At 70.1% G+C, this 45,809-nt stretch carries 42 protein-coding genes; 25 read left to right on the forward strand and 17 right to left on the reverse strand.

The window, feature by feature from the left end; translation table 11 throughout:
- Positions 1–1,158: DUF2330 domain-containing protein (locus tag ON26_RS02600; protein WP_083883676.1), on the reverse strand; the 1,158-nt coding region annotated here is incomplete at its 3' end.
- Between the two features lie 80 nt (positions 1,159–1,238).
- On the opposite strand from ON26_RS02600, the gene ON26_RS02605 reads away from it, so the two are divergent.
- Both ON26_RS02605 and ON26_RS02610 read left to right on the forward strand, forming a co-directional pair.
- Complete coding sequence (locus tag ON26_RS02605) at positions 1,239–3,392, forward strand: S9 family peptidase (RefSeq protein ID WP_040794332.1); 2,154 nt, start codon at positions 1,239–1,241, stop codon at positions 3,390–3,392.
- A gap of 169 nt (positions 3,393–3,561) precedes the next feature.
- Complete coding sequence (locus tag ON26_RS02610; RefSeq protein ID WP_040794369.1) at positions 3,562–4,263, forward strand: DUF2334 domain-containing protein; 702 nt, start codon at positions 3,562–3,564, stop codon at positions 4,261–4,263.
- A 489-nt stretch (positions 4,264–4,752) separates the two neighbouring features.
- On the opposite strand, the gene ON26_RS02615 is transcribed toward ON26_RS02610, so the two are convergent.
- Positions 4,753–5,403, reverse strand: a complete 651-nt coding sequence (locus ON26_RS02615) for an MBL fold metallo-hydrolase (RefSeq protein WP_040794333.1) — start codon at positions 5,401–5,403, stop codon at positions 4,753–4,755.
- A gap of 122 nt (positions 5,404–5,525) precedes the next feature.
- On the opposite strand from ON26_RS02615, the gene purS reads away from it, so the two are divergent.
- Entirely contained in the window at positions 5,526–5,762 is a 237-nt protein-coding gene (gene purS, locus ON26_RS02620) for a phosphoribosylformylglycinamidine synthase subunit PurS (RefSeq protein ID WP_040794334.1), read from the forward strand.
- Positions 5,759–6,436: a phosphoribosylformylglycinamidine synthase subunit PurQ gene (purQ, locus tag ON26_RS02625; RefSeq protein ID WP_040794335.1), complete on the forward strand. Its 678-nt coding sequence runs from the start codon at positions 5,759–5,761 to the stop codon at positions 6,434–6,436. Before purS ends, purQ begins: the two co-directional genes overlap by 4 nt.
- On the opposite strand, the gene ON26_RS02630 is transcribed toward purQ, so the two are convergent.
- Positions 6,426–7,511 (reverse strand): substrate-binding domain-containing protein, encoded by a 1,086-nt coding sequence (locus tag ON26_RS02630; protein ID WP_040794336.1) that lies wholly within the window; start codon positions 7,509–7,511, stop codon positions 6,426–6,428. The genes purQ and ON26_RS02630 overlap by 11 nt on opposite strands.
- A 46-nt stretch (positions 7,512–7,557) precedes the next feature.
- Between ON26_RS02630 and ON26_RS02635 the strand changes: the two genes are divergently transcribed.
- Positions 7,558–7,983: a MarR family winged helix-turn-helix transcriptional regulator gene (locus tag ON26_RS02635; protein ID WP_040794337.1), complete on the forward strand. Its 426-nt coding sequence runs from the start codon at positions 7,558–7,560 to the stop codon at positions 7,981–7,983.
- A 52-nt stretch (positions 7,984–8,035) separates the two neighbouring features.
- The gene (locus tag ON26_RS02640) at positions 8,036–9,346 is read left to right on the forward strand and encodes a M18 family aminopeptidase (RefSeq protein ID WP_040794338.1); all 1,311 of its coding nucleotides are present in this window, start codon (positions 8,036–8,038) and stop codon (positions 9,344–9,346) included.
- Here the strand turns inward: ON26_RS02640 and ON26_RS02645 are convergent.
- Positions 9,283–10,641, reverse strand: coding sequence for a glycosyltransferase 87 family protein (locus ON26_RS02645; protein ID WP_245545695.1), 1,359 nt, complete (start codon positions 10,639–10,641; stop codon positions 9,283–9,285). The genes ON26_RS02640 and ON26_RS02645 overlap by 64 nt on opposite strands.
- Before the next feature lie 339 nt (positions 10,642–10,980).
- Here ON26_RS02645 and purL point away from each other — a divergent pair, with 339 nt between their 5' ends.
- From purL to ON26_RS34390, 4 genes are all read left to right on the forward strand, one after another.
- Complete coding sequence (gene purL / locus ON26_RS02650) at positions 10,981–13,275, forward strand: phosphoribosylformylglycinamidine synthase subunit PurL (protein ID WP_040794339.1); 2,295 nt, start codon at positions 10,981–10,983, stop codon at positions 13,273–13,275.
- Positions 13,276–13,394: 119 nt separating this feature from the next.
- Entirely contained in the window at positions 13,395–15,110 is a 1,716-nt protein-coding gene (locus ON26_RS02655) for an alpha/beta hydrolase (protein ID WP_083883679.1), read from the forward strand.
- On the forward strand, positions 15,107–15,751 hold the full coding sequence (locus ON26_RS02660; protein ID WP_040794341.1) for a CPBP family intramembrane glutamic endopeptidase: 645 nt from the start codon (positions 15,107–15,109) through the stop codon (positions 15,749–15,751). The genes ON26_RS02655 and ON26_RS02660 overlap by 4 nt, the downstream gene beginning before the upstream one ends.
- 220 nt (positions 15,752–15,971) lie before the next feature.
- Positions 15,972–16,364, forward strand: a complete 393-nt coding sequence (locus ON26_RS34390; protein ID WP_040794371.1) for a sterol carrier family protein — start codon at positions 15,972–15,974, stop codon at positions 16,362–16,364.
- 87 nt (positions 16,365–16,451) lie between these two features.
- On the opposite strand, the gene ON26_RS02670 is transcribed toward ON26_RS34390, so the two are convergent.
- Entirely contained in the window at positions 16,452–17,795 is a 1,344-nt protein-coding gene (locus ON26_RS02670; protein ID WP_306307233.1) for a YhgE/Pip domain-containing protein, read from the reverse strand.
- A gap of 144 nt (positions 17,796–17,939) precedes the next feature.
- Here ON26_RS02670 and purF point away from each other — a divergent pair, with 144 nt between their 5' ends.
- Complete coding sequence (purF, locus tag ON26_RS02675) at positions 17,940–19,520, forward strand: amidophosphoribosyltransferase (RefSeq protein WP_040794342.1); 1,581 nt, start codon at positions 17,940–17,942, stop codon at positions 19,518–19,520.
- A gap of 145 nt (positions 19,521–19,665) precedes the next feature.
- Positions 19,666–20,742, forward strand: a complete 1,077-nt coding sequence (gene purM, locus ON26_RS02680) for a phosphoribosylformylglycinamidine cyclo-ligase (protein ID WP_040794343.1) — start codon at positions 19,666–19,668, stop codon at positions 20,740–20,742.
- A gap of 316 nt (positions 20,743–21,058) precedes the next feature.
- Here the strand turns inward: purM and ON26_RS02685 are convergent, their stop codons facing one another.
- The 4 genes from ON26_RS02685 to ygfZ form a co-directional block, all read right to left on the reverse strand.
- Entirely contained in the window at positions 21,059–21,265 is a 207-nt protein-coding gene (locus tag ON26_RS02685; protein WP_040794344.1) for a DUF3073 domain-containing protein, read from the reverse strand.
- A 176-nt stretch (positions 21,266–21,441) separates the two neighbouring features.
- Entirely contained in the window at positions 21,442–22,389 is a 948-nt protein-coding gene (locus ON26_RS02690; protein WP_040794345.1) for an asparaginase, read from the reverse strand.
- The gene (locus ON26_RS02695; RefSeq protein ID WP_040794346.1) at positions 22,386–23,096 is read right to left on the reverse strand and encodes an MOSC domain-containing protein; all 711 of its coding nucleotides are present in this window, start codon (positions 23,094–23,096) and stop codon (positions 22,386–22,388) included. Before ON26_RS02695 ends, ON26_RS02690 begins: the two co-directional genes overlap by 4 nt.
- Before the next feature lie 114 nt (positions 23,097–23,210).
- The gene (gene ygfZ / locus ON26_RS02700; protein WP_083883680.1) at positions 23,211–24,326 is read right to left on the reverse strand and encodes a CAF17-like 4Fe-4S cluster assembly/insertion protein YgfZ; all 1,116 of its coding nucleotides are present in this window, start codon (positions 24,324–24,326) and stop codon (positions 23,211–23,213) included.
- A gap of 203 nt (positions 24,327–24,529) precedes the next feature.
- On the opposite strand from ygfZ, the gene ON26_RS02705 reads away from it, so the two are divergent.
- From ON26_RS02705 to ON26_RS02735, 7 genes are all read left to right on the forward strand, one after another.
- On the forward strand, positions 24,530–25,447 hold the full coding sequence (locus tag ON26_RS02705) for an aminodeoxychorismate lyase (RefSeq protein ID WP_040794348.1): 918 nt from the start codon (positions 24,530–24,532) through the stop codon (positions 25,445–25,447).
- Between the two features lie 175 nt (positions 25,448–25,622).
- Positions 25,623–27,128, forward strand: a complete 1,506-nt coding sequence (locus ON26_RS02710) for a cytochrome ubiquinol oxidase subunit I (RefSeq protein ID WP_040794349.1) — start codon at positions 25,623–25,625, stop codon at positions 27,126–27,128.
- Between the two features lie 11 nt (positions 27,129–27,139).
- Positions 27,140–28,171: a cytochrome d ubiquinol oxidase subunit II gene (gene cydB, locus ON26_RS02715; protein ID WP_040794350.1), complete on the forward strand. Its 1,032-nt coding sequence runs from the start codon at positions 27,140–27,142 to the stop codon at positions 28,169–28,171.
- A gap of 7 nt (positions 28,172–28,178) precedes the next feature.
- A complete protein-coding gene (gene cydD / locus ON26_RS02720; RefSeq protein WP_040794351.1) occupies positions 28,179–29,954 on the forward strand; it encodes a thiol reductant ABC exporter subunit CydD in 1,776 nt (591 codons plus the stop codon).
- A gap of 105 nt (positions 29,955–30,059) precedes the next feature.
- Positions 30,060–30,674 carry a hypothetical protein gene (locus ON26_RS34085; protein ID WP_040794352.1) on the forward strand — a complete coding sequence of 205 codons (615 nt, stop codon included), beginning with the start codon at positions 30,060–30,062 and terminating at the stop codon, positions 30,672–30,674.
- The gene (cydC, locus tag ON26_RS02730) at positions 30,566–32,200 is read left to right on the forward strand and encodes a thiol reductant ABC exporter subunit CydC (protein WP_040794353.1); all 1,635 of its coding nucleotides are present in this window, start codon (positions 30,566–30,568) and stop codon (positions 32,198–32,200) included. Before ON26_RS34085 ends, cydC begins: the two co-directional genes overlap by 109 nt.
- 333 nt (positions 32,201–32,533) lie before the next feature.
- Entirely contained in the window at positions 32,534–32,806 is a 273-nt protein-coding gene (locus tag ON26_RS02735) for a hypothetical protein (RefSeq protein ID WP_040794354.1), read from the forward strand.
- A 21-nt stretch (positions 32,807–32,827) separates the two neighbouring features.
- Here the strand turns inward: ON26_RS02735 and ON26_RS02740 are convergent, their stop codons facing one another.
- The 6 genes from ON26_RS02740 to ON26_RS02770 all read right to left on the reverse strand — a co-directional run bounded on the left by ON26_RS02740 (position 32,828) and on the right by ON26_RS02770 (position 36,967).
- Positions 32,828–33,526 (reverse strand): heme-binding beta-barrel domain-containing protein, encoded by a 699-nt coding sequence (locus ON26_RS02740; RefSeq protein ID WP_040794355.1) that lies wholly within the window; start codon positions 33,524–33,526, stop codon positions 32,828–32,830.
- A gap of 195 nt (positions 33,527–33,721) precedes the next feature.
- Complete coding sequence (locus ON26_RS02750; RefSeq protein ID WP_040794357.1) at positions 33,722–34,027, reverse strand: DUF1416 domain-containing protein; 306 nt, start codon at positions 34,025–34,027, stop codon at positions 33,722–33,724.
- 6 nt (positions 34,028–34,033) lie between these two features.
- Positions 34,034–34,867, reverse strand: coding sequence for a sulfurtransferase (locus ON26_RS02755; RefSeq protein ID WP_040794358.1), 834 nt, complete (start codon positions 34,865–34,867; stop codon positions 34,034–34,036).
- Between the two features lie 51 nt (positions 34,868–34,918).
- Positions 34,919–35,437 (reverse strand): DUF4395 domain-containing protein, encoded by a 519-nt coding sequence (locus ON26_RS02760; protein WP_040794359.1) that lies wholly within the window; start codon positions 35,435–35,437, stop codon positions 34,919–34,921.
- A gap of 274 nt (positions 35,438–35,711) precedes the next feature.
- Positions 35,712–36,158: a thioredoxin family protein gene (locus tag ON26_RS02765; RefSeq protein WP_040794360.1), complete on the reverse strand. Its 447-nt coding sequence runs from the start codon at positions 36,156–36,158 to the stop codon at positions 35,712–35,714.
- Complete coding sequence (locus ON26_RS02770; protein ID WP_040794373.1) at positions 36,155–36,967, reverse strand: LmeA family phospholipid-binding protein; 813 nt, start codon at positions 36,965–36,967, stop codon at positions 36,155–36,157. The genes ON26_RS02765 and ON26_RS02770 overlap by 4 nt, the downstream gene beginning before the upstream one ends.
- Before the next feature lie 220 nt (positions 36,968–37,187).
- On the opposite strand from ON26_RS02770, the gene ON26_RS02775 reads away from it, so the two are divergent.
- The 6 genes from ON26_RS02775 (at position 37,188) to pstB (ending at position 43,034) form a co-directional block, all read left to right on the forward strand.
- Positions 37,188–37,967: a winged helix-turn-helix transcriptional regulator gene (locus ON26_RS02775; protein WP_040794361.1), complete on the forward strand. Its 780-nt coding sequence runs from the start codon at positions 37,188–37,190 to the stop codon at positions 37,965–37,967.
- Between the two features lie 3 nt (positions 37,968–37,970).
- Positions 37,971–38,885, forward strand: a complete 915-nt coding sequence (mshD, locus tag ON26_RS02780; RefSeq protein ID WP_040794362.1) for a mycothiol synthase — start codon at positions 37,971–37,973, stop codon at positions 38,883–38,885.
- Between the two features lie 276 nt (positions 38,886–39,161).
- Positions 39,162–40,274: a phosphate ABC transporter substrate-binding protein PstS gene (gene pstS, locus ON26_RS02785; protein WP_040794363.1), complete on the forward strand. Its 1,113-nt coding sequence runs from the start codon at positions 39,162–39,164 to the stop codon at positions 40,272–40,274.
- Between the two features lie 85 nt (positions 40,275–40,359).
- On the forward strand, positions 40,360–41,334 hold the full coding sequence (gene pstC / locus ON26_RS02790) for a phosphate ABC transporter permease subunit PstC (protein ID WP_085998939.1): 975 nt from the start codon (positions 40,360–40,362) through the stop codon (positions 41,332–41,334).
- Positions 41,334–42,239, forward strand: a complete 906-nt coding sequence (gene pstA, locus ON26_RS02795) for a phosphate ABC transporter permease PstA (protein WP_040794365.1) — start codon at positions 41,334–41,336, stop codon at positions 42,237–42,239. The genes pstC and pstA overlap by 1 nt, the downstream gene beginning before the upstream one ends.
- Positions 42,240–42,257: 18 nt before the next feature.
- Entirely contained in the window at positions 42,258–43,034 is a 777-nt protein-coding gene (pstB, locus tag ON26_RS02800; protein WP_040794366.1) for a phosphate ABC transporter ATP-binding protein PstB, read from the forward strand.
- 101 nt (positions 43,035–43,135) lie between these two features.
- On the opposite strand, the gene phoU is transcribed toward pstB, so the two are convergent.
- Together phoU and ON26_RS02810 are read right to left on the reverse strand one after the other, a co-directional pair.
- Positions 43,136–43,792: a phosphate signaling complex protein PhoU gene (phoU, locus tag ON26_RS02805; protein WP_040794367.1), complete on the reverse strand. Its 657-nt coding sequence runs from the start codon at positions 43,790–43,792 to the stop codon at positions 43,136–43,138.
- Between the two features lie 125 nt (positions 43,793–43,917).
- A partial coding sequence (locus ON26_RS02810) for an LCP family glycopolymer transferase (protein WP_373280921.1) occupies positions 43,918–45,809 on the reverse strand: 1,892 nt, incomplete at its 5' end.

Here is a 45,809-nt window from a genome sequence, read left to right on the forward strand (position 1 = left end):
GCGGGCGACCCGGACGACGGCGACGACCACGACCGCCGCGGCGAGCGCCGCGGCGCCGAGCACGAGGTAGCCCGCGGGCCGGCCGAACACCGTCACCCGGTCGGTCCGGACGACGCGTTCGCGATAGCCGGTGTCCTCGGGCGCCGCGGCGAAGGCGAAATCGGTGGTGATGGCGGCGGGATCATCGACGCGCACCCGCATTTCGGTGAGATAGTCGCTGCCCGCGGCCAGCGCTTCCTCCACGAAGGGGTCCCCGGAGGCGCCGGGCGACAGGCGGCCTGCGAATTCGACGGCGGAGTCCTGGTGTGCCGCATCGGGGTCCGTGCGCCGCATCCGATGATCGCCGAGCACATAGAGGTGGACCGCCTGCGCGGTGCGCGCCGCGGCCGACATGCGCATCGGGTAGACCAGCCGGTCGGAGTCGAAGTCGAGCCGGACCGGGTCGAGCGCGCCGGAGAGTTCCTGCTCGCCGGTGAGCCGCACGGCGACGAACGACCAGCCCTCGCGCACATACGGTTCCAGGGTCGCGGTCACCTCCGGGCGCAGGGCGTAGCCGTTGCCGCCGAGCCAGCGGCGCAGTCCGTCGAGATCGCCGCCCCGCAGGGTGGTGGCCTCCAGCGGGCCGAGCCGGACCTGATCGAGCACCATCGGGGTGCTGCCCGGCGCGGCCGTGCTCGTCTCGTCCTCCGGCCACGCGAACCACTCGGTCTCGACGACATATTCGGGCGCGGCCAGGCGGGCCAGTTCGCCGAAGGTGTCCGCCGATCCGGCGGTCACCGTCGCGGGCGCGGGGGTGGGCACGACCAGCGCGGCGTGTTCGGTGTCCGAGGCCAGCGACAGCCGCAGCAGGATGGTCTCCCGGTCGCCGTCCCAGGTCAGCGCCGCGGTCTCCTGCTGGACGGTGGCGGCGTCGCCCGGGCTGATGATGCCGCCGCAGGCGCAGGCCGAGGCCGGGCCGATCGCGCCGGGAGCGAGCGCGCCGCCCAGGATCGCCGTCACCGCGCCGAGCCGGGCCGCGGCGATCGGGAACCGGGTGGTACCCCCCACCTCGGCTGCGCCTGCAGCGGCGCGGCAGCCGGTTCGCGTACCGGGGGAGCGGGCGGAGGCGGGACGCCGGAGCGCCAGGGCGACGAGACGGGCGGCCGTGGCGAAGGGCATGGGGCGAGCCTAGTGGCGTGGCAGCGGTGGCGGCGCCGATCCGCCGGGCGCGTGGCCGCGGGATCAGTAGGGTGGTTGCCATGTCTGTCGAGAGTCAGGTGGCGGCGCCGATCGCCAAGCGGGTGCCGACCGAGCGGATCCATCACGGCGACGTCTTCGTCGACGAGTACGAGTGGCTGCGCGACAAGGAGAGCCCCGAGGTGGTCGGCTACCTCGAGGCCGAGAACGCCTATACCGAGGCGCAGACCGCGCATCTGGCCGGGCTGCGGGACAAGATCTTCGAGGAGATCAAGTCGCGCACCCAGGAGACCGATCTGTCGGTGCCGACCCGGATGGGCGATTTCTGGTACTACTCGCGCAGCTTCGAGGGCAAGCAGTACGGCGTGCACTGCCGGTGCCCGATCGATACCACCGCGGGCGATCTGGAGGCCTGGACGCCGCCGCAGCTCGAGGCCGACCGGGAGATCCCCGGCGAGCAGGTGCTGCTCGACAGCAACGAACTCGCCGAAGGCCACGACTTCTTCGCGCTCGGCGCGTTCTCGGTCAGCCACGACGGCCATCTGCTCGCCTACTCGGTGGACACCGTCGGCGACGAGCGCTACACGCTGCGGGTGAAGGATCTGCGCACCGGCGAGCTGCTGTCCGACGAGGTCACGGGTACCGCGCCCGGCGCCACCTGGTCGCTGGACGGGACGCACGTCTTCTATCAGACCGTCGACGAGTCCTGGCGGCCCGACACCGTCTGGCGCCATCGCCTCGGCACCGCCACCGACGCCGACGTGAAGGTCTTCCACGAGCCCGACGAGCGGTACTGGGTCAGCATCGGCGCGACCCGCTCGGAGAAGTATCTGATGATCTGGGTCGGCTCCAAGATCACCACCGAGGGCTGGGTGCTCGAGTCCGACGATCCCGAGGGCGAGTTCCGGGTGATCCTGCCGCGCCGCGAGGGCGTGGAGTACTCCGCCGAGCACGCGGTGATCGGGGGACAGGACCGCTTCCTGATCCTGCACAACGACATCGGCGCCGACGGTGTGAAGGCGCAGAACTTCGTGCTCGCCGAAGCGCCCGTGACCGACCCGGCCGACCTGCGGATCCTCATCGAGCACCGCGACGACGTGCGGCTCGAGGACATCGACGCCTTCGCCGATCACCTGGTGCTCAGCTACCGCCGTGAGGCGCTGACCAGGGTCGCGGTCTGGCCGCTGACCGAATCCGGTTACGGCGAACTGCGTGAGCTGGAGTTCGATCTCGAACTGTTCTCCGTCGGCATGGGCGGCAATCCGGAATGGGCGCAGCCGACCCTGCGCATCGGCCTGACCTCCTTCATCACCCCGATGCAGGTCTTCGACTACGTGCCGGCCACCGGCGCGCTGCTGCTGCGCAAGGAGCAGCCGGTGCTCGGCGGCTACGACGCGGCCGATTACGAACAACGCCGGGACTGGGCGGTCGCCGAGGACGGCACCCGGGTGCCGATCTCGCTGGTGTGGCGCAAGGGCGTAGCCGATCCGGGCGAGCAGGCGCGCCCGCTGCTGCTCTACGGCTACGGCTCCTACGAGTCCAGCATCGACCCGGGCTTCTCGGTGGCGCGGCTGTCGCTGCTCGATCGCGGCATGGTGTTCGCGGTCGCGCATGTGCGCGGCGGCGGTGAAATGGGCAGGCTCTGGTACGAGAACGGCAAGACGCTGTCGAAGAAGAACACCTTCACCGACTTCGTCGCCTGCGCGCGCCACCTGATCGACACCGGGGTGACCGCGCCGGACCGCCTGGTCGCCGACGGCGGGAGCGCGGGCGGCCTGCTGATGGGCGCGGTCGCCAATCTCGCGCCCGAGCTGTTCACGGGCATCCTGGCCAATGTGCCCTTCGTCGACCCGCTGACCTCGATCCTGGATCCCTCGCTGCCGCTGACGGTCATCGAATGGGACGAGTGGGGCAATCCGCTGGCCGACAAGGACGTCTACGAGTACATGAAGTCGTACTCGCCCTACGAGAACGTCGCGGCCAAGGATTACCCCGCCATCCTGGCGATCACCAGCATCAACGACACCCGGGTGCTGTACGTCGAGCCGGCCAAGTGGGTCGCCAAGCTGCGCGCGACCCGTACCGGCGACGCGCCGTTGCTGCTCAAGACCGAGATGAGCGCCGGGCACGGCGGGGTCAGTGGCCGGTACGCGAAGTGGAAGGAAGTCGGCTTCGAGTTCGCCTGGGTGCTCGACACCGTCGGTCTGGCGCAGTGAGCCGACCGCCGAGGTGAGGCACGCCCCCGTGCGGGAGCGGCCTGTGTGACCGTTCCGCCCGGATGACGGGGGTACGCCGCGACGGGCCTGCCGAGGACGTGACGGGGTGTTCGTCGCCTCGTCACGTCGACTGCACGGGGCGTACATGTGCGTGCGGCACCGTGGGGTCATGAACGCCGAGCTGATCGTTTCCGTGTCGGGGATCAGGGACACCACGCGCGACGCGGCGATCGAATTCGCCGCCGAGATGGATCGTCGGCGGGTGCGGCTGTCCCTGCTGGTGGCGCCACGGCTGAAGGGCGGGTACCGGCTGACCGAGGATCCCGCCACCCAGGCCTGGTTGCGGGGCAGGCGCGCCGCGGGCGACGCCATCGTGCTGCACGGCTACGACCAGGCGGCCACCGCGAAGCGGCGCGCGGAGTTCGCCGCCCTGCCCAGGCACGAAGCCCGGTTGCGGCTGACCGCGGCCGATCGGGTGATGGAGCAGGTGGAGCTGCGCACCCGGCTGTTCGCCGCGCCGCGCTGGAATGCCTCCGAGGGCGCCATGGACGCGTTGCCGGAGGTCGGCTTCCGTATCGCCCTCGGCCTGACCGGCATCCACGATCTCGAACGCGGCACCGTGCAGCGGGCACGCGTGCACGGCATCGGTGAGGGTTTCCGTGCCGAGCCGTGGTGGTGCCGGGCCCTGGTGATGGGCGCGGCCAGGACCGCGCGCCGGGGCGGGGTGCTCCGGCTGGCGATCTCGGGCCCCCAGCTGCAGCGCTCGGGTCCGCGCCAGGCGGTCCTCGACGCGGTGGACCTGGCTCTGTACCACGGCGCGATCAGCGAGGTCTATCGCCGCGAACCGGATTCCGCCGCCCGCGCGGCGTGAGCGGATCCGCGCGATACCGCCGTCCCGAAAGTGATTCATATCACCCACAAGATCAGGTGATCGCAGAAGTCGCGCGCGATACCCCTGCCGGGAAATCCGAAACCCCGCTACAGCCACAGAATTCCGCGCGTCCGAGTTCGGGTGCGTGAATTTGCCGCCAACTCTGTGGATCGGGTTCGTTTCCGGTGTTTCGGTCGGTTTTTTACGGAATCAACCGAGGTCGATCCGCCAATTCGGTGGTCCAGGAAAGTTTTTCGAGAAAATTCGTGCGCTCGCTGTTTGTGATCGCGCCGGCGAGCAACACTCACATTGCAAGGCACACAACACAGATCGAAAGGATGAACCATGCTTGATGATCTGCTCACCTTGATCACCACCCTGATCGACTCCCTGAGCGCGGAAACCGAGCCCTGAGCCGGTCCGTCGTTCTCGTGACAGCCGCCCCGCGCCGACGAATCGGTGCGGGGCGGCTTATGTCTACGCCCGCGATCAGGCCGGGAATTCCCGGCTCTCCTCGGCCGGGAGGACTTCGAATACCGTTCCTTCCGGGCGCATCTCCGTGAGCCGGCCGAAATAGATCCCCCTGGCCTCCGGCGCGATGATGCCGTAATGGATCGGAATCGCGGTGCGTGGCTTGACCGCCCGCAGATAGTCCACCGCCTCGCTGATCTTCATCCACGGGGCGGCCGCGGGCGTGGCGAGCACGCCGACCGGCACCGGCGGCACCCACAGCGAATCGCCGGGGTGGACCAGCTGTGCCGGATCCTGCGCGGTCCCGAGCTGGAAGACGGTGTTGTCGATCACGGGCAGTTCGGGGTGGATGACCGCGTGCCTGCCGCCCCCGCCGGTGATCCGCAGTCCGTCCAGATCCAGCACGTTGCCCGCGTGCACCGCCTCCCAGCGGCCGCCGCGCTGTGCCGCGGTCTGCGGGTCCGACAGCAGCCGGGCGCCGGGGTTGGCCTCGGCCAGCGCGTCGATGCGGGCCGGATCGATGTGGTCGGGATGCTGATGGGTGATCGCGATCGCGTCCAGACCGGTGATGCCTTCGAATCCGTGGGAGAACGTCCCCGGATCGAACAGGATCTTCTTGCCCTGCATTTCCACGAGCAGGCAGGAGTGTCCGAAATGGGCTATGCGCATGGCGCCATGCTATGCGGCCGGACCCCGCAGGTGGCGGCACGCCGGAGGACAACTAGGCTGCATGGGTATTCCCCGCAACCACCACCCTGTGCGGGTGGTGTCCTCAGAGCTAGGAGCAACTCGTGGCACGAGTCGTGGTCGAGGTGATGCCGAAGGCCGAGATCCTGGATCCCCAGGGACAGGCCATCGTCGGCGCACTCCCGCGCCTGGGATTCGAGGGCATCTCGGATGTCCGCCAGGGCAAGCGGTTCGAACTCGACGTGGCCGACGACGTCAGCGATGCCGAGCTCGAGCAGATCGCCGAACGTCTGCTGGCCAACACCGTCATCGAGGAGTGGAAGGTGGTGCGGCTCTCGTGAGCGCGCGCATCGGCGTCATCACCTTCCCCGGCACCCTCGACGATGTCGACGCCGCCCGGGCCGTCCGGCTGGCCGGCTCGGAGGCGGTGAACCTCTGGCACGCCGATGCCGACCTGAAGAAGGTCGACGCGGTGATCGTGCCCGGCGGCTTCTCCTATGGCGACTACCTGCGCGCGGGCGCCATCGCCCGGTTCGCGCCGGTCATGGGCGAGGTCGTGCGGGCGGCCGAGCAGGGCCTGCCGGTGCTCGGCATCTGCAACGGCTTCCAGGTGCTGTGCGAGGCGGGCCTGCTGCCCGGCGCGCTGACCCGCAACGAGGGCCTGCACTTCATCTGCCGCGACCAGTGGCTGTCGGTCGAATCGGTGAACACCGCCTGGACCTCCCGCTACGAGCCGGGCGCGCAGATCCTGGTGCCGCTGAAGTCCGGTGAGGGCCGCTACCAGGCCTCGGCCGCGGTGCTCGACGAGCTCGAGGGCGAGGGTCGCGTGGTGTTCCGCTACGCGGGCGAGAACCCGAACGGCTCGCAGCGCGGCATCGCGGGCATCGCCTCGGCGAACGGCCGGGTCGTTGGCCTGATGCCGCATCCCGAGCACGCGACCGAGCCGCTGACCGGCCCCAGCGACGACGGCCTCGGCCTGTTCCTGTCGGTGCTCGACAGCCTCGTCACGGCCTGAGCCCGACGCTGCGGAGGGTGTCGACGATCTCGAAGTCGACACCCTCGACTCGCGCCAGCTGGCTGGCGCGCACCGCCTGACTGCCGCGGAAGTAGCACGGTCCGTCCGGTGCCTCGAAGGCGTGGCCGTCGCGCACGGTCCGTTCGATGGCGGGCACATCCAGGGAACCGGCGGAATCGGCGACCGATCGCAGCGTGTGCAACGCTTGGTAACCGGCATTGCTGAAGGTCGTCAGTTCCGGTGCGAACGAGCCGAAACGGCGGCGGTAACGCGTCTTGAGATCGCTGCCGGGGCACCCGTCGACGAAGAAGCTCGACGGCACGTAGAGATTGCGGTGTGCGGCCGGACCGCCCGCGAGCAGGACGTTCTCGTCGACCGACGGGCCGATCCTGACCTGCGTCTCGTCGCGTCCCGCGGCGGCGAACTGCCGGTTGAACGCCGCGACGTCCGCGCCGAGCAGCAGGACGAGCACGCCGTCGGCCCGGTCCAGTTCGGGATGGGCCAGGAATTCCGAGAAGTCTCCCGTGCCGGGCGTCATGAACCGCTCCAGCACCACCTCACCGGACTCGACGCACTCGCGGCGCACCGATCGGGCCAATTCGCGCGGCCAGATGTAATCGGCGCCGATGATCGCCCAGCGCCGTACCCCGAGTTCGCGCTGGGCCCAGGACACCGCCGCCAGGGTGTGCTCGGCCGGATGCTCGCCCAGCATCAGTACCCCGGGCGGGGTCGGCAGGCCTTCGTGGCAGGCGGCGTAGACATACGGGACGCGCCCGGCGTTGGCCTCCGCCACCGCCACCCGGACGGCCGAGGTGTGCCATCCTGTGATGGCGTGCACCATGCCGGTCGCCAGCAGCGCCGAGATCTCGTTCGCTACTCGTTCCGGCGAGCGTCCGCCGTCGATGTTCGTGACGCGGATCTCACGGCCGAGAATCCCTCTGCCGGAGTTGATTTCCTCACCGGCCAGCGACACGGCGTTGTCGCTCGAAGGGACGGCGATCGCCAGCGGTCCACGCATCGGCACTATGTTGAGGATCTCGAGGGTGTCCTCGGGGCTCTCGCCGTACGCGGACATTCGGTACTCTTCTTCTCGATCGAGCGAAATGGCAGGCGGGAAAACGATGACCCTCATTGTAAGCCGCACCGCGACATTGCACGGTGCGCTGCGCGCCGCGGAACGCCGTTGGCTGCGCCACCTCGACGATGCTCTGTGCGCGCGGCAGCTCTCGCCCGACCAGTGGTCGATGCTGTGCAATCTGTCCGCCGACACGGGCATCACCATGAGTCAGCTGGCGGCGAAATCGCAGCTGGCGCCCTCGTCGGCGACCAGGCACGCCGACCATCTGGCCGAACGCGGGCTCATCTTCCGGGTCGCCGCCGAGGAGGATCGCCGACGCATTCTGATCGGCCTGAGCGCGCGCGGGGTGGAGCTGGTCGACGCCGTGCGCGCCGATGAGGCGCTCGCCGAGCAACGGGTCAGGGCGACGCTGGGCGCCCGCCGCTACGACGAGCTGCTGCGGCTGCTCGAGGTCGTCGCCGGGGCCTGAGCCATCCCGCGTCGTTCCGGGCTCGTGGACGGGGCTGCCTAGGATCGGCGGTATGCCAGTTGCCGCCACCGCCGCCACCGCCGAAGGGCTGTGTGCCTTCATCGACGCCTCGCCCTCGCCTTTCCACGTCTGCCGGACCGTAGCCGCCGAACTCGACGCGGCGGGTTTCACCCGGCTGTCGGAATCCGCCGCATGGACCGCCGGGGAGCCGGGCAGGTACTACGTGGTGCGCGGCGGTTCGCTGGTGGCCTGGGCCGACACCCCCGGGCCCGCCTCCGCTCCGTTCCGGGTGGTCGGCGCGCACACCGACAGCCCGAATCTGCGGGTCAAGCAGCATCCCGACCTGGCCTCGGCCGGGTGGCGGATGGTCGGTCTCGAGCCCTACGGCGGCGCCTGGCTGAACTCCTGGCTGGACCGCGAGCTGGGCCTGTCCGGCAGGCTGACGGTTCGCGACGGCAATGCCGTGCGCACCGAACTCGTGCGCATCGACGACCCGATCCTGCGGGTGCCGCAGCTGGCGATCCACCTCTCCGAGGACCGGCGCGGGGTGAGCCTGGACCCGCAGCGTCACCTCAACGCGATCTGGGGCGTCGGTGAAGCGGACGGCGCGTTCCTGGACGTGGTCGCCGAATACGCCGGGGTGGAACCGGATTCGGTGCTCGGCTGGGAACTGATGACCCACGATCTGGCGCCGAGCCGGCTGGTCGGCCGGGAACGCGATCTGGTCAGCGCGCCGCGGCTGGACAACCAGGGCACCTGCTATGCGGGTCTGCACGGCTTCCTGGCCGCGGTCGCCGAGCCGGGCGCGGCGATTCCGGTGCTGGCCATGTTCGATCACGAGGAAGTCGGCAGTCAGTCCGATCGCGGCGCCCAGTCGGACCTGCTGCCCGCCGTGCTCGAGCGCGTCGTGCTCACCCGGGGCGGCGGTCGCGCCGAATACCTTGCCGCGCTGGCCGGGTCGATCTGCGCGTCCGGGGACATGGCGCACGCCACCCACCCGAACTACCCGGAGCGCCACGAGCCCGCGCACCGCATCGAGGTCAACGGCGGCCCGGTGCTCAAGGTGAACCAGAACCTGCGCTACGCCACCGATGCCACCGGCGCGGGCGCGTTCGCGCTGGCCTGCGCTCAGGCCGGGGTCCGCCTCCAGCGCTATGTGCACCGCGCGGATCTGCCCTGCGGTTCCACCATCGGCCCGATGACCGCCGCGCGCACCGGCATGCCGACCGTGGACGTGGGCGCGCCGCAACTGGCGATGCATTCGGCGCGTGAGCTGATGGGCGCCGACGACGTGGTCTCCTATGCGGCGGCGCTGGCCGCCTTCTCCGCGCCCGGGTACGCGTCCGCGGGCTCGGGCCGGTAGGTGAACGCGGCGACCGCGAGCACGCCGAGGGTGACCAGCACGTAACTGCTGCCGATGAGCTGTTGCCACCACGACCAGGCGAGCTCGCGGTCGTCGGAATGCGGCAACAGCCACTGCGGGCCGATCAGGAACAACACGGTGAGCGTGCCGGTGACCCAGGCGAACAGCCGCCAGGGGGCCTGCCCGGCGCGCCTGCGCGCGATCACGTCGACCGCGAGCAGCAGCGCGGGCGCCACCCACACCCAGTGGTGTGACCACGAGACGGGCGAGACGAGCAGGATCGCCGAGGCGTTCACCAGCAGCGCGGCGACGTGCGCGCCCGCTCGGATCAGGTGGTGCATCCACACCGCCGCCAGCGCCACCGCGATCACCGCCAGTCCCAGCCAGATCGCCGTCGCCGTGCTGTCGGGCAGGCCGAGCCGGAAGGCCAGGCCCTTCAGCGACTGGTTGCCCGCGAAGTAGGGCGGGCCGATGCGGCCGGTGTCGGCGAGCGTGCGGAACCAGTACTCGACCGAATCGCTGGGAAACAGCAGGAAACCCAGTCCCACAGCGCCGATCGCGGAGACGACCACGGTGCCCGCGGCCTTCCAGTCTCGGCGCAGCAGGAAGTACAGCAGGAAGCCGCCCGGAATCAGCTTGATGGACACGGCGATTCCGATGAGCATGCCGCGCGGCCAGAACGGCTTGCGCGCCAGGCAGTCCAGCGCGACCGCGGCCATCAGCACCAGGTTGATCTGGCCGAAGCCGAAGGTCTGGCGCACCGGTTCCAGGTAGAGCGCCAGCGCCAGCGCGGCGATCACCAGCGGCAGCGCGAGTCGCCGGTCCAGGCCGGGGCGCAGCCGGTCGAGCACCAGCCACAGCGTCAGGCCGAGGCAGCCGAGCGAGGTGAGCAGCACGACGATCTCGGCGAGCACCAGCGGCATGAGCGCCAGCGGGGCGAAGAAGAGCGCGGCCAGCGGGGGATAGGTGAACGGGAGCCCGATGCCGAAGACCGGCGGCATCGGTCCGTACAGCTCACCGCCGTCCAGCCACACCCGGGCGCCGTTGCGATAGACCTGCAGGTCGATGTAGCCGTTCCACCAGTGCACCAGCAGCGAGACCAGCGCCGAGATCGCGAAGAGCGCGAGCGCCGCGGCCAGCAGTCTCACCCGCGAACCCGGCGGCGCCCCTGAATCCGAGGGCACCGCGGTGGATTCCGGCGATCGGCGGGAGGTAGGCGCGGCACCGTCGAGGTGGGGGGTGCCCGGTTCGACAGGCTTCGCGGCCTGCTCGGCCACCCCCGATCGTTCGTTCACCCGCCCAGCGTACCGGGGGTGCCTCCCGGATCCGGCTCGGTGCTCGAAGTCCGGGCAACCGGGCGGTCACGGGCGGTGATGGCGCCCTGACAGGCTGTACGGGGCGCGATCACGGGCCGGGAGCGCGGTTGTGGCAACGGCACAGCGACTGCAGGTGATGCGGAATCGGTTCCCGGGGGATGCGCCCGGTATGTCCGAGTGTGCGCGTGTGGCCCGGGGCGGCCCCCTCACCTGCGGGGCGGTCGCGGGTGACCCGTAGACTGAGGCCGCCCTCCCGTCATGTCGGCGGGACCGAGCTCGTCGCTTCACAATGCCCGGCCGAAAGGACCCTGGTACTCCGTGACTCCGCAGGTCGACACCGTCAGCGCAGCCGCAGCAACCCCCGAGGTCGCGCAACCCTACAAAGAACTGGGTCTCAAGGACGACGAGTACGCCCGCATCAAAGAGATCCTCGGCCGCAGGCCGACCGACGCCGAACTGGCGATGTACTCGGTGATGTGGAGCGAGCACTGCTCCTACAAGTCCTCCAAGGTGCACCTGCGCTACTTCGGCCAGACCACCACCGACGAGATGCGCGCCTCCATGCTGGCCGGTATCGGCGAGAACGCGGGTGTGGTCGACATCGGCGACGGCTGGGCGGTCACCTTCAAGGTGGAGAGCCACAACCATCCCTCCTACGTGGAGCCCTACCAGGGCGCGGCCACCGGCGTCGGCGGCATCGTGCGCGACATCATGGCGATGGGCGCGCGCCCGATCGCGGTGATGGACCAGCTGCGCTTCGGCGCGGCCGACGCCCCCGACACCCGTCGCGTGGTCGACGGCGTGGTGCGCGGCGTCGGCGGCTACGGCAACTCCCTCGGCCTGCCGAATGTGGGCGGCGAAACCGTCTTCGACGCCTCCTACCAGGGCAACCCACTGGTCAACGCGCTGTGCGCGGGCGTGATGCGGGTCGAGGACCTGCACCTGGCATTCGCCTCCGGCGCGGGCAACAAGATCATCCTGTTCGGCGCGCGCACCGGCCTCGACGGCATCGGCGGCGTGTCCGTGCTGGCCTCGGACACCTTCTCCGGTGACGAGTCCGGCTCCGGCCGCAAGAAGCTGCCCAGCGTCCAGGTCGGCGACCCGTTCACCGAGAAGGTGCTCATCGAGTGCTGTCTCGAGCTGTACGCGGCCGAGCTGGTGGTCGGCATCCAGGACCTCGGCGGCGCCGGGTTGTCCTGCGCCACCTCCGAACTCGCGGCGGCCGGCGACGGCGGCATGTACATCGAGCTGGACAAGGTGCCGCTGCGCGCGACCGGGATGACCCCGGCCGAGGTGCTCTCCAGCGAGTCCCAGGAGCGCATGTGCGCCGTGGTGACCCCGGAGAACGTGGACGCCTTCATGGCGGTCTGCGCCAAGTGGGACGTGCTGGCCACGGTCATCGGCGAGGTCACCGACGGTGATCGCCTGGTCGTCAGCTGGCACGGCGACACCGTGGTGGACGTGCCGCCGCGCACCGTGGCCCACGAGGGCCCGGTCTACGAGCGCCCGGTGCGGCGTCCCGACTACCAGGACGCGCTGATCGCCGACAGCCCCGACGCGCTGCCCCGGCCGAAGACCGCCGAGGAACTGCGCGAGACGCTGCTGACGATGATCGCCAGCCCCCAGCTGTGCAGCCGCAAGTGGATCACCGAGCAGTACGACCGCTACGTGCGCGGCAACACCGTGCTCGCGGAGGACGCCGACGCCGGTGTCATCCGCATCGACGAGGAGTCCGGCCGCGGCATCGCCCTGGCCACCGACGCCTCCGGCCGCTACACCAAGCTCGACCCCTACACCGGGGCACAGCTGGCGCTGGCCGAGGCCTTCCGCAATGTCGCCACCACCGGCGCGACCCCCAAGGCCGTCACCAACTGCCTGAACTTCGGCTCGCCCGAGGATCCCGGCGTGATGTGGCAGTTCCAGCAGGCCGTGCGCGGTCTGGCCGACGGCTGTGTGGCCCTGGGCATTCCGGTGACCGGCGGCAATGTCAGCTTCTACAACCAGACCGGTCAGGACGCGATCCTGCCGACCCCGGTGGTCGGCGTGCTCGGCGTCATCGACGATGTGCACCGGCGCATCCCCACCGGCCTCGGCCTCGAGCCCGGCGAGACGCTGATCCTGCTCGGCGAGACCCGCGACGAGTTCGGCGGCTCCATCTGGGCACAGGTGGCCCACGATCATCTCGGCGGCCTGCCGCCGAAGGTGGACTTCGCCCGCGAGCAGCTGATCGCCGAGGTGCTGGTCGCCGGTTCGCGCGACGGCATGATCTCGGCCGCGCACGATCTGTCCGAGGGCGGTCTGGCGCAGGCCGTCGTCGAGGCCGCGCTGGCCGGTGAGACCGGCTGCCGCATCCTGCTGCCCGAGGGCGCCGACCCGTTCGTGACGTTGTTCTCCGAGTCGGCCGGTCGCGTGCTCGTCGCGGTGCCGCGCTCGGAGGAGACCCGGTTCACCAAGATGTGCGATGCCAGGCAGTTGCCGTGGGTCCGCATCGGCGTGGTCGACCAGGGCTCCGACGAGATCGAGGTGCAGGGCCAGTTCTCCGTCCCGATGACCGAGCTGCGCGAGGCCTTCGAAGGCACCCTGCCGAAGCTGTTCGGCGCGGAGGTGGCCTGAGCGAACGACCGGCAACCGGTCGCGGCCGCCGGGACACCCCGGGGCCGTGATCGGGCCGCGTCGGACGATCGCCCGGTCCGACCACGCATACTGTTCGGGTGCTCGAGAAAGCGGACACCATGACCAGGCTGCGTGCGCGCGCCGTAGTCCTGGTGCGCCGGGCAGAGGTCGTCATCGATCTCAACTACGTCGGAATCGTCGTAGCCACCCTGTTCTTCGCGCTCTCGGTGACCCCGTCGCTGGTGCCGCGCGACTGGCTCTTCCAAGGCCTGATCAGCGGTGTCAACGCCGCGCTCGGCTACGGTCTCGGCTGCCTGCTGGAATGGGGATTCCGGTCCTGGATCAGGCCCCGGCTCACCAGGATTCCGCCCGCGCCGATCTGGGTGATCTATGCGCTGAAGACGGCGGTGCTGGTGACCGCCGGGCTCACCGCGGCACTGATGCTGGTGCAATCGGCGCGCTGGCAACGCGAGATCACCGCGCTGATGGGCATGGAGGGCACCACCACCCCCGCCTATCTGCGCACCGGGCTGCTGAGCCTGGCGATCGGCGTCATCGTGGTCGCCGTCTACCGCACGCTCCGCGAGATCGTGCTGTTCCTGGCCAAGGAACTCAACCGCTGGGTCCGGGTGCCGCGCGAACTGGCTCCCGCGGTCGGCGCGCTGGTGCTGGTGGTGCTGGCGACCACCGTCTTCAACGGCGTGGCCACCCGGGCCTTTTTCGCGGTCGCCAATTCGGCGTTCAGCGTGCGCAACGATCACACCTCGCCCAACGCGGTGCAGCCGCTGCTGCCGCAACGCTCGGGCAGCCCGGAGTCGTTCGCGGCCTGGGACACCCTGGGTTTCGAGGGCCGCTGGTTCGTCTCGCAGGGGCCGACCGCCAGCCGGATCGCGGCGGTCACCGGCCGACCCGCCCGCGAGCCGATCCGCGCCTATGTCGGTCTGGAATCGGCCGAAGGCGAGGAATCCCAGGCCGACCTGGCGGTGCGTGAGCTGGACCGCGCGGGCGCGTTCGACCGGAAGGTTCTGGTCGTGGTCACCACCACCGGCACCGGCTGGGTCAACTCGATGGCCGCGGGCGCGCTCGAATACATGTACGGCGGCGACACCGCGGTGGTGGCCAGTCAGTACTCGTATCTGCCCAGCGTGCTGTCGTTCCTGGCGGACAGGAGCAAGGCCGCCTCGGCGGGTAGGCAGATCTTCGACGCGGTGTATCAGCGCTGGTCGCGTGAGCCGGTGGAGACCAGGCCGAAGCTGTTCGTCTACGGCGAGAGCCTGGGTTCGCAGGGATCGGAAGAAGCGTTCGACGGTCTGGCGGATCTGCGCAGCAAGGTCGACGGCGCGCTGTGGGTCGGGCCACCGAACTCCAACCGGCTGTGGAAGCAGTTCGTCGAGCGCCGTGACCCCGGCTCGCCGGAGGTGCTGCCGGTGTACGCCGACGGGCTGGTGGTCCGGTTCGCCGCCGCCGCACCGGATCTCGCCGTCCCCGGCCCGGAATGGCAGGCCCCGCGCATCGCCTACCTCCAGCACGCCTCGGATCCGATCGTCTGGTGGTCGCCGGATCTGATCTTCTCCCGCCCCGACTGGCTCGAGGAGCCGCGCGGCAAGGATGTGTCCTCGCAGATGCGCTGGGCGCCGTTCATCACCTTCTGGCAGGTCACCGCCGATCTCACCAACGCCCAGGGGGTCAGCGACGGGCACGGGCACCGCTACGGCAGCCTGGTGGTCGACGCCTGGGCCGCCATCGCGCAACCCGAGGGGTGGACGCCCGAACTCGCCGAACGGGTGCGTTTCCAGCTGGAGTCGGCCGAGGACTTCGAACGAGCCACCAAGTGAGGCCGGGCTTTTCCCGCGCGCACGCGTTCGCCGCCGCCGCGTTGATCGCCCCGCCGCTGTGGAACAACCGGATCGCCCCCGCGCTCGGACTCGGGCAACGCGGGCGCACCCTGGCCCACCTGGGTTTCGCGGCCGCTTACGCCGCCGCGTCGCATGCCCGCCCGAACTGGCGCTCCGCCGAGGGGGTCGGTCTCGGGTTCGCGGCGAGTTCGGTGGTCGCGACCGGGGCGGCGGCCGCGCTGGCCGTCGCCCCGCTGCGCGAAGCGCTCCTGCGGACCCCGGCGCGGGTCCCGGAAGTGCCGCCCGTGGAATGGATCGCCGTCCACATCCCGTTCGGCACCGTGCTGCCCGAGGAACTGGTCTTCCGCGCCGCCCTCGACCCGCTGCTCGCCGAGCTGACCGGTCCCCGCCCGGCCCTGGTTCTCGGCGCGGTCGCCTTCGGCCTCTGGCACGTCCATCCGGCCCGCGCCGCGGGTGATCCGGTGCTGCCCACCGTCGTCGCCACCACGGCCGCGGGAGTCCTGTTCGTCCTGCTGAACCGCCGCGCCCGCAGCACCACAGCGCCCGCCCTGCTGCACTTCACCGTCAATGCCGCCGGCGCCGTCCTGGCCACCCTCGGCGGAAAAGCGCCCCGGCGGTAGCGGCGGCCCGCGTGGCCCTCGCCATGACCCGGCCCGTCGTCCCGGGGCGGGCCGGACAACCGCTCTCGGGCGGGCGATCGTTCTGCTCGCCCGCGCGGTGCAAGCACCCGCTGCGCCCGTCCGGCGACAGCATCCGCGGCGGGGCGCCGTCGTCCGCGCGCACAAGCTGGACCGTGACTTCGTGGCCGTGGCGACGGAAGGCGGCGGTAGCCTCGGCGGCGTGGGACGGCGCAGAGTTGATCCGGGGGAGTTGCGGGCCGCGGTGGCGGCGGTGAGCGCATGGCTGCGCGACGAGCGGGCCGCCGCTCCGGCGCGTGCGGAGATCGCGGCCGCGGTGCGGGCCACCGCGCGGACGCTGGCGGAATCGGCGCCGGGGCACTCGGTGGAAGTGCGGATTCCGCCGTTCGTGGCGGTGCAGTGCGTGGAGGGGCCGAGGCATACCCGCGGCACGCCGCCGAATGTGGTGGAAACCGATCCGCGCAGCTGGCTGCTGCTGGCCACCGGGCTCCTGGAATTCCACCCGGCCGTGACCGACGGCGTGGTCACGGCGTCGGGGAGCCGGGCGGGTGAGATCGCGCACTGGCTGCCCATCGTGCGACTCCCCGCCGAGTGAAGCCGGGCTCCCTGCCGAGAAGGAAGCCGGCGCCCCGGCGGCCGGTCGGTGCGCGGCGCCACGGACGCCCGGCAGGGACTGCCTCGGCTAGGCGGTCGCCCGCTCGCCCGCGCTGCGGTGCAACCCCTTGTAGTCGTAGAAGCGGGTGATGACGAGGCCGAAGAGCAGGCCGACCACCAGGCCGAAGACGGTCATCCACAGCCCGCGGCCGAGCCCGGCGGAGAAGTCGGCGTTGAAGTAGAGGATGGCGCGCACCGACAGATACACCTGGTGCATGGGCTCGAAGGTCGCCAGCCAGGCGAAATAGGTCGGCGTCGCCTCGATCGGCACGGTGCCACCCGAGGAGGGCAGGCCGAGCACCACGAACAGGATCAGATTCACCAGCAGGCCGGCCGAACCGAACGCCGCCAGCACCGACAGGCCGGTCACCCCGACCGCGGTGATCGCCAGCACGCTGTAGAGGTACAGCGCCAACGGCCGCTCCACGGGCATGCTCAGGGCGTGGGCCACCAGCTGGAAGATCCCGGCGATGACGACCGCCGCGACGACCATGACGCCCCATTTGAGCACCAGGGTGCGCAGCCGCGAGATCGGCGTGGGCGGGAAGTGCAGGTACCAGGGGCCGTATTCGGTGGGGACGAAGCCGAGCGCCGCATCGGCCATGGTGTGGATCGTCATCGCACCGATCACCCCGACCAGCAGCAGCAACAGGGCGAAGAAGAAGGCCGTCAGCCCCGCCCCGGTGCCGCTGGGCAGCGGGCGGAACTCCTCGGACACCAGCCGCAGCGGGGACTCCAGCGAGAGCCTGGTCGCGCCGCTGAGCTCGGTGGCCCGGCCGCCCTCGGGCGGGCTGAGCTGTGCCTGCACCTGCTCGGTCAGCTGCCTGCCGACCTGCTCGTTCACCCGGGGGAACATCCGGTCGGCGATGCGGGTGACGATGGCGGTCGCGAACGGGCCGACCCGCGGATTGGTCTGCACGGTGATGATCGGCTGCTCGATGTCACCGGGCACCACGCTGCCGACGCCGAGGATGCCGAGGCGCTTGCTGAAATCGCCGGGGATGATGATCGCGCCGTAGACCTCGCCGTTGCGCAGCTGGCGCTGGGCCTCGTTGATGCCGAGCCGGCGCAGGTCGATCTCGTCGGCCGGAACCTCGGCGGCGATGCCCTCGGCGACCTGTGTGCCGAAATTCACCTGCCGGGGTTCTCCGGGCGTGCCGAGCGTGTCGCCGACGTCCATGTTCACCAGCGCGATGGGGAACCCGTGCAGGTTCTTCTCCGGGTCGGCCACATAGGCCAGGTACAGATAGCTCAACAGGGTCGCGACCAGGGTGATCACGACCAGCGGAAAGAGCGTCGCGCGCAGCAGAGTGCGCGGCTTCGGCGGCCCGGAGGGCGCGCTCTTCTCCGAATTCCGACTCTCGCTCGTCACGGTCGAAAGGTACCGCCGCGGCGGCTGTCGGTACATCGTCCGACACATGTGATTGCCGTCTGTATGCCGGAGCGGTGATCGCGGGACCAGCTAACACCCGTAGAATGGCGAGAGCCCCCAGCCCGCCCGAACAGGGAGCGTACGGTGATCAACGCCGATTCAGCGGCCGACAACCTCGCCGCCATCTCGGACCAGGACGAGAACGAACCACGCGAGGAGTGTGGTGTTTTCGGTGTCTGGGCCCCCAGCGAGGACGTGGCCAAGCTCACGTACTACGGCCTCTACGCGCTCCAGCATCGCGGTCAGGAGGCGGCGGGCATCGCGGTCTCCGACGGTCAGCAGATCCTGGTGTTCAAGGATCTCGGTCTGGTCAGCCAGGTGTTCGACGAGCAGACGCTGGCCGCCATGCCGGGCCACATCGCCGTCGGCCACTGCCGCTACTCCACCACCGGTGGCGTGACCTGGGAGAATGCCCAGCCGATCTTCCGCACCACCGCCGTCGGCTCCGGCCTGGCGCTGGGGCACAACGGCAATCTCGTCAACACCGCCGAACTGGCCGGTCGTGCGCGCGAACTCGGCCTGATCGGCACGCCGGTCTCCGAGGGGCGTCCGCAGCCCGTCGGCGCCACCTCCGACTCCGATGTGATGACCGCGCTGCTGGCCCACGCCGCCGCGGACTCGAGCATCGAGCAGGCCGCGATGAAGCTGCTGCCGCAGCTGCGCGGCGCGTTCTGCCTGACCTTCATGGACGAGCACACCCTCTATGCCGCGCGCGACCCGCACGGCGTGCGCCCGCTGTGCCTGGGCAGGCTCGAGCGTGGCTGGGTCGTGGCCAGTGAAACCGCCGCCCTGGACATCGTCGGCGCCGCCTTCGTCCGCGAGATCGAGCCCGGCGAACTGCTGGCGATCGACGCCGAGGGCGTGCGCTCCATGCGCTTCGCCAATCCCGAGCCCAAGGGCTGCGTCTTCGAGTACGTCTACCTGGCGCGCCCGGACTCCACCATCGCGGGCCGCTCGGTGCACGCCACCCGTGTGGAGATCGGCCGCAGGCTGGCTCAGGAGCACCCGATCGAAGCCGATCTGGTCATCCCGGTGCCCGAGTCCGGCACGCCGGCCGCCGTCGGCTACGCGCAGGGCTCCGGCGTGCCCTACGGTCAGGGCCTGATGAAGAACGCCTATGTGGGCCGCACCTTCATCCAGCCCAGCCAGACCATCCGCCAGCTCGGCATCCGGCTCAAGCTCAATCCGCTGCGCGAGGTCATCCGGGGCAAGCGCCTGGTCGTGGTCGACGATTCGATCGTGCGCGGCAACACCCAGCGCGCCCTGATCCGGATGCTGCGCGAGGCGGGCGCGCTGGAGATCCACGTGCGCATCGCCTCCCCGCCGGTCAAGTGGCCCTGCTTCTACGGCATCGACTTCGCCTCCAGGGCCGAGCTGATCGCCAACGGCGCGGGCGCCGACGACAGCTACGACGACATGGTCGAGGCCGTGCGCCGCTCCATCGGCGCGGATTCGCTCGGCTACATCTCCACCGAGGGCATGATCGCCGCTACCGAGCAGCCGCGTTCGCGACTGTGCTCGGCGTGCTTCGACGGCAATTATCCGATTCCGCTCCCGACCGAAGCTTCCATCGGGAAGAATCTGCTGGAGGGCATGCTCACCGGGCAGCCGGAATCGGTTCTGCTCGGCGACAATGCCAACGCCAGCGCGCTGAGTCGACCCTGACCGCTGGTCACGTCGACCCCGGCCGCCGCCCCGAGCCGTCTCGTGATCGGGCCGCGTGCGGCCGACACCATGCATGCCCGAGATCCGGTTCGGGTAGCGTGATCAGGCATGTATCCGCCGATCCGGTTTGGAGCTCTCCCCGAAAATGACTGAACAGACCCCCACCGGCGGCGCCTCGTACGCCGCGGCAGGCGTGGACATCGAAGCCGGTGACCGCGCAGTCGAGTTGTTCGGGCCGCTGGCGAAGAAGGCCACGCGCCCCGAAGTCCAAGGTGGCCTCGGCGGTTTCGCCGGTCTGTTCGCGCTCAAGGGCGGTTACCGTGAGCCGCTGCTCGCCGCCTCCACCGACGGCGTCGGCACCAAGATCGCGGTGGCCCAGGCCATGGACAAGCACGACACGGTCGGTCTCGACCTGGTGGCCATGGTGGTCGACGATCTGGTCGTGTGCGGCGCCGAGCCACTGTTCCTGCAGGACTACATCGCCATCGGCAAGGTTGTCCCGGAGAAGGTCGCCGAGCTGGTCTCCGGCATCGCCGAGGGCTGCGTGCTGGCCGGCTGTGCGCTGCTCGGCGGCGAGACCGCCGAACACCCGGGCCTGATGGACCCCGACGACTACGACCTGTCCGCGACCGGCGTGGGCGTGGTGGAAGCCGATGCCGTCCTCGGCCCCGACCGGGTGCGTCCCGGTGACGTGGTGCTCGCCATGGGCGCCTCGGGCCTGCACTCCAACGGCTACAGCCTCGCCCGCAAGGTGCTGCTCGACATCGACCGGATGTCGCTCACCGGCCACGTCGAGGAGTTCGGCCGCACCCTCGGTGAGGAACTGCTCGAGCCGACCCGCATCTACGCCAAGGACTGCCTGGCGCTGATCGCCGAGACCGACGTGCGCACCTTCGCCCACGTGACCGGTGGCGGCCTGGCGGCCAACCTCGCGCGCGTCATCCCGGCCGGCCTGGTCGCCGAACTCGATCGCGGCACCTGGAACCCGGCACCGGTGTTCAAGATGATCGCCCAGCGCGGCCGGGTCGAGCGGGCCGAGATGGAGAAGACCTTCAACATGGGCGTCGGCATGGTCGCCGTGGTGGCGCCCGAGGACGTCGACCGCGCGCTGGCGGTGCTGACCGCTCGCCACGTCGAATGCTGGACGCTGGGCACCGTGAAGAAGGCCAAGGACGCCGATGCCGCACGGGCGCAACTGCTGGGCGAACATCCCCGATTCTGAGGCTTTCCATCGCGATACGAGAAGGGCCGATCATCCGTTTTGCGGACGATCGGCCCTTTTTCACGCCGTGGGGAAATTCCGGTTCCGGTTGATTCCGCGGCTGGTCGGTATCGATGAGAATTCACCGGGCGCCCGCATCAGGAGACGACGAAATCGTCATTCGGGATTACCCGGTGAAATTCGTTGTCCGGCAACCACCGAGGGTCACCGGACGTCGAATTGATTGTCTTGGCAAGCCTGCTCGACCGAGCCGCGTACCCGGCAACGTGCAAAAGGGAGGCCCCGTCGGCCTCCCCTGTTGACGTTGAATTCCGAGTCAGCGGCGCCAGTCGTCGTAGTCGTCCTCGTCCCAGCGGGACAAGGAGTCGTCCGAGTCGTGCTCATCGGACAACACGCCACCACTGTGCTTGGTGGGGTGTCCCGAGAGCTCGCGCTGAAGGCTCGCGAAGTCGGTTGGCGTCGAGCTGTACTTCAGCTCTCGTGCAACCTTGGTCTGCTTTGCCTTAGCCCGGCCACGGCCCATGGCTGACCCCCTCGCGTCACAGCGGGGCGGCCTGGGGTGTGTTGGCGGCCCCGTTCGAATTAATACTCTTCCTGACAGACACTTTAGCGTGTGTCCGGCGCTTGCGCTCCCATGAGTGACCGAAGTGCCTTCACCTGGGAGTTCGGGCGCCGCACCGCCGCCCTGTGCCGCGTCGCTCAGAGTATGCCGGGGATGGCCCGGATCACCCCCACCCGAGCGCCGCCACCGAGCACCGGCTGGGCCGCCAAATCGTCATGGACGGCCGTCCAGTCGATACCCATCCGTTGCAGAATCGCCAGCGTCAGGGGCATCCGTGCGCGGTCGCTGCCGTCTTCGATCTTGTAGGCGAATGCCGAACCGTCGGGGAGCGCGCCCGCGTGCACTCCGTCGGCGCCGATCTTGCACACCAGCCCGGGGGTTGCGGTCATGATCATCAGATCCGGCGCATTGGTGCCCGAAATCACTCGCGGGTTGGCACGAACGGCATCGGCGACCCGGCGCTCCGGGCTGCCCGGTTCGGCCGTGACGAGCCGGGCATAAGCGCCCGCGAGGTTGATAAGCGAGACCGGGATGATGGGCAACCCGCAGCCGTCGATACCCAGATCGGTCTCCGGCTCGCCGGTCAGTTCCACCACCGTGGCGGCGACGGCCCGCTGCAGCGGGTGGTTCTCGTCGAGATAGCCCTCGGTGGGCCAGCCGTTGATCGCACAGGTGGCGAGCATGGCGGCGTGTTTGCCCGAGCAGTTCATGTAGATCGGGCGCGGACCGGTGGCCAGCGCGTGGGCGCGGGCGTGTTCCTCGAACGGCAGGTCGGCGGGGCAGCCGAGGTCGGCCTCGCCGAAACCGAACCGGGTGAGCAGGCGTTCGACCAGTCCGATCTGGTCCGGCTCGCCGTAGTGGGAGGCGCTCGACAGAGCCAGCTCCACCTCGTCGGCCGGGTCGAACCCGAGCCGCAGCAGCGCCAGCGCCTGCATCGGCTTGTTGGTCGAGCGCGGGAAGATCGGCAGATGCGTCTCGCCGAGTGACACCGTCGGTTCGCCGTCCGGGCCGAGGACGACCACCGAACCCCGGTGCACGCATTCGCGGAAGCCCGAACGCACCACCTCGACCAGTTCCACGCTCACGAGGCCACTCCGTCCGCCAGGCCGTCGGCCGCGCCGCCGGTCGGCGAGGGCACGCCGTGACGCCGGGCGTGCCGATCGATCTGCGTCCTGATGTCGTCGGAGACCGAGGGCTCCTCGTCGAGCAGGGTGGCCAGCCGGCCCATGTCCGCGCCGGTGAACACCTCGCGCACGGTGACGCCGTGGCCGGGCTCGTGCACCACCTCGACGCGATCGCCCGCCCCGATCGTGCCGGCCCGCAGCACCCGCAGGTAGGCGCCGGTGTGCGCGCGCTCGGTGAAGCGCTTGACCCACCGCGCCTCGCCCGTCACCTGACCGAAGGTCGCGCACGGCACGCGGGGTGCGCTCACCTCGAGCAGGGTGTCGCCGATCGCCCAGCGGGCGCCGAGGACCGCATCGGAGACGGCCATGCCTTCGATGCGCAGGTTCTCGCCGAACCAGCCCGCGGGCAGTTCCCGGCCGAGCTCGGCCGCCCACAGCCGGGCATCCTCCTCGGCGTAGGCGTAGACGGCCTGGTGCACGCCGCCGTGGTCCCTGGTGTTGCAGACGTGGTCGCCGGTCAGCCCGAGCGGGCCGACCGCCACCCGGCCGGGGACCGGGCGCTTGTCGATCGCGGTGCGTCCGACCCGGCCGGGCACGGTCAGCTCGGCGTGCACCACGCACACGGCGAGCACCCGGGCGCGCCCGGCAGGGTCATCGGTGGTCTGCATCGGTTCGCCTCCCCGGCTCGGCCGGGCACGCGAGGCGGCCCGGTACGGCGGACATGTGATCGACGGACAGGTGATCGGACCCGGCCCGGCGCCGTACGCGCCGTACGGTGCCGATCACCGGCCCCGCAGCCGCTCGACGGCGAGCCTGCCCGCCTGCGGGCCGCCGTCCTCGGGAACCGAGTCCGGATCGATGGCCGCGGCGCAGGAGCCGACGGTGAGCGGGGTGTCGACGGGTACGGCGCGTTTGATCAACGCCAAGGCGATCGGGCCGTATTCGAAGTGGTCGACGACGGTGCCGAGCCTGCCGACGGTGCGCCCGCCCGCCGTCACGTCGTCGCCGGCCGCCGGGCGCTCGTCGCTGGAGCCGTCCAGGTGCAGCAGCACCAGCTGCCGCGGTGGCTTGCCGAGGTTGTGCACCCGCGCGACCGTCTCCTGACCGCGATAGCACCCCTTGTCCAGGTGCACGGCGCCGCGTTCGGCGACTCCGCCGATCCAGCGCACTTCGTGCGGAATGGTGCGTTCGTCGGTGTCGTACCCGATGCGAGGGCGCAGCGCGGCCACCCGCAGCGCCTCGAACGCCCACAGCCCGGCCGGCTCCGCGCCCGCCTCGGTGAGCTTCGTCCACCATGCGGTGAGCTGATCGCGGGGGACGACGAGATCGTAGGAATCCTCGGTCGGCCAGGGCATCCGGCGCAGGAACCCGCCGCCGGGCAGCGGCGCGACCTCGTAGACGCCGGGGAGTTCGGTGACGCCCAGGGCCTCGCGCAGGCTGTCGACGCGGGGCCCGAGCAGGCTCAGCACCGCGTGATCGTTCGCCGCGGCGGGTTTCGCGTCGGCCCAGAAGACCATCTTCGTCAGGAAGTCCAGCAGCGCCTGCCCGCGTTCGCCCTCGGTGTCGATCCACAGGGTCCCGTCGAGATCGCTGAGCACGAAGTGGTGCTGCACGCGACCGTTGAGATCCAGATCGAGGTTCTCCGCCGACTGCCTGTCGCCGAGCGCGGTGAGGTGCTGACTGGAGATGGTGTGCAGCCAGCTCAGCCGTTCGGCGCCGGTGATCGTGAGTACGAACCGATGCGAGCGGTCGACGACCGCGACCCGCTGGGTGGCGGCGCGCTGTTCGCCGAAGGGATCGCCGTGATGCCAGGCCACCGCGGCGTCCGGAGAACCGGGCCGACCCGCGACGGCGCCCGCGACGGAGAGCAAAGGGCTGGGTGCATCGTCCACGGACACCTCATCCACTCTAGGCGTGCGGACGCTCGCGTGCGCGCACCGGTCCCGCGGACGGTGAAATCGGGCGTGGCGGCCACGAATACGCGCCGTATCGGCGGTCGGCGGGCGCTCAGGACCGGATCCCGTGCCAAGAATGCGAAATCGGTGGTGGAAACTCGCGATTGGCGTAGGCGCGGGCAACCCGTTCCGCCTAGGCTCGACCCATGGTAGATCGAGTTCTTGTCACCCTCGACGGCGTCGTTCGCGACGCCGACGAGCCGCTGCTGTTCGCCGACGACATCGGGGTGCTGCGCGGCGACGGAGTCTTCGAGACGGTGCTGGTGCGCGATGGCGATCCGTGTGCGATCGAATTCCATCTCGGCCGGCTGCGCCGCTCCACGCAGGCGCTGGATCTACCCGAGCCGGAACTGGCGAAGTGGCGCGAGGCCGCGCAGATCGCCGCCAAGGAGTGGGGCAGCGATCGCGAGGGCGTGTTGCGGCTGGTGCTCACCCGCGGCCGCGACTCCGAGCTGAACCCGCCCTCGTCGGTCACCTCCGGCGATCTCGCGGCGGCCGTGCCGGTGCCGACGGCCTACGTGCTGGTGACGCCGGTGCCCGAGCGGGTCGAGAAGGCGCGCGCCGAGGGCGTCTCGGTGGTGACGCTGGCCCGCGGCATCTCGATCGACCTGGCCCAGGCCGCGCCCTGGCAGTTGCTCGGCGCCAAGACGCTGTCGTATGCGACGAACATGGCGGCGCTGCGATTCGCGCACCGGATGGGCGCCGACGACGTCATCTTCACCAGTACCGAGAACCGCGTGCTGGAGGGGCCGCGCTCGACGGTCGTGATCGCCAGGGACAAGGAGTTGATCACCCCGCCGGCCAAGAACGGCGTGCTGCCCGGGGTGACCCAGCGCGCGCTCTACACCGAGGCGACCAAGGCGGGCTGGGAATGCCGCTACGCGCCGCTGTTCACCGCCGACCTGCTGACCTGCGACAGCATCTGGCTGCTGTCCAGCATCACGCTGGCGGCGCGTGTCAATTCCCTGGACGGCCTGCGGATGTCGGCGCCGGACAACGCCGAGGAGATCATGGATCTCGTCGATCGCGGCGTCGAACGCGGTGGAGCGATCGGCGACTGGTGATCGCCGCGGCCCGATGGCGTGACGCTGCGCACTTCCGGTGCGCGGGCAGGCGCCGTCGGACAGCGAAACCGCACGTCGGCTGTGAAGTCGATGGGTTTTCGTGATGCGCACCTCGTTCTCTCCGGGCGCGAGCCGACGTAGCCTTGGCTACGACATTCCGTAGTAGGAGGTTCGGATGGATGTGCTGGACTTATCCCGGTGGCAGTTCGGTATCACCACCGTCTATCACTTCATGTTCGTCCCGCTCACCATCGGCTTGGCGCCGCTCGTCGCGGGCATGCAGACCGCTTGGGTGATCACCGGCAACGAACGCTGGTACCGGCTGACGAAATTCTTCGGCAAGCTCTTCCTGATCAACTTCGCGCTCGGCGTCGCCACCGGCATCGTGCAGGAATTCCAGTTCGGCATGAACTGGAGCGAGTACTCCCGTTTCGTCGGCGACGTCTTCGGCGCACCTCTGGCGCTGGAAGCGCTCATCGCCTTCTTCATGGAGTCGACCTTCATCGGCCTGTGGATCTTCGGCTGGACCCGGCTGCCGCGGCTGGTGCACCTGGCCACCATCTGGATCGCCGCTATCGGCGTGAATGCCTCGGCCTACTTCATCATCGCGGCCAACTCCTTCATGCAGCACCCGGTCGGCGCGCGGTACAACCCCGAACGCGGCCGCGCCGAGCTCACCAGCATCTGGGAAGTGCTCACCAACAACACCGCCCTGGCCGCGTTCCCGCATGTGGTCGCGGGCTCGTTCCTGGTGTCGGGCACCTTCGTGGCCGGTATCGCCGGCTGGTGGATGGTGCGCAACGCGCGCAGCGGCGACCCCGCGAAGATGGCCGAAGCGCGCAGCATGTGGCGTCCGGCCGGGCGGATGGGCGCTTGGGTGATCGCGGTGTCGATGATCGGGCTGGTGATCACCGGCGACATCCAGGGCAAGCTGATGTTCGACCAGCAGCCCATGAAGATGGCCTCGGCCGAATCGCTGTGCCACACGCAGGAAGATCCCGATTTCTCGGTGCTCACCGTCGGCACCCACAACAACTGTGACAGCGTCACCCACCTCATCGAGGTGCCCTATGTGCTGCCGTACCTGGCCGAAGGCAAGATCGACGGCGTCACCCTCGAGGGTGTCAAGGATCTGCAAGCCGCCTACAACGAGAAGTTCGGCCCCGGCGACTACCGGCCCAACCTGTTCGTGACCTACTGGTCCTTCCGCACCATGATCGGCCTGTCGGCCGGTTCGATCCTGCTGCTGCTGGCCGGATGGTGGGTGACCAGACGCGGGCGCATCCCCGATCAGCGCTGGTTCTCGTGGCTGAGCCTGCTGGCCATCCCCACCCCGTTCCTCGCCAACAGCGCGGGCTGGGTCTTCACCGAGATGGGCAGGCAGCCGTGGGTCGTCGTGCCCAACCCGACCGGTGACCCGTTGCTGCGGATGACCGTGCAACAGGGCGTCTCCGACCACGTGACGAGCACGGTGGTCATCTCGCTGGTGGTGTTCACCCTGCTCTACGGCCTGCTCGCGGTGGCGTGGTTCTACCTGATGCGCCGCTACGTGATCGAAGGCCCGGACCCGGCGCGCCGCCCCGAACCCCGCGGACCGGAGGACTACACCGGCGGTGCGGGCGCTGACCGGGGCGAAGAAGAGAAAGAGCCCGCCGTCGAACAACTGTCGTTCGCGTACTGAGGAGCCAGGCAATGAGTCTCGCGGAATTCTGGTTCGTGCTGATCGGCGTCCTGTTCACCGGCTACTTCGTGCTCGAGGGCTTCGACTTCGGCGTCGGCATGCTGATGCCCGTCCTCGGCAGGGGCGACGACACCCGCAGGCGGGTCGTGCTCAACACCATCGGCCCGGTGTGGGACGGCAACGAGGTCTGGCTGATCACCGCGGGCGGCGCGATGTTCGCCGCCTTCCCGGAGTGGTATGCCAGCGTGTTCTCCGGGTTCTACTTCGCGCTGCTGCTGGTGCTGGTGGCGCTGATCCTGCGAATCTGCGCCATCGAATGGCGCGGCAAGATCAACGATCCGCGTTGGCGGGCCCGCGCCGACCTCGGCATCGGGATCGGTTCGTGGGTGCCCGCGTTCGCGTGGGGCTGGGTGTTCGCCACCATCGTGCAGGGCGTCCCGCTGGATGAGGACAAGCGAATCGCCGGTTCCATCACGGACCTGCTCACTCCGTACTCGCTACTGGGCGCGCTGACCACCGGCCTGCTGTTCGCGCTGCACGGCGCGATCTTCCTCGGCCTCAAGACCGGCGGCGAGGTGCGCGCGGACGCGGTGCGCATCGCCAAGCTGCTGCTCGCTCCGACCGCGCTCGTGGTGGCCGGGTTCGGCATCTGGACCCAGGCGGCCCATGGGCAGGGCTGGACCCTGATCCCCCTGGCGCTGGCTGTGGTCGGGTTGGTCCTCGCCGCTGTCGCGGTGCTCGCCGACCGGGACGGCTGGGCGTTCGTCGGCACCGCCCTGACCATCGCCGCGGCCACCGTGCTGCTGTTCGGTGCGCTGTTCCCGAACGTGCTGCCCTCGACGATCTCGGAAGCCTTCTCGCTGACCGTCGACAACGCCTCCTCGACGCCGTACACGCTGAAGGTGATGAGCTGGGCCGCCGTCGTGGTGACCCCGGTGGTGCTCGGCTACCAGGCGTGGACCTACTGGGTGTTCCGCCAGCGCCTGACCGTCGCACACATCCCGGCGCCGATCGGGCTGAGCCGGCGGCCGGGCAAGGACTGACAACCCGATGGCCCGTCCGCCCGTCGACCCCCGCCTGTGGCGCCACGCCCGCTCGGCGCGTCGCTACCTCAGTTACAGCGTGGGCCTGTCGGTGCTGACCACGGTCTGCATCGTCGTGACCGCCGTCGCGCTGAGCCGGGTGCTGGCCGGTCTGATCACCGACCCGACGCGCCGCGAGTTCGCCTCCTGGACAACCGAACTCGCGGTGCTGGCGGTGGCCCTGGGCGGGCGCGCGGTGGCGAGCTGGTGGCAGGCGAGGCTGGCGCACCGGGCGGGCGCGAGCGTGGTCGCCGAACTGGAGACCGCCGTGCTGGCCGCGGGCGCCGGGCTCACCCCGCGCGAACTCGACGATCGCCGAACCGAACTCGCCGTCGTGGTCGGCACCGGCCTGGCCGGCCTGCGCGACTATCTGACCGGCTATCTGCCCGCCCTGCTGCTCACCGTTCTGGTGCCGCCGGTGCTGCTGGTGGTGATCTCCGCCCACGACCCGGTCTCCGGCGGCATCGCCGTGGTGACCCTGCCGTTGATCCCGATCTTCATGATCCTCATCGGCCTGCTCACCCAGGGCCGCGCGGCCGCCACCCTGGAAGCCACCACCCGGCTGTCCGATCAGCTGCTCGATCTCTTCGCGGGTATGCCCACCCTGCGCGCGCTCGGCCGCGAACGCGCCGGGGACGATCCGGGCGCCCCCTCGATGGCCCCGCGCGTCCGGGCGCTCGGCGACAGCCTGCGCATCCGCACCATGCGTGCGCTGCGCATGGCCTTCCTCTCGTCGATGGTGCTGGAGCTGCTGGCGACCCTCAGCGTCGCCCTGATCGCCGTGTCCATCGGCCTGCGTCTGGTCTACGGCGAGATGGATCTCTACGACGGGCTGGTCGCCCTCGTTCTCGCGCCCGAGGTGTACCTGCCGCTGCGCACGCTGGGGGAGCGGTTCCACGCCGCCCAGGACGGTATGGCCGCCGCGGACCGGGCCTTCGCGGTGCTCGAGCCGTCCGGTGCGGGCGCGCAGGCGACTGCCGTCCCCGGGGCCGTGGGTGCGCCTCGAGGTGCTGACGAGTGGCGCGAGGCCGATGCCGCCCGGCGCATCGGGGCGAACGGCGTCGGAACCGGCGCGGTGGGCGGTGCCGCGCATATCGCCTTGCGGGGCCTGGGGGTGCGCGCCAGGGACGGCTGGGCGCCATGGGAGCTGCGAGCCGATCTGCGGCCGGGTGCGCTGACCGTGCTGGCCGGGTCCAACGGCAGCGGCAAATCCACCGCGCTGTCGGCGATCCTCGGGCTGATCGAGCCCGAGCGCGGCCGAGTGCTCGTGGACGGAGCCGACGTGCGTGAGCTGGACCGGCGGGCCTGGTGGGACCGGCTGGCGTGGCTGCCGCAGCGGCCGGTGCTCGTGCCGGGCACCCTGCGCGAGAACCTGGAACTGCTTGGCGCGGGCGATCTCGGCGATCTCGATCAAGCTTGTGCGGCAACAGGATTCGATGCCGTGCTCGCGGAGCTACCGGGCGGATGGGAGACCGTCGTCGGCGCCGGCGGGCACGGCCTGAGCCTCGGACAGCGGCAGCGACTGGCCCTGACTCGCGTGCTCGCCACCCGGCGACCGGTACTACTGCTCGACGAGCCGACCGCGCATCTGGACGAGGCGAGCGAAGCGGGCGTCCTCGCGGCGCTACGCGAGCGGGCCGCAGCCGGCGCGACCGTCGTGGTGGTCGGGCATCGGCCCACCGTGCTGGCCGCCGCCCACGAGATCGTGCCCGTGCTGTCGAGAGACGAGGTGAAGGCGTCGTGAGCGCGTCATTCGGCTCCCACCCCGGATCCGGCAGAGCCGGCCGCAGCGACAGTGCTGCCTCCGGCACCGAAGCAGGCCGCTCTGCCGCCGGACCCGTGCGCGCCGGTGAGAACGCCGGTGGTGACGCGGCGCGGCGGCGTGCCGGTGGTGTGGATGCCGCCGGTGTCGGCGGTGGTGATGGCGGGCGGCGTCGTGTCGTTGGTGCGGCGGTCGGCAACCCTGCCGCGGGGCGGCGCACCGGACGCGCGGATGCCGGTGTCGGTGCCGGTGTTGGCTGCGGTGGCGCGGGGGAGCAGCGCACCGGAGGCGCGGATGCCGGTGGCGGTGCCGGTGATGGCGGCGGTGGCGTGCGGGAGCGGCGTACCGGAGGCGCGGACGCTGGTGGCGGTGCCGGTGGTGCCGGTGGTGCCGGCGGTGGTGTGCGGGAGCGGCGTACCGGAGGCGCGGACGCTGGTGGCGGTGCCGGCGGTGCCGGTGGTGGTGTGCGGGAGCGGCGTACCGGAGGCGCGGACGCCGGTGGTGACGTCGGGCTGCCGCGTGCCGAAAGCTCCGGTGCCGGCACCGGGCGGCCACGCTCCGGTCCTGCTGCGCTGTTCGCGGACCTCCGGCGGATGTGGCGGCTGCTCGAGCTCGCGCCCGCGCGGGTGGCGGTCGCGATCGGGTGGGGTGTGCTCTCGTTCGGCAGCGCCCTGGCCCTGGCCGGCCTGGCCGCGTGGCTGATCGCGCGGTCCTGGCAGATGCCCCCGGTGCTCGATCTGAGTGTGGCCGTCACCGCGGTGCGCGCCCTCGGTATCTCGCGCGGTCTGTGCCGGTACCTGGAGCGGCTGGCCAGCCATGATGTCGCGCTGCGCTCCATGACGACGGCGCGGACCAGCGTCTACCGCGGGCTGGCCGGCTCCGATATCTGGCTCCGCCGCGAACGCCGGACATCGGCGCGGGAGGGGTCGGATCGTCCCCTGCGCCGGGGCGACCTGCTGGTCCGGATCGGCAGCGATATCGACGATCTCGGCTCGGTCGTGGTACGCGCGCTCGTGCCCATCGCCGTCGCGGTGGTGCTCGCCCTGGCCGCGGTCGGCGCCATCGCCTTCATCTCACCCGCGGCCGCGGTGATCCTGGCCGCGTCGCTGGCGGTGTCGGGTGTGCTCGCCCCCTGGTTGTCGGCGCGCGCCGCCCGCGAGGCCGAGGTCGCGGTGCTCGCCGATCGCGCCGAGTTCACCGCCCGCGCTCTCACCGTCCTCGACCATGCCCCCGAACTGCGGGTCGCGGGCCGCCTGGACGACACCGTGGCCGCCGCCCGCGCTTCCGGACAACGCGCGGTGGCCGCCGAGGACGCCGCGGCTGGCCGTACCGCGTGGTCGGCCGCGGCGACGCCGCTGGCGATGGGCGCGAGCGTCCTCGGCGCACTGCTGGTCGGCGTCGCCGTCTACGGCCCCGGCGGCGGACTGCCGGGCGGCATGACGCCGATGGCGCTGACGATCCTGGTGCTGCTGCCGCTGTCGTCCTTCGAGGCGATGACCGCGCTGCCCGCCGCCGCCAAGGCCGTCACCACCGCGCGCGCGGCGCTGAGCCGCATCGAGCGCGCCGAACAAGCCGACCGGGACCGCCCGGCCACGGCCGAACGCGAAGGCGTCACGGCCACGGCCGAGGAAAGTCCCGTCGCCGACCTCCCGCCGGACCTCCCGCCGCTGCCCACCGGCCGCCGCATCGCCGTCGTCGGCCCCAGCGGCGCGGGCAAATCCACCCTGCTGATGGCATGGGCGGGCCTCCTGGGTGACCCCGGCCCGGCCCGCGCCGCCGGGATCACCTACTTCGCCGAGGACGCGCACCTGTTCGGCACCAGCGTGCTGGAGAACCTGCGCGTCGCCCGCGGCGACCTGACCGAGGCCGAAGCCGAGGAGGCGCTGCGCCGCGTCGGCCTGGGGGACTGGCTCGACACCTTGCCGCGCGGTCTGCACACGGATCTCGTCGGCGGCGCGTCGGCGGTGTCCGGCGGCCAGCGTCGCCGTCTGCTGCTCGCCCGCGCCCTGGTCTCCCCGGCCCGGGTGCTGCTGCTCGACGAGCCCACCGAACACATGGAAGCCGACGCCGGGGCCGACCTGCTGCGCGCCCTGCTCGACATCGGCTCGGGCCTGGTCTCGCCCGAACGCGCGGTCGTCGTGGTCACCCACCAACTGCCCGCGAACCACCGCGCCGACACCCTCGTCCGCGTCGAGCCGCCCTGGCGGATCACGATCACCCCGGCCTGACCGACCTGCCGCTACCAGCGCGGATTCACCCGCCGCGAACATCGCGGAAAATGCATTGCCGACCTGCTGAGCGGCGACTACTTTCGTCGGTACACAGGAAGGGAGGTGGTTCGAGGAATGGATAGTTCCAGGACATGTGAGGTGGCTGTCCGCTAGGCGCCCACCACTGGTGGTATCCGCCCGTACGCGTGTGCGCCGAGCGAATACCAGGCAGTCACCCGGCCCCCGAGTCCCCGGTCGCGTCCGCCCGGGATCGGTGCAGGCAGCAGCCCGCACCGGTACGGCTCGGGGGTCGTTCCTTTTCCGGGCCGATCCCCCGCGGGCGGTTACACCGTGGACGCGTTTCTGGCGTTGCGTGGTCTGCCCGAGCACACCGAGCTGATCGACGGGGGTCTGGTCTTCGTGAGCCCGCAGGAGAAGTGGCGCCGTCAGGTCCTGTCGCTGCTCCGCCGGGAACTCGATCTTCAAGCGCCGCCGCATCTACGCGCCGATCGCGAGATTGCGACGAGCCGCTACGTGCCGGTCGGCATCTTCCACGACCGGCTGAAGATCTCCGCGCCGTTCCCGATCGACATCGACCTGTCGGCACTCGGCCGCCGCGGCTGAGCGGCGGCCGCGCGGAGCGGGTCAGCCGATGTAGCGCTGGAGGCGGGCGGACAGGCGCGGTTCGAGCGGGCCGTCGGCGACCACGCGCTCTTCCACGTACGCCAGGTCCCCGCCCTCGACGATGCCGTAGAGCCGCTTGGCGCCGCCGACGACGATGCCGGACTGACTGCGGATCACCACATCGGTGGCGAGTTCCCAGGACGCCTGGGTGAGCGCGGTGCCGTAGAACAGTTCGACGATGCCGTTGCTGTGGGTCAGCAGCAGTTCGATGACCTCGTCGTTGCCGTCCACGCCGACCCGCCAGAAGCCGGTCTCCCGCAGGTCGGGTCCGGCGTAACCGCCGTCCGCGTCGAGGAACCAGCTGCGCGACTCCCAGGACAGGTAGTCGCCACCGTCGTGCGAGACGACGATCTGCTGGCCGAACCGGTAGTCGCCGCGCGCGGGGTCGTAGCCCTCGCCCTCGCCGCGCCAGACGCCGACCATCGGCAGCAGCGCGAGCACGGCGTGATTCAGATCCGGCCCGAGCCGCAGATTCGCGGTGTCCTCGGGCAGCGGAAGATCCGGCAGCACCGGAATGTTCCGGCCGCCGGTGGTTTCGGCCCGTTCGGCGGCGTCGGCAACGGCTCGATCGCCGCTGCGGCGGGGCGCGGCGGCGTGGCCGTTCATGGTGTCACTCGCGCGCTCGGCCGGTTCGGAACCTTCGCTCGCGAGATCGCTCATGACTCGGTGAACAGCCGGTAGAACACGTACAGACCGAACCATGCGATCAGTACCGACACCAGGACCAGCAGAACTTCGAAGAAGAGGACCACGTGCCGAGTCTATCGAGCCCGTCCCGGGACAGCGAAACGGCCCCGCGGCAAACCGCCGGAGATTCCGGCGGGAGCCACGGGGCCGTGCGCGCCCTACGGGGTCTTACTTCGCGACCGCCACGTCCACGTTGTGGATGCCCGCGCCTTCGGGGCTGATCTCGGCCGAACCGTTGCCGGCCGAGGACAGCGCGCGCACGGTCCACGAGCCCGGCGCGGCGAAGAAGCGGAAGTCACCGGTGCCGGAGGCGACGACTTCGGCGGTGAAGTCACCGTTGCCGTCGAGCAGGCGCACGAACGCGCCGCCCACCGGCTGGCCGTCGGTGCTCAGGACGCGGCCGGTGATGACCGTCTCCTTCTCCACGTCGACGCCCGCCGGAATGGCCTGTCCCTGGGTAGGTGCTGCACACATGACTGATTACTCTCCCAACTCGATCGGTGCACCGATGAGGGAGCCGTACTCGGTCCAGCTCCCGTCGTAGTTCTTGACGTTCTGGTGGCCCAGCAGTTCCTGCAGGACGAACCAGGTGTGCGAGGAGCGCTCGCCGATACGGCAGTAGGCGATGGTCTCCTTCTCGCCGTCCAGGCCGGCGTCCTTGTAGAGCTGGGCGAGCTCTTCGTCGGACTTGAAGGTGCCGTCCTCGTTGGCCGCCTTGCTCCACGGCACGTTGATCGCGCCGGGGATGTGGCCGGGCCGCTGGCTCTGCTCCTGCGGCAGGTGGGCCGGGGCCAGGATCTTGCCGGAGAACTCGTCGGGCGAACGCACGTCGACCAGGTTCTTGGTGCCGATGGCCGCGATGACCTCGTCACGGAAGGCGCGGATCGACAGGTCCGGCGCGGCGGCCTTGTACTGGGTCGCCGGGCGGTTCACGGCCTCGGTCGACAGCGGGCGGCCGTCGAGCTCCCACTTCTTGCGGCCGCCGTCGATCAGCTTGACGTCGTTGTGGCCGTAGAGCTTGAAGTACCAGTAGGCGTAGGCCGCGAACCAGTTGTTGTTGCCGCCGTAGAGCACCACGGTGTCGTCGTTGGCGATGCCGCGCGCGGAGAGCAGGTCGGAGAACTGCTCCTGGTTCACGAAGTCGCGACGGACCGGATCCTGCAGGTCGGACTTCCAGTCCAGGCGCACGGCGCCTTCGATGTGACCACCGTCGTAGGCGGAGGTGTCCTCGTCGACCTCGACGAAGACCACGCCGGGGGTGTTGAGGTTCTCTTCGGCCCAGTCCACGGAGACCAGGACATCGGAGCGAGCCATTGTGTTCCTTTCAGCGATGACAACTGCAGGGTCGGAAGTAACAGTGCAGGGTCAGTTCGATGCCGGGGATCCGGCCGGACGGAAACGGGCGACCAGCGGATAGATCCGGCAACCCAGGCAGATACCGAACGCGGCGTTGAGGAACGCCGCGAACAGGGCGAAGCCGGCGAATACCGCGCCGACCACGGTGGAGCCGAGCACGAAGCCCAGCAGGGAGACGGCCGCGAAGACGAAGCCGAGCAGCTGGGCGAAGCGCAGCGGCGGCGTCGGCTCGGTCTCGGTGACCGGGCCCAGCCGTGGCGCGACCAGCTTGCCGTAGATCAGGCCGTAGGGATGCTTACGCGGCCCGACCAGCGCGCCGATGCCGAACACGACCGCCTGCACGGCGATCAGGACGGTGGCGAGACCGGGGGAGACGGCTGCCGCGAGCAGCACCAGCACCAGCACGGCGGTGGTGATCCAGGCGACGAACCGCGGTCCGCGCACGTCGACCTGGTCGACGGTGGGCCGGGGAGCCGATTCGGGACGGGGGGCCTGCGCGCTGCGCGGCGATTCGAGGTGGGAAGACATTGTTGTGCGTACTCCTGCGCTGATTGCTTCGGTGGCGGATGGCCAGGTCGCCGGAGGATCACTCGGGGGATCACTCGCGCGGCGGGCAGCGGTCGGCGTCGGACAGAGCTGGGGGAGACGGCCGACCGTCAGCGGCACAGGCAGCAACAACCACCGAGTCGACACAGATCAACTGTGCGACGTCGGGTGAGCATCAGCTCGTGGTTGGCTTGCACGAAAGGCAGTTTACCCAATTCGAGCGGGAAATGGACCGGAGGGGTCGGACACCGGGTCCTCAGGCCTGGTCGCCCGCTGTCAAGGGGGCCAGCGCGGAGCGGAGATCGCCGGTCTTCGGGACGCCGGAGATACGGAAGCGCTCGCGGCCCTCGGCGTCGAAGACGAAGGTCGTCGGCAGCGAGAGCACATTGAGCTCGCGGGCCAGGGCGGGCTCGGCGTCGATGTCGACCTCGATATCGCGCGGCGGCCGCGGGCGGTCGGCCAAATCCGCTGTGACACCGGAGACCACGCGCCGCACCGCCGCGCACGGACCGCACCACTCGGCGGAGAAATGCAGCACCGCGGGACCCGCGGTGCCGACACCGGCGGCCGCGAGCAACTCGGCGCGCTGGGCGTCCTGCGCTGCCTCGCCGGTCGGCCTGGCCCGGCCGTCGCGGCGTTGCAGGAACAACCCGAAGCCTCCGGCGACGAACAGGACGACGATGAGAATTGTGATTTCTGTCATGGTTTCTGCAACTGATCCAGGTCGATGGTCACGTTCTCGCCGCGGCCCTCCACCACGATCTGGCCGCCGAGCGCGAACGCCTTCGTGGGTGTAACGCCGAACGGCAGGTCTTTGGTGTCGATCGTGCGGGTGAACATCGCGAGCACCGCCGGCTCGTCCACCGTCGGCGCCACGGCCGGATATCCGAGATCGCTGTCGTCGTCCTGGTGCAGGCCGGTGGCGGTGATGCGGATCTGGTCGCCGTCGAGCACGAGATCGGCGTCGACGGCCACCGCGACGCCGGTCTGTCCCGCCGCCATGTTCGTCGGCACACCGGTGCGCGGGACGGTGCCGGTGAGCACCAGTGCGCCCTCGGTCGTCATGCCCGATCCGCCCGAGCCGCCGGTTCCGTCGGATTTGTCCGCCGGCCGCGAATGCACTTGCAGGTCCGGAATGTTGAACAGCCGGCCGAGTTCGGTGGGCCGTACCCGCATGGCCGACTCGACCCGCTCGACGGGCACTCGCCTGCTGCCGCCGTCGTCGAGATCCTCCAGGTTCAGCCGGACACCGGTCAGCGTCGCGTCGATGGAGATCTCGCCGGGAATGTCGGGACGGACGGCGACGGCGGTGATGACCACGCTCTCGAACCTGCCGTCCAGCGCGTGGGAGATGAAGGGGAAGCCGTGGATGGTCACCTCCGGGTCGGCGCCGAGGGCTGCTCCTTCGCGCAGGGTGCGCGAGACCCGGTACTCGGAGTAGGCGGCGGCGCCGAAGTCGACGATCACCGCCAGGCCCGCCAGGCACAGCAGCCCGATGATCACCTTGCGCATGGTGGTCAACACTAGTGCGGCGCGCGGTTGCCGGACACGACGGTCCCGGCCGGAGTACATTCACCCGGACCGCGAGGTCATCGGGTTGCACGCGCTAATCTTGCATCCGATCACCTGTAACAGCGATGTGGCGTCCACGGTGCTCCGGTGTTGCTCGTGCTGCGAACCGCCGGCGCCGTTCGCCGCACGCAGGCCGTGCTATGAGATGGGAGGAGGGCTCGTGGAGCTGCTCCTGCTGACCTCCGACCCCAACCCCGAGTCGGTGCTGCCCTCGCTCGTGTTGCTGGCGCACAATGTGCGACCCGCGCCGACCGAGGTCGCGTCGCTGCTGGAGGCCGGGACCGCGGACGTCGCGCTGGTGGATGCCCGGACCGACCTGGCCGCCGCGCGTGGACTGTGCAGGCTGCTCGGCAGCACCGGCTCGTCGGTTCCGGTCGTGGCGGTCCTCACCGAAGGCGGCCTGGTCGCGGTCAACGCGGACTGGGGTCTGGACGACATCCTGCTGCCCGGCACCGGGCCCGCCGAGCTGGACGCCCGGCTGCGCCTGCTGGTCGGACGCAACGGCGGCGTGGCCAGCCCGGAGAACACGGGCAAGATCACACTGGGCGAGCTGGTCATCGACGAGGGCACCTACACCGCCCGGCTGCGCGGCCGCCCGCTCGACCTGACCTACAAGGAATTCGAGCTCCTCAAGTACCTCGCCCAGCACGCGGGCCGGGTGTTCACCCGCGCCCAGTTGTTACAGGAGGTCTGGGGCTACGACTTCTTCGGCGGCACCCGCACCGTGGATGTGCACGTGCGACGCCTGCGCGCCAAGCTCGGCAGCGAGTACGAATCGCTGATCGGCACCGTGCGCAATGTCGGTTACAAGGCGGTACGTCCCGCGCGGTCCTCGGTCAAGGGCGAGGCGCCGACTTTCCCGGATGAAGACGGGGCGGGCGGCCCGGCCGACGGCAACGGCGACGACGCGCTGGCGCCGAGCAGCGGATCGGCTCAGTAACCGATGGGCGAACCTGTTCTGCGGTGGCAGGAGACCGTGGACGCCCCGACGGCCGAGGCGATCCGGGCACTGCTGGAGCGTGCCCGCGCCGCCGACGGTGTCGCCGCGGTCTCCGAACAGGCGGTGCTCTCGCTGAGCGCGCCCGGCCGGACGAGGCATCTGCTCGCCGAGCGCGACGGCGCCCTCGCCGGATACGCCAGTCTCGTACCCGCACACGGTGATCACCCCGCGATGGTGGAGGCTGCGGTCGATCCCGCGCTGCGCGGCGGCGGTATCGGCGCCGCCCTGGTGCGGGCCGCGCTGGCCGAGGGCGGTCCCGGCGCCCGGATCTGGGCGCACGGCGATCTGCCCGCGGCGAAGAGTGTCGCGGCGGGGCTGGGCTTGCGCGTGGCACGCGAGCTCTGGCAGATGCGCCGCAGTCTGGCAACGCCCGAGCTACCCGCGGTGGAGGTGCCGGAGGGGCTCGTCGTGCGCACGTATACCGGCCCGGAGGACGACGCCGAGCTGCTGCGCGTCAACAACGCCGCATTCGACTGGCATCCCGAACAGGGCGGTTGGACCGAGCGCGAGATCGAGGCCAGGCGCGCGGAGCCCTGGTTCGATCCGGCGGGGCTGTTCATCGCGACCGATGCGGCCGACCCCGTGCGAATCCTCGGCTTCCACTGGACCAAGGTCCACACCGAGACCACGCCGCCGCTGGGCGAGGTCTATGTGGTCGGCATCGATCCGGCCGCCCAGGGCCGTGGCCTCGGCAGGCTGCTCACCCTGGTCGGCCTGCGGCATCTGCGCTCGCTCGGGCTGGAGACGGTGCTGCTCTACACCGAGGCCGACAACACCGCGGCGGTCAACACCTACACGAAGCTCGGGTTCACGCCCTTCCACGTCGACGTCGCCTACGGCGAGCCGATCGGCGCTTGAGATCGCCTGCACCGGGTAGACCCCCGGTGTCGGTCCGATGTCGGCGCGGTAACCGGGATCGAACCGGTGGCAAACATCACGCTATTACCACGCAATCGCGTAGTCCTGTTCACCCTGCGTTCATCCTCGCTCGTCCGGCTGTCAACCGGGCGAATTTACTTTGTTACTCGGGCAACGAGTGTTGCCCGGTGAGCGAGTTCGGCCGAACGGCCACCATGACCACCCGCCCGGGCCGGTGAGGGACCGGGCGTGTCGGAAGCGAATTCCGGAGGAACAGTGAATCTCAAGCGCAGCAGCGCCCTCGTGGGCGTTCTGGCGGCCGTCGCCATGCCACTCGTCGCCTGTGGCAGTGACGACAACAGCGCGGCGGGCACGGGCACCGAGGCCAACTCCAGCGTCGAGTGCGGCGGCAAGGAGTCGCTCAAGGCCAGCGGCGCGTCCTCGCAGAAGAACGCGATGGAGCGCTTCATCGCCGCGTACGAAGCCAATTGCGACGGCTTCACCCTGAACTACACCTCTAGCGGCTCCGGCGCGGGCGTCAACGAGTTCGTCGGCGGCCAGACCGACTTCGGCGGCTCCGACTCCCCGCTGAGCGAGTCCAAGGGTGAACCGGCCAAGGCCGCCGAGCGCTGCGGCGCCCCGGCGTGGAACCTGCCGACCGTCTTCGGCCCCATCGCCATCACCTACAACATCGCCGGCGTGACCGACCTCGTGCTCGACGGTCCGACCGCGGCCAAGATCTTCAACGGCTCCATCAAGACCTGGGACGCCCCGGAGATCAAGGCGCTGAACCCGAAGGCCACCCTGCCCGCCGAGCCGATCGCCGTGATCTTCCGCTCGGACGAGTCGGGCACCACCGACAACTTCCAGCTCTACCTGGACGCCGCCTCCGGCGGCGCCTGGGGCAAGGGCGCGGGCAAGTCCTTCGCCGGCGGCGTCGGTGAGGGCGCCAAGGGCAACGAGGGCACCTCGGCCGCGGTGAAGAACACCAAGAACTCGATCACCTACAACGAGTGGTCCTTCGCCAAGGCGCAGAACCTCTCGGTCGCCCAGATCGTCACCTCCGCGGGTCCGGACCCGGTCACGCTCTCGGTCGAGACCGCGGGCAAGGCCATCGACGGCGTGAAGATCAAGGGCCAGGGCAACGACCTGGTGCTCGACACCAGCTCGTTCTACCGTCCCACCCAGGCGGGCGCCTACCCGGTCATGATGGCCACCTACGAGATCGTGTGCTCGAAGTACACCGATGCCGCCACCGGCGAGGCCGTCAAGGCGTTCCTGACCTCCGCGGTGACCAACGGTCAGGCCGGACTCGAGGACAACGGGTACATCCCGATCCCCGACGCGTTCAAGACCCGGCTGACCACCGCGATCGAAGCGATCTCCTGATTCAGCCATGACAGTGCACCCTGAGGTGGCCGGACCGGACCTGTCGAAGTCGACGGGTCCGCTCCCGGCTGGAGATACTGCGCAGATGCCGAGTGAACCGAAATTCGAGAAGGCGGCAGGCGCCGGAAAGGCGCCGCACAGCGGCCGGGCGGAGACGGTCTTCCGTTCGCTGGCGACCGCGGCGGGCGCGACCATCGTCGCCTCGATCGCGCTGATCGCCTTGTTCCTGCTGATCCGCGCGGTGCCATCCCTCAGGGCCGACACGGTCAACTTCTTCACCAGCACCGAGTTCAACACCACCGACGCGGGCAACCTGCGCTTCGGTATCAAGGACCTGCTCATGGTCACGGTGTTGAGCTCGGTGTTCGCGCTGGTGATCGCGGTGCCGATCGGTGTGGGCATCGCCCTGTTCCTGACCCACTACGCGCCGAAGGCGCTCGCCCGGCCGTTCGCCATGCTGGTCGACCTGCTCGCGGCGGTCCCCTCGATCGTCTTCGGCCTGTGGGGCTTTCTGGTACTGGCCCCGAAGATCGAGCCGGTGCAGCGGTTCCTGAACGACCACCTCGGCTGGTTGTTCCTGTTCGCCGACGGCAACGTCTCGATCTCCGGCGGCGGCACCATCTTCACCGCGGGCATCGTGCTCGCCGTGATGATCCTGCCGATCATCACCTCGGTTTCGCGTGAGGTGTTCAACCTGACGCCGGTCTCGCACATCGAGGCGGCACAGGCCCTCGGCGCGACCAAATGGGAAGTCGTGCGGATGACCGTGCTGCCCTACGGCCGCAGCGGCGTCATCGCCGGTTCCATGCTCGGTCTCGGCCGCGCGCTCGGTGAGACCATCGCGGTGCTCATCGTGCTGCGCACTTCGGCACAGGCGGGGAACTGGTCGCTGTTCGACGGCGGCTACACCTTCGCCTCCAAGATCGCTTCGGCGGCATCGGAGTTCAGTTCGCCGCTGCCGACCGGCGCCTACATCGCGGCCGGCTTCGTCCTGTTCGCGCTGACCTTCGTGGTCAACGCGCTGGCCCGGCTCGCCGCGGGCGGAAAGGTGAACGGCTGATGACCACGCTCACGAAGTTCGATCAGCCGGTCAAGGCGCCCACCTTCCGGCATGTGAGTGCCTCCCGGCGGATCAAGAACAACCTGGCCACCGCCGTCTTCACGCTGTGCTTCGCCATCGCGCTCGTCCCGCTGGGCTGGGTGCTGTGGATGGTGCTCAGCGAGGGCATCGGCGCGATCGTGTCGTCGACCTGGTGGACGAACTCGCAGAAGGGCATCCTGCCCGATCAGTCCGGCGGCGGCGTCTACCACGCCATCTACGGCACCATCGTCCAGTCCGCGGTCGCCGCGGTCATCGCGGTGCCGCTGGGCATCATGGCGGCGGTGTACCTGGTCGAGTACGGCAAGGGCAGGCTGGCGAAGGTCACCACCTTCATGGTCGACATCCTCGCCGGTGTGCCCTCGATCGTCGCGGCGCTGTTCATCTTCGCGCTGTGGATCGCCACCTTCGGCGCACCGCAGAGTGCCTTCGCCGTCTCGCTCGCCCTGGTGCTGCTGATGCTGCCGGTGGTGGTGCGCAGCACCGAGGAGATGCTCAAGCTGGTGCCCGACGAGCTGCGCGAAGCCTCCTACGCACTCGGCATCCCGAAGTGGAAGACGATCGTGCGCATCGTCATCCCGACCGCCGCGCCCGGCATGATCAGCGGCATGCTGCTGGCGCTGGCCCGCGTGATGGGCGAGACCGCGCCGGTGCTGGTCCTGGTCGGCTACGCCAAGTCCATCAACACCAACCTCTTCGACGGCAACATGGCCTCGCTGCCGCTGCTGATCTACCAGGAGCTGGCCAATCCCGAAGCGGCGGGCCGCGAACGGGTCTGGGGTGCGGCGCTCACGCTGATCCTGCTCATCGCGCTGCTGTACGGGGCGGCCGCGGTCGTCAACAAGCTGCTCACGCGGAACCGATAGAAGCGAACGGAAACTGACATGGCCAAGCGGATCGACGTCAAAGAACTGAACATCTTCTACGGCAAATTCCACGCCGTGGCCGATGTGTCGCTGACCGTGCTGCCGCGTAGCGTGACCGCGTTCATCGGTCCCTCCGGCTGCGGCAAGTCCACCGTGCTGCGTTCGCTCAACCGGATGCACGAGGTGACCCCGAACGCCCGCGTCGAGGGCGCGGTGCTGCTCGACGGCGAGGACATCTACGGCGACCACGTCGACCCGGTGGGCGTGCGCCGCACCATCGGGATGGTCTTCCAGCGCCCGAATCCGTTCCCGACCATGTCGATCCGCGACAACGTGGTGGCCGGCCTGCGTCTGCAGGGCGTGCGCGACAAGAAGGAACTCGACGAGGTCGCCGAGCGCTCGCTGCGCGGGGCGAACCTGTGGAACGAGGTCAAGGACCGGCTCGACAAGCCGGGCGGCGGGCTGTCCGGTGGTCAGCAGCAGCGTCTGTGCATCGCCCGCGCCATCGCGGTCTCGCCGGACGTGCTGTTGATGGACGAGCCCTGCTCGGCGCTCGACCCGATCTCCACGCTGGCGATCGAGGATCTGATCACCGAGCTGAAGAAGGACTTCACCATCGTGATCGTCACGCACAACATGCAGCAGGCGGCGCGCGTGAGCGATCAGACCGGCTTCTTCAACTTGGAGGCCCAGGGCAAGCCGGGCCGGCTGGTCGAGATCGACGACACCGAGAAGATCTTCTCCAACCCGGGGAAGAAGGCCACCGAGGATTACATCTCCGGTCGCTTCGGCTGATCCGGCATTCGGGTGGGCCGGCCCCTGAGCTCACCCGGATACCGGCATACGGAAGGGCCCCGCGCGAAATCGCGCGGGGCCCTTCCGTCGTGTCGTGGCACTCAGTTGTCGCCGTCGGGCGGGAGCTCGCCGGTGACCAGGAAGACCACCCGCCTGCCGATCTCGACGGCGTGGTCGGCGAAGCGCTCGTAGTAGCGGCCGAGCAGCGTGATGTCGACCGCCGCCGCCACGCCGTGCTTCCAGTCCCGGTCCATCAGCAGGGTGAACAGATGGCGATGCAGGTCGTCCATCGCCTCGTCGTCCTGGTTGAGCTGGGCGGCGCGCTCGGGATCACGGGATTCCAGCACCTCGCGGGCGCTGTGGCCCATGCTGACCGCGATCCGGCCCATCTCGGCGAAGTAGCCGTTGACTTCCTCGGGCAGCGCGGGCTGGGGATGCCGTCGGCGGGTGACCTTGGCGACGTGTACGGCGAGCACACCCATGCGGTTGACATCGTTGACGATCTGGATGGCGCTGACCACCTGGCGCAGGTCGCCTGCGACCGGCGCCTGCAGCGCGAGCAGGGCGAATGCGCGTTCCTCGGCGTCGGAGATCAGCTCACCGATCCGGTCGCTCTCCCCGATCACCTGTTCGGCCAGCGCGAGGTCCGCGTGGAGCAGCGACTGGGTCGCCCGGTCCATGGCCGAGCCCGCCAGGTCGGCCATCTCGCCGAGGAGTGCGGCGAGATCGGCCATTTGCTCGTTGTAGATGACACGCATGGTTGCAGAGCCTAGTGCGGTGCGGCAACCACGTCACCAACGGTGGGTTAAGGGTGGGTGCTGGGACGATGCCGGACCGCCCCGGACCCGGCCGGTGTATCCGGCGCACGCCGCGCCGGTTCGGCTCAGGCGCACAGCTCGCCCGCCGCGTTGACGTGCTCGAGGTCTTCGGGCAGTTCCAGCGGCGCCTGCTTGGAGACGCCGACGGCGGGCAGCCCCGTGATGGCCGCGCCGACCTGAGTCGGGCTCTGCACGACCAATCCGTTGGCCGAGTCCATGCCGATCACGATCTCGACGATGCCGCCCAGATCCTCGTCGATCTCCAGGCTCGCGCCGGGCACCGCGCTCGCGACCGTGGCCGCCTCGTCCTCGTATCCGCTGGCGAAGCGAACCTTGGTGACCGAGGACGTGCCGCCATCGAAGTTGGTGGCGTTGTAGATGCTGAAGCCTTCGTTGCCGAACCTGTTCGCCGCCGCGGCCGCCAGGCCGGAGTAGCCCGAGCCGTTGGAGACCAGCAGGCTGATCGTCTCGGGATCGACGGCCGTGTACTCCGGTGGGGCCGCGGGCGCGGGCGGGGTCTGCGGCTCCGGCTCGTCCGTGGTCTGTTCGCCGGGCAACGGGCGGTCGTCGCGGATCGCCGAGAAGATCGCTTTGATGTCGGTCTCGCGCGGGATCTCGTTGCCGTAGGAGGTGGTGCCCGCGGTCGGGATGGTCAGGAAGGTGACCGCGCCCGCCTCGACCTTCTGCAGCGAACGGCCGAGCCGCAACAGATCCTCGGGCTTCACGTTGTCGACGAAGGTGTGCTTGGTGAAGGCGCTGATGAAGCTGTTGAGCTTGCCGGGATCGAGCAGCACATTGCTCGACAGCGCCCCGCGCAGCAGCGAGGCCATGAACCGCTGCTGGCGGTTGATGCGGTCGTAGTCGCTGCGCTCCTCGCCGTAGACATGCCGGGCCCGCACGAAGTTCAGCGCGGTGTGGCCGTTGACCACCTGCTTGCCCGCCTTCTCCAGCACGGTGCCCAGGATGCTGTCTTCCAGCGGCTTGTTGGTGCACACCTCCACGCCGCCGATCGTGTCCACCATCGCCTCGAAGCCGGCGAAGTCGATGCCGATGAAGTGGCCGATGTTCAGGCCGGTCATCTTGCGCACCACGTTCACCAGGCAGCGCGGTCCGCCCAGGGCATAGACGGCGTTGAGCTTGTCGCCCATCGCCGGGGGGAAGGTCTCGTCGGTGTAGTCGGCGTTGTCGTTGTCCCAGCGGTTGCACTGGGGCCGGGTGACGTCGAGATCGCGCGGGAACGACACCGCCACCACGCGGCGCCGATCCTTCGGGATGTGCACGAGCATCACGGTGTCGGCGCGCGCGCCCTCGGCGTCCTCGAGCGTGCCCGCGCCCATGGTGCCGTTCACGCCCGCGCGGGTGTCGGTGCCGACGATCAGATAGTTCTCGTCGCCGAGCTGGGCGTCGCCGTCGACCACGTCCTCCGGATTGTCGTCCAGCGCCGAGACCTGGGTGAAGCTGTTGCCGGTGGACTGCAGGTAGCTCCAGCCGCCGCCGGTGGTCAGCAGGGCGAGCACCGCGAACAGCGCCGCCATCGAACGGCCCAGCGTCGTGACCCTGCGGTTGCGGCGCTGCTTGCCCGCCGCCGCCCGCGACAGGGGCGCGCTCGGAACAGCTTTCGGTTCGGCCCGCAGGCCGCTCTTCGGGTCCGCGCCCTTGTCCGCTGGGCCTTTTCCGGTGACGCTCTGCTCTCCGGTGCCCTTTTCTCCGGCGCTTCGATCTGCGGCGCCACCGTCGCGGATCGTCTCGGCCTTGCCGCCACCGGCGCCCGGCCACCGGCTGCCCCGGCCGGCTCCGCCGTCTGCCACCGCCGCGATGACGTCGGTGACCTCCTCCGGCCGCTCCGGCGGCACGGCCTTGCCCCGGTCGCCGCGCTTGCCCCGCCGCGACCCGGGCGCCACCTGCTGCCCGCCGGTGATGTCCTCGACGACGGGCGAGGTCCGGCCGCGCCGACCGG

Origin of the sequence: Nocardia higoensis NBRC 100133 (assembly GCF_000308595.1) — a bacterium.
Taxonomy (GTDB): domain Bacteria; phylum Actinomycetota; class Actinomycetes; order Mycobacteriales; family Mycobacteriaceae; genus Nocardia; species Nocardia higoensis.

Coding starts and splice junctions, on each gene's coding strand:
- pstC (WP_085998939.1), top strand. CDS start 40,360: ATGCCGAGTGAACCGAAATTCGAGAAGGCGGCAGGCGCCGGAAAGGCG.
- ON26_RS02750 (WP_040794357.1), bottom strand. CDS start 34,027: ATGTGTGCAGCACCTACCCAGGGACAGGCCATTCCGGCGGGCGTCGAC.
- ON26_RS02655 (WP_083883679.1), top strand. CDS start 13,395: ATGACCAGGCTGCGTGCGCGCGCCGTAGTCCTGGTGCGCCGGGCAGAG.
- cydD (WP_040794351.1), top strand. CDS start 28,179: ATGGCCCGTCCGCCCGTCGACCCCCGCCTGTGGCGCCACGCCCGCTCG.
- ON26_RS02635 (WP_040794337.1), top strand. CDS start 7,558: ATGACCCTCATTGTAAGCCGCACCGCGACATTGCACGGTGCGCTGCGC.
- ON26_RS02610 (WP_040794369.1), top strand. CDS start 3,562: ATGAACGCCGAGCTGATCGTTTCCGTGTCGGGGATCAGGGACACCACG.
- cydC (WP_040794353.1), top strand. CDS start 30,566: ATGTGGCGGCTGCTCGAGCTCGCGCCCGCGCGGGTGGCGGTCGCGATC.
- purM (WP_040794343.1), top strand. CDS start 19,666: ATGACTGAACAGACCCCCACCGGCGGCGCCTCGTACGCCGCGGCAGGC.
- ON26_RS02760 (WP_040794359.1), bottom strand. CDS start 35,437: ATGTCTTCCCACCTCGAATCGCCGCGCAGCGCGCAGGCCCCCCGTCCC.
- pstA (WP_040794365.1), top strand. CDS start 41,334: ATGACCACGCTCACGAAGTTCGATCAGCCGGTCAAGGCGCCCACCTTC.
- ON26_RS02755 (WP_040794358.1), bottom strand. CDS start 34,867: ATGGCTCGCTCCGATGTCCTGGTCTCCGTGGACTGGGCCGAAGAGAAC.
- ON26_RS02640 (WP_040794338.1), top strand. CDS start 8,036: ATGCCAGTTGCCGCCACCGCCGCCACCGCCGAAGGGCTGTGTGCCTTC.
- ON26_RS02685 (WP_040794344.1), bottom strand. CDS start 21,265: ATGGGCCGTGGCCGGGCTAAGGCAAAGCAGACCAAGGTTGCACGAGAG.
- ON26_RS02705 (WP_040794348.1), top strand. CDS start 24,530: ATGGTAGATCGAGTTCTTGTCACCCTCGACGGCGTCGTTCGCGACGCC.
- ON26_RS02695 (WP_040794346.1), bottom strand. CDS start 23,096: ATGCAGACCACCGATGACCCTGCCGGGCGCGCCCGGGTGCTCGCCGTG.
- ON26_RS02710 (WP_040794349.1), top strand. CDS start 25,623: ATGGATGTGCTGGACTTATCCCGGTGGCAGTTCGGTATCACCACCGTC.
- ON26_RS02765 (WP_040794360.1), bottom strand. CDS start 36,158: ATGACAGAAATCACAATTCTCATCGTCGTCCTGTTCGTCGCCGGAGGC.
- mshD (WP_040794362.1), top strand. CDS start 37,971: ATGGGCGAACCTGTTCTGCGGTGGCAGGAGACCGTGGACGCCCCGACG.
- pstB (WP_040794366.1), top strand. CDS start 42,258: ATGGCCAAGCGGATCGACGTCAAAGAACTGAACATCTTCTACGGCAAA.
- ON26_RS02740 (WP_040794355.1), bottom strand. CDS start 33,526: ATGAGCGATCTCGCGAGCGAAGGTTCCGAACCGGCCGAGCGCGCGAGT.
- ON26_RS02615 (WP_040794333.1), bottom strand. CDS start 5,403: ATGCGCATAGCCCATTTCGGACACTCCTGCCTGCTCGTGGAAATGCAG.
- ON26_RS02630 (WP_040794336.1), bottom strand. CDS start 7,511: ATGTCCGCGTACGGCGAGAGCCCCGAGGACACCCTCGAGATCCTCAAC.
- cydB (WP_040794350.1), top strand. CDS start 27,140: ATGAGTCTCGCGGAATTCTGGTTCGTGCTGATCGGCGTCCTGTTCACC.
- ON26_RS02605 (WP_040794332.1), top strand. CDS start 1,239: ATGTCTGTCGAGAGTCAGGTGGCGGCGCCGATCGCCAAGCGGGTGCCG.
- phoU (WP_040794367.1), bottom strand. CDS start 43,792: ATGCGTGTCATCTACAACGAGCAAATGGCCGATCTCGCCGCACTCCTC.
- ON26_RS02770 (WP_040794373.1), bottom strand. CDS start 36,967: ATGCGCAAGGTGATCATCGGGCTGCTGTGCCTGGCGGGCCTGGCGGTG.